The organism is Aeromonas sp. 11P, assembly GCF_051920165.1.
Taxonomy (GTDB): Bacteria; Pseudomonadota; Gammaproteobacteria; order Enterobacterales; family Aeromonadaceae; genus Aeromonas; species Aeromonas veronii.
The window spans coordinates 1785842-1842525 of sequence record NZ_JBQBDJ010000004.1; the positions used below are offsets into that span (position 1 = coordinate 1785842).

The following is a 56684-nucleotide window of genomic DNA, read 5'->3' on the forward strand; positions in this document are numbered from 1 at the left end:
AGCGAATTCACCCAGGCAATCATCGATCGGCTGTGAGTTAATTCATTGATTTAAAAAGGGAGCTTCGGCTCCCTTTTTTATGTTTCCGAATCCTTTGCCACTCCCCAAACAGCAACTATGTTCAATAGAGAAGAAGAACAGGGAGTGTTTTTCATGAAGGGATACGAGTGCTATCTGGTGTCGGGTCTGCTGCTGGTGTGTGGCACTGCCAGTGCTTTTGAGCAGGATCAACAGACCCAAACCGCCAAGCTGCCGCAGCAGGAAAAACGGACTGCCACCGAGGTATGGCGCTCGAGCCTGGATACCAACGATCTGCTGAAAGCCCCCAAGCCCCTCTCGTTCGGCATAGAGGTCTCCACCGACAACTTCGGCAACCAGAAGATCACCTCCTACCCGCAGCTCAATCTGACCCCGGAAAAGAGCGTCAGTCTGTCGGTTGAACGCTTCAGACCCAAGGTCAAGTTCAAGGCTGGCGGCATGAACACCGCCCTCAGGCTGAGAGGAGACGGGATAAAGATGCAATTCAATCCGGTCGACAAAACCATCCCGCTGCAGATCGAGATCAAGGTGACCGACGACGAATCTTCCCTGCGCCTCGATTACCGTTTCTGATTCTCCAAACCCCCGAATAGCAAAAGGCCGACAGGTTTCCCTGTCGGCCTTGGTATTTATCGTAAGGACAAAACGGCTACATCACGCCTTGGGCTCGAGTTTGGAAACCCAGTACTTGTTGTAAACATGCACGGTGATCTCTTCCCGATCGTGATAGAGCTGCTTGGCCTGGATCACAAACGCGTTGTCGATCTCCTTGAGCATCTCGCGCAATACCTCGATATTGTGCACCGACTCGGCATAACGCTTCTTCATCGGCAGCTTGAGGTTAAACATCGCCTCCTGGCAGTCGCCCTCACGGAACCAGTCTGCAATCATGTGAACGACCCGCGCCGGTTTATCGACCATGTCGCACACCAGCCAGTAGGTGTTCTTCTTGCTCGGACGCCAGACGAAACCGTCATCCCGGATATGCTTGACCTGACCAGTATCCATCAGGGATTGGGCCATCATGCCGTTGTCGACCGCCGTCACCATCATGCCACGGCGCACCAGCTGATAGGTCCAGCCACCCGGGCAAGCCCCCAGATCCACCGCCTTCATGCCGGAGCAGAGACGCACATCCCACTCTTCCCGCGGCACGAACACGTAAAACGCCTCCTCCAGCTTGAGGCTGGAGCGGCTCGGTGCATCGGCCGGGAAGCGCAGGCGCGGGATCCCCATATGGAATCCGGAGTTGTTGAAGGAGTAGGAGTAACCCAGCAACACATGATCATTGGCCATGAAGAAGGCGTGGAACACTGGACGGTTTGGCGTCTCCTTCTTGGTCAGGATCTCGTTACTGCGCAGCGCCTGACGAAGCGGCACGGTGAACTTGCGGCAGAAGGCCGACAGCTCTTTCGCTTCGTTGGTATCCGCTGTTTCGACCCACAGATCGCCGCAAATGGTGTAGTCACTCACCGCCTCGATGATGGGGGAGATCCTGTCCGCGACATCCAGCTCCTTCAGCTCATGGGTCACCACCAACATCTGACGAATGAAGATGAGCTCCCGGAACGGCAGCTTGCGAGCCAGCAGGTCCGCCTGCTCCTCGTCATACAGTTCGAAGATCACATAACCGCTGTCGTCCTTGACCCGGGCGAAACCGTAGCACTGCATGTTACCGGCACGCTCGGTGATCTCTGCAGCCGCTTCTTTCTCAAAACCGGGGCGGCAATAAAGCAGCAGATTATTCATTTTTTCCTCCAAGACGACAGCCGGCCCAGATCAAAGCCGCCCATCCCAACATAAAACAGAGGCCACCGGCCGGGGTAATCAACCCCAGCCCCTTGCTGCCAAGCAGCACCATGGCGTAAATACTGCCGGAGAATCCGATGATCCCCAGCACAAAAGCGGTGCCAGCCAGGTGGATCACCCTGCTGCGCACACCACACCAGCCCAGAACCAGCAGGGCCAATGCGTGAAAAAACTGATATTGCACGGCGGTATTGAACGCCGCCAAACGCTCGGGCGTAATGCCGGTCGCCGCCAATCCATGGGCGCCATAAGCCCCCAGCATGGTGGCCGTTAACCCGAAGAGACCGGCCAGTATCAGCCAATGTCGATGGATCTGCATCCTCACTCTCCCTCTCTCATCACGGCTGGCAATAAAACCAACCCTATAGTGCTATCCGTGCCGAGCCACAAAATGGCTGATGGCCGCCGCTGCATGCTGCATATTCTCCTGCTCACTCACGCCACTGGCTTTACGCGGTTTGAAACCATGATCACCATCGGTCAACCAATGGACCGATACGGCGGGTGAGAAGGGGAAATCGGCCAGTTCGGCGCGACTACCGAAGGTATCGCGCTCCCCCTGCAACAGCAGGGTTGGCACTGCAATATGCTTGAGTACCTCGCCTCGCCAGCTGTCGGGCTTGGCCGGAGGGTGGAAAGGATACCCGAGAATGAGCAATCCTGCAGCATTCATCTCACCCTCGCCTTCACGATACAGTTCCACCGCCATCCGCCCGCCCATCGACTTGCCTGCCAGAAACAGCCGTGGATGGGCAAACTCGCGGATCATGTCACGCCAATGGGCGAGTAGCACAGGCGCCCTGTCCGGCGGGCGTCGCTTGCCATCCTGTGCTCGCCTGGTCATGTAGGGAAAGTTGAAGCGCACCACTTCGATGTCGGGGCCAGCCAACAGGCGTGACAACTCTGCAAGAAAGGCATGATCCATCCCTGCACCCGCTCCGTGGGCCAGCAAAATGCGAACGGGGGCATCAATTGCCCCCTCGCGGATCACCTCAGGCATCGGCGAGCCTTGCCCTGCGACGCGCCTCTTCCTGCTCCACCAGCTCCAGCATCCAGTCACGGAAGGCAACGATCTTGCCCTGATCAGACTGTTGCTCCTGGCACACCAGATAGAAAGCATTTTTGCTCACCAGCACCTGCTCGAACGGGCAGATAAGGCGGCCGGCCTCAATCTCGGGTTGTGCCAGCACGCTGTGGCCAAGCGCCACCCCCTGGCCGTGGATCGCCGCCTGGATCACCATGGTTGAGTGGCTGAAGATGGGCCCCTGATTGACGTTGGGTGCATCGATATCGAGCTGGCGGAACCAGGCCTTCCAGTCGCGGCGGGAGGTATCGTGCAGCAGGGTATGAAGAGTCAAATCTTGCGGCGTACGCAGTGGCTTGGGCCCGGTCAGCAGCAAGGGGGAGCAGACCGGGATCAGGTATTCGGTATGCAGCTTGTCCGAGCGCAGACCCGGCCAGTTGCCGCGCCCGTAGTAGATGGCCACATCTACATCGTCGGTGAGCGACCCTTCATCGAGGTCGACCGCCTTGATCCGCACGTCGATATCGGGGTGGCGCTCGCTGAACTTGACCAGCCGCGGCACCAGCCACTGGATGGCGAAACTCGGCTGCAAACTGACAGTCAACGCCCCCTTGGCACTACGAGCCAGCAGCTTGTCGGTCGCCTCTGAGATGGAGGCAAAGATGTCCTTGATATCCAGGAAATAGCCCTGCCCCTCTTCGGTCAACAACAAGGAGCGGTTTTTGCGGCGGAACAACTTGATGCCAAGATACTCCTCCAGCGCCTTGATCTGGTGACTGATGGCAGCCTGAGTCACAAACAACTCTTCTGCTGCGCGGGTAAAGCTTAAGTGACGAGCCGCTGCTTCAAAGGCCTTGAGGGCATTGAGCGGGGGTAAACGACGAGACATGACACCAGCCGACGATGAGTTTTTCTAATGGGGCGCATTATAATTTGTCGGTTGCGGGTCGACCAGTGAATAAACATAATTCGCCCAGCAATCAGTCGTCATATGGCTCACATTTTCTACTACGTGTTGGTTTACATGTGTTTTTAGTGAGTCTTTCGACTGTGATTGTGGTGTTGTGTTTCTTCCTCTGCGGGAAGAGGGGCTCAAATCTCACCGGTTTGACCCAGTCTGTCATCTGAATGTGTTTGGCGCCTCCAGCTGGATGGCGCCTTTTTTCATCCCTTCTATACCTTGAACTGCCCCACCAGCTGCTGCTGCTTGTCCGCCAGCGCAGAGAGCTCGCGACCATTTTCGGCGGAGGTCGCCGCCTCAGCCCGAATGGTGTGGCTCACATCGCGAATGTTGCTGACGTTGCGGTTTATCTCGTCCGCCACCCGGCTCTGCTCCTGCGCCGCCCGGGCAATCTGCTCGTTCATCTGATGGATGGTGGAGACCGACTGGATAATCTGCTCCAGCACCTGCACGGAGAGATCCACCTTGGCGAGGGTCTCGTCAGCCTGTCCGTGACCATCGCGGATCGCCTTGACCACGGCGCCGGTACCGGATTGCAGTTGGCTGATCAGGGTCTGGATCTCGACGATGGCATTCTGGGTGCGACCGGCCAGATTACGCACCTCATCGGCCACCACGGCAAAGCCACGACCCTGTTCACCGGCCCGCGCAGCCTCGATGGCCGCATTGAGCGCCAGCAAGTTGGTCTGCTCGGCAATTCCCTGAATCACGGTGAGAATATCGTTGATGTTGTCGCTGTTGGCGGAGAGTCGCTCCACCACCGGCTGGGCATCGTTGATGATGGTCATCAGCTTGCGCATCGCCTCCTGGGTGTCGGCAACGACATATTTGCCCTCTTGCGCCGCGGCATCAGTGGTGTTGGCAGCTGCCACCGCCGAGCCGGCATTACCGGAGACCTGCAACGCCGTGGCGCTCAGCTCTTCAAATGCCGTCGCCACCAGATCGATCTCCTGATACTGGGCCTGCATGCCGCTGCTGGTGCGCTCGGCCACCTGCGCGGCCCGCTCGGCACTGTTGCGCGTACCGGAGACGGTATCAATCACCTGACTGATGGTGGATTGCAACTTGTTGAGGAAGCTGTTGAACCACTTGGCCAGCTCGCCGATCTCGTCTTGCCGCTGGATCTCGATACGCTGGGTCAAATCCCCCTCACCACTGGCGATATCCTTGAGACGGGCAACTACAGCGCGGATGGGCGCCACAATCTGGCGCGCCATCAACCAGATAAAACTCAGGGCAACCAGCGAGATCAGCCCCCCGATTGACAGCTGCGAGACCACGCTGCGATTGGCTTCACTGGCCAGCTCATCTTGCAGTTGCTGGGCCGAGGCCAGCACTACGGCCCGTGGCAATTCAATGTAGATGCCCCATTTACGGTCGGTGCCACGCATAGATACCGGGACAAAGGTCTGCAACAGGGCGCCGTCGCTGCTCCAGCGAGTCAGCTCCTGACCCTGACTGAGCCAGCCTTTCAGCTCGCTGGCCAGCCCCTGATACTTCTGATCCAGCCCGCGCCCCATGGTCACATCGAACTCATCGGCTCCCGCCACGCGCCCCTCGTGACTGACCAGCAAGATTCTGCCCTTGCCGTCATAGAGCTCTTTGTCCATGGTACTGACCAGACTCTGCAAAGTGGCCAGCGAGATATCGACCCCGACCATCCCCAGCAAGGTCTCCTGCTCCAGCAGCGGGACCGTCACCGAGGTCATCAATATCTGTTTATCGCCCACATCGTCCAGATAGGGCTCCAGCAGGCAGAGGGCACGGGTGCGAATACTGCAGCGATACCACTCGTTTTCGATGCCACCAGCCTCGGTCGGGCTCTCATCGGCCAGTACATCCTCATTCTGCACTTCCGGCTCTATCTTGCCGTTGTCATAGGCCCAGTAACTGGAAAAACGCCCCTTGTCGTTGGAACCCAGCGCCGTGGAGCCCTGATAGTTGCTGTCTTCCCCATCCAGCTGATCAGGTTCGAACACCGCATAGACACCAAGCAGATTGGTCGATGAGGCAACGGCATCGTGCAGTTGCTGATTGACGGCGCTGCGCAGCGCCTCCGAATGGACAAAGTTCTCGGCCGCATTCTTGCGCTGGAACAACACGCTCTCGGCCAGCAAACTGGCGCGGAAATAGGCTTCATCGAGATAGCTTGTCACCTTGGCCGCCTGCTCCGAACCCATCGCCTTCATCCAGTTCTCGGCTGACTGCTGCGCCTCGTGCATGGTGGCTTGCCGCACCTGCTGTTGCATCTTGTTCGCGTTGTAAATCGAAGAGGCAACCAGAGCGGCGGCTGTCACCAACAGACAGCAACCGGCGATCAGGGTAATCCGACCCTGGACAGAAAGAGCGCTCATACCAATATTCCTACGTCATATAGATATGGATAGATTATCGACTTTATAAACAAAAACTTAACTCTCTCACAGCAAATCCAGCGAGAGTTGATTAACTTCACCCTCTTTTGGCAAACCCACCACCAAGCCCAGCAGACGAACCGAACGCCCTTGCGCCCGCTGTAGCCCCTCTTTGAGTAGAGGAACGAACAGGGCTGGCTGATAGCCACCCTGACTGCGATAAACGGTGGTCTGGTGGAAGTCGGCAAACTTGAGTTTAATCCCCTGCCCCATCACCTGCTCGGCAGGACACGCCAGCTGAAATCGCCGCTCCAGCTCCGGCAACAGTTGCTGCAATACCGTCAGGCAAGCGGCTTCGTCACAAACATCGTTCGCCAGGGTGGTCTCCACCCCGATGGTTTTGCGGATCCGGTGCGCCTGCACCGGCTGTTCATCCAGCCCCCAGATCCGGGTCGTCAGCATCTCCCCCAGCTTGCCAAAACGGCTGCACAGCTCTTGTGCCGACAAAGCCCGCGCATCCTCACAGGTGTAAAGCCCCTGCGCCTCCAGCCGCTGGGCAGTCTTGCGCCCCACCCCAGGCAGTTTGCCGAGGGGCAACTGGCAAACAAATTCGGCCACTTCGTCGGGACGAATGACAAACAGACCATCAGGCTTGCGCTGCTCCGAGGCGAGCTTGGCGAGAAACTTGTTGGGGGCCACTCCGGCCGAGGCGGTCAATCCCAGTTCGGTGACGATGGCTTGCCGGATCTCTTGTGCCATCAGGGTGGCGCTACCGCCACAACAGCGACTGTGGGTCACATCGAGGTAAGCCTCGTCCAGCGACAGCGGTTCAACCTGATCGGTATAGCGCAGGAAAATGGCCCTGAGCTGACGGGAGATATCCTTGTACACCGCCATTCGCCCCGGGATCAGTACCAACGGCGGGCAGAGTTTTTTCGCCAGTGCGCTCGGCATGGCGGAGCGCACACCGAACCGGCGCGCCACATAGTTGCAGGTCGAGATGACGCCGCGCCGCTCGGAGGCCCCACCGATGGCTAGCGGCACCTCCCGCAACGCAGGATTGTCCCGCATCTCCACCGCGGCAAAAAAGCAGTCCATGTCGATATGGATGATCTTGCGCATACCACTGTATAAATAAACAGACATGGCATCATCTTACCCCAAGGATAACCGCAGCTCTATCTCTCTCGTTGCGGCTAAAATAGTAGACTCCAGGGAGACCTTTACTACCACAATGACAAGGAGCGTTCGGGATGAAATATCTTTGGCTGGGACTCTGTTTGCTGCCGTTGACCGGCATCGGCAAGAACAACCCGACAGCAGAGTGCCGCTGGCTGTACGACCGGATTGAGATACTGGAACAGGCCATCAAGAAAGGGGACAAGCTCGGCACAGAGCAAGAATTGGCACGCTGGAAAACTGAGTACAACAAAAAACAGTGCTCACAGTATGACTACTGAGCCGGACAAGATGGCGTGACCGACAACGGCAGATAACAAACGGGCCCCGATCAAGATGACCGGGGCCCGTTTTTCAAAGTATGGCCAGCTGGATTCAGCAACAGAGTGCGCTCAAGGCAGCACCATAGGGCCAGCGACAGTGGCCGCCACCTCATCCCCACGCAGCATCCGGATCAGTTCAAGCGCAAACTCGATGGCACTGCCCGGCCCCTGACTGGTGATAAGGCGATGAGCCTCATCCCTGACTACCCGCTCACTTGACAGCTGCGATGTCGGTAGTCGGGACTGAAAGCCGGGATGACAGGTGACGATGGCATCACCCAGCAGAGCATGATGTTGCAACACCACCACAGGGGCGGCGCAGATGGCAGCGCGCCAGCGACCAAGAGCGGCCTGCTCTTTGAGCAGATCAATGGCCAGCGGGGTATCGCGGATCACTTCGCTGCCGGGCAGACCACCGGGTACCACGATGGCTTCAAAGTCCCGACGGGTCAGCTCGTCGATATGACAATCGGCCACCAGCTGTACCCCGCGTGACGCTTTTACCTGCCGGGATCCGGCAGGGCAGCAAGAGGCCAGCACCACCTCGATACTTGCGCGCACCAGGGTATCGACAATCGCGACCGTCTCTATCTCTTCCGACCCGGGGGCCACCAGCACCAGTACACTCACGTTCGCCTCCTTGCTGCTTGCTCTGCCATGTAACGGATCAGACGGCCTGACTCTTCTCTTTGATCGCCTGATAGAGACCCTGATTGACCGGTACGGCAATGCCATGCCGAGCAGCCTTGGCCAGCAGGAAACCAGTGATGGCCTCAATCTCGGTCTCGCGTCCCAGCTCCATATCCTGATACATAGAGGAGTAATTGTCAGCGGTCAGTTCCACCACTGTCATCACCCGGCGTTGCAACTCCTCTGCCGTGGTTGCAACTCCTTCGGCGCACATCACATCCGCCACTTCCACGCAGATCTGCTGCAGGGCATCGGCAAAACGGGGGCCTGCCAGTTCGCCATTTTTCAGCTTGTAGAGAGCCGTCAGGGGATTGATGGCACAGTTGATGGCCAGCTTTTGCCACTGGCGCGTCAATACCTGCTCATCCCAGCCAGCCTGCCCCAGTGCCAGCGCCAGCTCGTCCGCGAGCGCGGCATGGGCTTTGGCGGCATCGTTGATCGGACCAAGCCAGGTTTCCCCCTTGCCAGTATGACGGAAGACAAAATGGCCGCACTGCATGGCGCCATGGCTGGTGACACCGGCAATCACCGGATTGTGCGGGAACATCTCGACCACCTGCTCGGCAATGCCCATCCCGTTGTGCAGCAGCACGATCGGCACGCCGGCATCGAGCTTACCCACCAGCGGCGTCAGTGCGGCAATCACCTGACTGGCCTTGGTCATCACCAGCAGACGCTGGATCTTGCCGGGTTTGCTGACAAACCCGCGCTCGATATTGAGCAGCTGGACATGCCCCTCCAGCGAGGTGAAATCGATCCCTGGATGGAGCGTGGACTTATGATGTTCGCGCAACAAGACACGGGTAGATTGACCACTCTGGGTCAGCAGGGAGGCAAAAACGCCGCCGAGGGCGCCACAACCCAACAGTGACCACTTCGGAGTAACGGGTGGAATAACGGGCTGTCGGGAATTTTTTAATCCGCTTGGCATGGTGTGACTCTGTCAGGGTAAGGGTTGCAATCCTCTCAACCTGTTACCGGGGATAAGTGAAGATATCGCTGGTGGACACTAACGGGTCCACCCGTCCTGCGCGCAGGGGATTCTAGCAGAGCAACCCCATCAAAATCAGCAAATTTGCCCGTTTTCTGGTAGATTTGCCCCCCGATAACGCAACATGAGGAGCTCCGGCTATGCCGTCATTCGATATTGTCTCTGAAGTCAAAATGAACGAGGTGTTGAACGCAGTCGACAACGCCAATCGTGAACTGGCCACCCGTTTCGATTTTCGTGGGGTAGAAGCCAGCTTCGAGTTGAACAAGGAAGAGGTAAAACTGGAAGCCGATGCCGATTTCCAGCTCAAGCAGATGGTCGAAATCCTGCGCGGCGCCCTGCTCAAGCGCAACATCGAAAACAGCTCCATGGAAGTGGGTGACTCCGTTCACTCCGGCAAGCGTTTCCACCTGACCGTCAAATTCAAGCAGGGGATCGAGAAAGAGATCGCCAAGAAGCTGGTCAAGCTGATCAAAGACTCCAAGATCAAGGTACAGGTCGCCATCCAGGGTGACGAAGTGCGTGTCACCGGCAAGAAGCGTGATGATCTGCAAGAGACCATGGCACTGGTTCGTGGCGCCGAACTGGGTCAACCGATGCAGTTCCAGAACTTCCGCGACTGATTTATCCACTCAGCCGTGGCGCACTTGATGACTCGCGCCACGCTATCTAAATCGCGGCCATAAAAAAACCGGAGCAGAAGCTCCGGTTTTTTGTACCCCAAGTTTTATTAGAACTTGTAGGTAACAGAGAAGTAGTGGCTGAAGCCGGTGCTCTTCCAAGGAGTACCATCGTATGCAGTGGAACCATCTTTGGTACCATAAGCATCCATAAAGTACTTCAGACCGTAACCAACGGCATAACGATCGGAGTGCCAGTAGATACCATGGAAAGTAGCCAGGTTATCGCTGGTACGGTCAGCACGATCGTGAGTATCCAGATCGAATTGATAATCCAGATAGCCCTGGTAGGAGACAAAGCTGCCATTACCGAAGGTGTAGAAGGGCTTGAACCAGTTCATGGAGAACTGATAACCGTTCCAGTCGCCTTCTTCCTCAGTAAAGAACTGGTTCTCTGTGGAATGACGGGCATACAGGTTCATGCCTACCTTGCCAAACCAGGGAACCATCACATCGGCGCCCAGACCAATCTGGTTTTCCATCTGCTTGTCGCCGACGTTGTTCAGGTTGGCAATGTAGAGCTCTTGCACAGGACCAAAGGAGAGATCTTTACCGGTCAAAGCATCCAGAGACATGCGCGGCGCAAACTTCATGAACAGGTTCTGACCATGGTGTTTGTTGCTGTGGCGGGAGTCGAAAATATCGAATACGTCGACATAGCCGTACAGATCAAACAGGCCAGAGCGACCACCGAATTCCATTTCAAAATAGGTATCGTTGTAGTCCTCTTCACCGGTTGTGAAAGGACGCTGGTCGATGGTGTGCATTACGTTGAACTGCATCCACTTGTAATCATTCTTGTGGATATCACCGCTGTAGTCAGCAGCGAAGGCCGGGGTAGCGGCAGCAGCCAGCAGACCGGCAGCGATCAGAGTCTTGGTAAATTTGGCCATTTTATTGGTCTCTTGTGCGTTAGTTGAGGTTTTCCGTAGCCTGCCCACAAGGAGCGAGAGGGATTCTAATCAAATAAAATTGGGGGTGAAACAACTTCTCGGGAACTTTATCCGGAAGTGTGAATCTAATCACCCCCGATTCTACGCAAACGCTTGCTATTTGTCAGCCGTTGAGAGCAACTCACTCCCTTTTCTGGCGACAAGCACAATCAACAACAACACGGGCAAGCCCAATAAACTGGTTCCGACAAAGAAGGCGCTGTAGCCAATCTGCTCCACAACCTGCCCGGAAAAACCGGCCAGCAACTTGGGTAGCAGCAACATTACCGAGCTGAACAGGGCGTACTGAGTGGCCGAAAATGCCACATTGGTCAGGCTGGAAAGATAGGTCACGAAGGCCGCGGTAGCAATACCGGCACTGAGGTTATCCAGCGAGATAATCAGCGTCAGCAGTTCCAGGTTGTGACCAACCTGATTGAGCAGGGCAAACAGCAGGTTGGTGCTGGCGGTGAGCAGCGCCCCCAAGAACAGGATGCGCAGCGTGCCGAAGCGCATCACCAGCACGCCCCCCAGCGCAGCGCCCACCAGCGTCATGATGACGCCAAACACCTTGGTAATGGTGGCAACCTCGGTCTTGCTGAACTGCATATCCACATAGAAGCTGTTGGACATCACCCCCATCACCACATCGGCAACCCGATAGCAGGCGATCAGAGCCAAGATCAGCAGCGCCGAGCTGCCATAGCGACGAAAGAAGTCGGCAAACGGACACCAGACGGCCTCATAGCCCCAGGCCCCCGCACTCGCCAGCAGAGTAGGCCACCCTTTTTCCAGGAGCTGCGCCTTGCGTTCGGCCTGTTGTTTACCCTGCTCGGCCAGATCGATATCCGGCTCGTGGCAAAACAGCGTGGTGATAACCCCGAGTGACATCAGACCCGCCATCACCAGATAGGTAATCTGCCAGCCACGATAGTCATAGCCGCTGTTGCTGCCAAACCAGGCTGCCAGCGCCAGCGCGCCAGCGCCCGCCATGATCATCGCCAGTCGGTAGCCAGTCATGTAGGAGGCAGCCATCGCCGCCTGTAGCCGCTCGGGGGCGGATTCGATGCGATAGGCGTCGATAACGATATCCTGCGTGGCCGAGGCAAAGGCCACCAGCAGGGCAAACATCGCCAGCTGGGCCAGCTCGGTCTTGGGATCGCAGAACGCCATGCCGACCAGCGCGGCGGCAATCAACAACTGGGAGAAGAACATCCAACTGCGGCGACGCCCCAGCAGCGCGGAGAGCAACGGCAGCGGCATGCGATCCACCAGCGGCGACCACAGCCATTTAAAGCCATAGGCGAGCGCCACCCAGCTCATATAGCCGATATCGGTCAGGCTGACATCGGCCTCGCGCAACCAGAATGAGAGGGTACCGAACACCAGCAGCAGCGGCAGACCCGATGAAAAACCCATGGCAAAGAGAATAAACACCCGAAATTCGAGATAGACGGCGAGGGACTCTCTCCAGCTTGGTTTGCGGATCATGTTCAACTACCTGACGACTTTGGAAAAGTGCGTCATTTTGGCAGGTTGATGGCAGATAGCCAAGGCGAGCAAAGAGATGGGCAAAAGAAGCCCGGATAGAGAAAAGGCCCATCCCGAACGGGATGAGCCTTGTATTGTGACCTGACGAGGCGAGGTGACGAACCGCGTCCGGCGAGAGTTACTTGCCCGCTTTCTTGTCGACTTTCTTGTCTGCCGGAGTTTCAGCCAGCAAGACCACCTTCTTCAGAATGATGGGGCTGGTAGGCACATCGTTGGCACGCAGAATGGGGCTGTAACCGGTCTGTACCTGAGCCAGCTTGTCCAGCACCTCCATCCCCTGAACCACCTGACCAAACACGGTATAACCCGCAGAGCCACCGGCGTTGAGGTTATTGTTGTCGACCAGATTGAAGTAAAACTGGCGAGTAGCGCTGTCGACCGCCTGGGTGCGGGCCATGGCGATGGAGCCACGCTTGTTGGGCAGACCGCCACGCGACTCGTTGACCACAGGTTCATAAGTCGGCAGCTGCTGGAACTGCTGGTTGTAGCCCCCACCCTGCACCACGAAATCCTGGATCACCCGGTGGAAGATACTGCCGTCATAGCTGCCATCAGCCACGTAGCGCAAGAAGTTCTTCACCGTCTGGGGCGCCTGCTTGGACGCCAGCTCCACCACGATATTGCCGTGGTTGGTCTCCATTCTGACTTTCGGGCCCGCGAACGCCAGCGGGGCGATCAGCATGGCCAGCAACCAGAGTTTTTTCATCATCAGACCCCTGCACCGTTCGGTTGACCTTTCAGGTAACCGCGCAGCGCGTCATCCGCCATGATCTGCTGCAGCACGCTACCCAGTTGCAGGTTCAGTGTAGACTCCAGGTCGGCCATGCTTGGCTCGCTCGGGCTCTCCTTGCTGGAGGACATGTTGAACTGCTTGGTCAGACGGTTGCCCTGAAAATCAGCGATCACCTGCAGGCTGACGCGGGATTTGGTGACATAGGTAAAGGTCTTCTCTTCCACATTGACTGCGGCGTTGGAGATCACCAGCGTCAGGTTGGTGGTGCCACTGTTGCCCACTTCGAGACCCTGGCTGCGCAGCCCTTCGGCCAGCCGCTCGGCCATCAGCAGGTTGAGCGGACGCTCGCTGTTGACCAGCACGGGGGCTTTCTCTTTATGTTTGATGGAGAAGACGTAGGCAGCCTCACGCTTGTCTACCCCTTCCATGGTGATGCGATTGCCAGAGTAGTATTGCTGGTTGGCGGGGATCACCTGCGGATTGAGCAGCGCCGTCTCCGGCCAATGAGTGGCACACCCGCCCAGCATCAGGGCGGCCAGCAGCAAGAGTGACTTTTTCATCATGGTTTCCTTTGGCTTTAGCGTTTGATGGCTTTCAAAATAACGAATTTGCTGTTCGACGCAACGACTTGTGCGTTGGCAAACAAGCGCTTGAGTTTGTTGTGATAGTCCAGATGACGGTTGCCTACTATCCAGAGTTCACCCCCTTGAGGCAACACCCGGTGCGCATCGCTGAACATCTGCCAGGCAATATGATCGGTGATCGCCTGTAACTGATGGAAAGGAGGGTTGCAGAGGATCCGATCCGCCGAGCCGACCGCCACCCCGTCGAGACAGTTATTGACCATAAAGCGGGCACGCGGCAGTGCATCAGGCAGATTGTGCTCGACGTTGAGCTGTGCCGAGGCAACCGCCATATAGGATTCATCGATAAAGGTCACCTCCACCTCGCTGTCTTTGGCGAGCAGCGACAGACCCAGCACCCCGTTGCCACAGCCCAGATCGATCACCTTGCGGGCACTGTGGATGGGCAGGTTGTCCAGCATAAAACGGGCACCAATATCGAGACTGGTGCGCGAGAAGACGTTGGCATGGTTGTGGATGAGCATGCCACTCCCCTCCAGCGGCCAGACAGTCGGGAAGGGGTTGGCCAGCGCGGGTTGCCCGGCCTGCGGCTCGCAGTGAATAAGGCGCGCCTTTTTCCAGGCCAGCGAGGTACGGGTAGGCCCCAGATACTTCTCGAACAACTTGAGCGTGGAGGTATGAATATCCTTCGCCTTGCCGGCAGCGATAACGCGGGTTGCCGGTGTCACCACCTCGCGCAGCGCTAGCAGTTGCTGCTCCAGCAGTGCCTGATATTTGGAGACCTTGATCACTACCAGAGCAGGGGCATCGGGCAGCGGCGCCAGCGCATCCTGCAAGCTGATACCACCCGCATCCAGTCCATTTTCGGCCAGATTGGCCAGGGTCGCCCGCTCACTGATGTAGGAGTCGGTGACGCAGCAGGGGGAGTGCGGATGCAGATAGGCGGCCAGTGCGCCAAAGCCATCATTCATGACGATGACGGGGCCCGCCTGCTCGAGGGGGGACTCCGCCAGGGTGTTGATCAGGTATTCGTCAGCCGCATCCCAGGCTTGCAGAGTCTCCTGACTCTGGCGCGGATAGCGGTAGAGCGTGAGCTGGCAATGGGGAGTGTCGAGAAGGGTTTGCATAGGAAGAGTCCAACCTCGGCTTGATTCGTGTATACAGGCGCCAGGGGCGACGCAAAGTGGCGCTATTCTAGCGAGGAGCAGGAATTTCACCAGTTCGATGCGCATCAAGGGGGCAACTGACGGGGGATTTCCCTCTTACGGGGGCTTATTCCATCCCGCGACTGCCGATAGAATGGCCCGACATTCACTCTGGAAGCCGATCCGATGACCATCCAACAACTGATTGAAGCCAAGCTGACCGCCGCCCTCTCCCCCACCGTGCTGGAGGTGATCAACGAGAGCCACATGCACCGTGTGGAACCGGGATCTGAGAGCCACTTCAAGGTGGTGATCGTCAGCGAGCAATTTGCAGGGCAGCGGCTGCTGGCCCGCCATCGTCAGGTCAATGCGGTACTGGCCGATGAGCTGGCCGGTGCCGTTCATGCACTGGCGTTGCATACCTACACAGAGAGCGAGTGGCAGGAAAAAGGCCACGCCCCGCGCACCCCGAGCTGCGTTGGCAAACCGTCGCTCTCCTGAAACCGGTTGTACCACAGGATTTCCCTCGAGAACCTGCCAACAAAAATTAAACAAATTTCCCCCATTGGCCCCGAAAAGGCTACATCCAAGGGGGTATATTTCGGCATCAAGGCTTTTTTGCTCATAGTGGAGGCAACGGCAAATACCCCCATCGAGGTATCGAAATAAAAAAACCTTTAAAACCACTACTTACAAGGTGTCGGGCGCTTATTCATTGCAGGTTAATTTTGTGATGGCACGGGGATTTTGCCCATTTGGCATGGCAGAAAATGCACCTTAAGTGGTAAACTCAAGCGCTTTTGAGTGAGCCTGCATGTTGAATAATTGTTGAGCCTGCCCACCTGGCACAACCACAACATCGACTCATTCAACCACCCGTCGTGATGTATTTCTCGGCGCTAACCAACCTCTCCCGTAACGGTAGTGCAAGTAAGTATGATTACAATCAAAAGAGGACTGGACATCCCCGTGCTGGGTGCGCCAGAGCAAGTAATCTACGATGGCCCCGCCATCACCCGTGTTGCGACACTGGGCGAGGAGTTTGTGGGGATGCGACCTACTATGTTCGTCAAAGTAGGTGATCGCGTCATCAAAGGTCAGGATCTTTTTGAAGACAAGAAGAATCCGGGCGTTAAATTCACAGCTCCTGCCACCGGTGTGGTTTCAGAGATCAACCGTGGTGCCAAACGTGTTCTCCAGTCTGTGGTCATCGACCTGGACGGTTCCGATGAACAGGTGACGTTTGAGCATTTTGCCTCTGCCGAGCTGGCCAAGCTCGAGCGCAGCAAGGTGCAAGAGATCCTGGTCGCATCAGGTCAGTGGACTGCGTTGCGTACCCGTCCGTTCAGCAAAGTCCCCGCGGTAGCGTCTGCCCCGCGCGCCATCTTTGTGACTGCAATGGACACCAACCCGCTGGCAGCTGATGCCGAGCTGATTATCAAGGAACAGCCGCAGGCCTTCCTCGATGGTCTGGCCGTATTGACCCGCCTGACTGACGGCGCCGTCTACGTCTGTAAAGGCGAAGGCAGTCTGCCCCACTCTCCGCTGGCTCAGGTCAAGGAAGAGATCTTCGTTGGTCCGCACCCTGCCGGTCTGCCGGGTACCCATATCCACTTCCTGGATCCGGTCAGCAGCACCAAGGTGCAGTGGCATATCAACTATCAGGATGTGATCGCATTCGGCAAGCTGTTCACCACCGGTCAGATCTTCACTGACAAGGTGATCGCGCTGGCTGGCCCGAACGTGCTCAAGCCGCGTCTGCTGCGTACCCGTCTGGGCGCCTGCATCAGCCAGCTCACCAATAATGAGCTGCGTGCCGACGAAAACCGTATCATCTCCGGTTCTATCCTGAGTGGTGCCAAAGCCGAAGGTGTTCACGACTACCTGGGCCGCTACCACAATCAGGTTTGCGTGCTGGGTGAAGGTCGCGAGAAAGAGTTCCTGGGCTGGATCAACCCCAGCGCCAACAAGTTCTCTATCACCCGTACCACCCTCTCTCATCTGATGAAGGGCAAGCTGATCAACTTCACCACCACTACCAACGGTAGTGACCGTTCCATGGTGCCTATCGGCAACTATGAGCGGGTGATGCCACTCGACATCCTGCCGACCCTGCTGCTGCGGGACATGGTCTCCGGCGATACCGACGGTGCGCAAGCACTGGGCTGCCTGGAGCTGGATGAGGAAGATTTGGCGCTCTGTACCTTTGTCTGCCCCGGCAAGACAGAGTACGGCCCGATCTTGCGTGAGTGCCTGACCAAGATTGAACTGGAAGGTTAAGCGATGAGTTTCAAGCAACTTCTTGAAAATATGGAACACCACTTCGAACCGGGTGGAAAGTACGCCAAGTACTATGCCCTGTTCGAAGCGGCGTACACCCTGTTCTACACCCCGGGTAGCGTTACCCGCAACGCCTCCCACGTTCGTGATGCGCTCGATCTGAAGCGCATGATGATCATGGTGTGGCTGGCCGTGTTCCCGGCCATGTTCTGGGGCATGTACAACGTTGGTAACCAGGCGATTGCCGCCATTGCCCACATGGGCTCGGCTGCTGGTGCCAGCAGCTGGCAATATGCCCTGGCTACCATGCTGGGCGCCTCCCTCGATCCGGCTGTTGCCGGTATCGGCAGCAAGATGCTGATTGGCGCCACCCACTTCTTCCCGATCTACATCACCGTCTTCTTTGTCGGTGGTTTCTGGGAAGTGCTGTTCGCCATGGTGCGCAAACACGAGATCAACGAAGGCTTCTTCGTGACCTCAATCCTGTTTGCCCTGATCGTGCCGCCCGAGCTGCCCCTGTGGCAAGCTGCGCTGGGTATCACCTTCGGTGTGGTGATGGCCAAAGAGGTGTTCGGTGGTACCGGCAAGAACTTCCTGAACCCGGCGCTCGCTGGTCGTGCGTTCCTGTTCTTCGCCTACCCGGGCCAGATCTCCGGTGACGCCGTATGGGTTGCCGTTGACGGCTTCTCCGGCGCAACTGCCCTGAGCCAGTGGGCCCAAGGCGGCCAGATGGCGCTGATCAACGGTGCAACCGGCCAGGCTATCAGCTGGATGGACGCTTTCCTGGGTAACCTGCCGGGTTCCATCGGTGAAGTCTCTACCCTGATGATCCTGCTGGGTGCGGCCATGATCGTCTACATGCGCATCGCCTCCTGGCGCATCATCGCCGGCGTGATGATCGGTATGATCGCCACCTCCCTGCTGTTCAACGTCATCGGTTCCGATACCAACCCCATGTTCAACATGCCGTGGCACTGGCATCTGGTACTGGGTGGCTTCGCCTTCGGTATGGCCTTCATGGCGACCGACCCTGTCTCCGCCGCCTTTACCAACAAAGGCAAGTGGTGGTATGGCGCCCTGATCGGCGTAATGGTCGTGCTGGTTCGCGTGGTCAACCCTGCGTTCCCGGAAGGCATGATGCTGGCCATTCTGTTTGCGAACCTGTTTGCTCCCCTGTTTGACCACTTCGTCGCTCAGGCAAACATCAAGCGGAGGATTGCTCGTGGCGTTTAATAAAGATTCAACCCTCGGCACCGTCAGCGTGGTCACCGGCCTCTGTCTGGCCTGTTCCATCGTGGTATCCGTTGCCGCTGTGGGCCTGCGTTCTACCCAGCAGGAAAACAAGGCGCTGGACAAGCAGAGCAACATTCTCTCCGTAGCCGGTGTGGATGTGAGCGAAGTGGCCAAGCGCGACCTGGCCAAACTGTATGGCGAGAAGATCGAAGCGCGTCTGGTGGATCTGGCGACCGGTGACTTTGTTGACGGCGATGCCGACAACTTCGACACCAAGCAGGCTGCCAAAGATCCGGCCCGCAGCATCCGTCTTGCCGCCGCTGACGACAAGGCCAGCCTGCGTCAGATCTCCAAGCAGATCCCGGTATTCTTCGCCAAGGATGCCGAAGGCAAGATCGACAGCATCATCCTGCCCATCTACGGTCAGGGTCTGTGGTCGACCATGTATGCCTTCGTCGCCGTTGCCGCTGATGGCCAGACCATCAAGGGCATCACTTACTATGACCACGGTGAAACCCCGGGTCTGGGTGGCGAGATCGAAAACCCGGCCTGGCAGGCGCTGTTCAAGGACAAGAAACTGTTCGACCAGAATGGCATGCCGGCGCTGCGCGTCATCAAGGGCCATGCTCCGGCGGGCTCCGAGCACGAGATCGATGGTCTCTCCGGTGCCACTCTGACCGGTAACGGCGTACAGCATACCTTCGACTTCTGGATGGGTCCCAAGGGCTTCGGTCCTTTCCTGGCCAAGGTTCGTGCAGGAGAAATCAACAATGGCTGACAAGAGCGAAATGAAGAAGTTGCTGTTGACGCCTGTGCTGGGCAACAACCCCATCGCCTTGCAGGTGCTGGGTGTCTGTTCTGCACTGGCGGTTACCAGCCAGATGAAAACTGCGTTTGTAATGACCCTCGCGGTCATGGCGGTCACCGCCTTCTCAAACCTGTTCATCTCCCTGATCCGCAACCAGATCCCGAACAGCGTCCGGATTATCGTACAGATGGCGATCATCGCCTCACTGGTTATCGTGGTTGACCAGGTGCTCAAGGCGTACGCCTATGACATCTCCAAGCAACTGTCGGTCTTCGTGGGTCTGATCATCACCAACTGTATCGTAATGGGCCGCGCTGAAGCATACGCCATGAAGAGTGCCCCGCTGCCCTCCTTCCTGGATGGTATCGGCAACGGTCTGGGCTATGGCGCCATTCTGCTGAGTGTCGCGACCGTGCGTGAACTGCTGGGCTCCGGCACCTGGTTCGGCATCGAGCTGCTGCCGCTGGTGAACAACGGTGGCTGGTATGTGCCCAACGGCCTGCTGCTGCTGCCGCCGAGTGCATTCTTCATCATTGGTCTGATCATTTGGGGCGTTCGCACCAAGGATCCCAAGCAGGTGGAGGCGAAGGATTAAGGTATGGAACACTATCTGAGTCTGTTGATTAAATCGATCTTCATCGAAAACCTGGCACTCTCCTTCTTCCTGGGGATGTGTACCTTCCTGGCGGTGTCCAAGAAGGTAAAGACCTCTATGGGTCTGGGTATTGCCGTTATTGTGGTGCAGACCATCGCGGTTCCTGCCAACAACCTGATCTACAACTACGTGCTTAAAGATGGCGCTCTGGTATCCGGTCTGGATCTGAGCTTCCTGAGCTTCATCACCTTCATCGGTGTGATTGCAGCACTGGTACAGATCCTGGAGATGGCGCTGGACAAGTACTTCCCGGCACTCTACAACGCGCTGGGTATCTTCCTGCCGCTCATCACCGTGAACTGCGCCATCTTCGGTGGCGTCTCCTTCATGGTGCAGCGTGACTATAACTTCATGGAGTCTGTGGTCTACGGTGTGGGTTCAGGGGCAGGCTGGATGCTGGCGATCGTTGCGCTGGCAGGTATCCGCGAGAAGATGAAGTACTCCGATGTTCCGGAAGGCCTGCGCGGTCTGGGCATCACCTTCATCACCGCCGGTCTGATGGCGCTGGGCTTCATGTCCTTCTCTGGTATCTCCCTGTAATCGGCTTTCCTGCAATCAGAAAGGAACGATAGATGGAAATTATTTTGGGTGTGGTCATGTTTACCGTGATCCTGCTGGCACTGGTGGCAGTCATTCTGTTCGCCAAGTCCAAGCTGGTGACCGCGGGCGACGTGACAATCAGCATCAATGGTGACCCGGCCAAGGCTGTGACCAGCCCGGCCGGTGGCAAGCTGCTCGGCGTGCTGGCTGGCAGCGGTATCTTCGTCTCCTCCGCCTGTGGCGGCGGTGGCTCCTGTGGCCAGTGCAAGGTACGGGTGAAATCCGGTGGTGGCGACATTCTGCCAACCGAACTGGATCACATCAGCAAGGGCGAAGCCCGTCATGGCGAGCGTCTGGCCTGTCAGGTTACCGTTCGCTCCGACATGGATATCGAACTGCCGGAAGAGATCTTCGGGGTGAAGAAGTGGGAATGTACTGTTATCTCCAACGATAACAAGGCCACCTTCATCAAGGAGCTCAAGCTGCAGATCCCCGATGGCGAGAGCGTACCGTTCCGCGCCGGTGGTTATATCCAGATCGAAGCCCCAGCTCACCACGTGCACTACAAGAACTTCGATATTCCCGAGGAGTATCGCGGTGACTGGGATCGCTTCAAGATCTTTGAGCTGGAGTCCAAGGTCGATGAGCCGATCATCCGTGCCTACTCCATGGCCAACTATCCGGAAGAGTTCGGCATCATCATGCTGAACGTGCGTATCGCGACCCCGCCGCCCAGCAACTGGACTGCCCCTCCGGGACAGATGTCCTCCTACATCTTCAGCCTGAAGGCTGGCGACAAGGTGACTATCTCCGGTCCGTTCGGTGAGTTCTTCGCCAAAGACACCGATGCCGAAATGGTATTCATCGGTGGTGGTGCGGGTATGGCACCGATGCGTTCCCATATCTTCGACCAGTTGCGTCGCCTGAAGTCCAAGCGCAAGATGAGCTTCTGGTACGGTGCCCGTTCCAAGCGCGAAATGTTCTATGTCGAAGACTTTGACATGCTCGCGGCCGAGAACGAAAACTTCACCTGGAACGTCGCCCTGTCCGATCCGCAACCGGAAGACAACTGGGACGGCTACACCGGCTTCATCCACAACGTGCTCTACGAGAACTATCTCAAGAACCACGAAGCGCCGGAAGATTGCGAGTTCTACATGTGTGGACCTCCGGTGATGAACGCTGCCGTCATCAACATGCTCAAAGATTTGGGCGTTGAAGACGAAAACATCCTGTTGGATGACTTTGGTGGTTAATCCATGCACAGTGTTGTAAAGACCTGGCTAGCCTTCGGGCTAGCCTTTTTCTTGACTGGGTGCGGTCAGGAGACGGTCCAATCCAAGCCGGAGATCCATATCACCGGTAGCACCATGGGCACTTACTACTCCATCAAGGTGGCGGACAGCGCCATCAGCGATCCGGCCAAATTACAGGCCGAGGTGGATGTCTTGCTGGAACGGGTCAACGATCAGATGTCGACCTATCGCCCCGATTCCGAACTGTCGCGCTTCAACCAGAGCCGTGACAACAAACCGGTAGTGGTCTCCCGCGATACCGCACGGGTCGTCACAGAGGCCATTCACATTGGCCGTGAGAGCCAGGGGGCGCTGGACGTCACCGTTGGCCCCTTGGTCAATCTGTGGGGCTTTGGCCCGGACAAGAAGCCGACCAAGGTTCCCTCCGACGAGCTGATCACCCAGACTCGCCAGAAAACCGGTCTGGGCAACCTGCACGTCATCACCTCGGTAGATGCCGACACCCTGCAAAAAGACATTCCGGATCTCTACGTCGATCTCTCCGCCATCGCCAAGGGCTTTGGGGTGGACAAGGTAGCCGAGTATCTGGAGTCACTGGGTGCGCGCAACTATCTGGTGGAGATTGGCGGCGAGCTGCGGATCAATGGCGTCAACGGCAAGGGTCACCCCTGGCGCGTGGCCATCGAGAAGCCCACCGCAGGCACCGGCACGGTGCAAGAGGTGATCGTGCCCGGTGACAACGGGGTGGCCACCTCCGGCGATTACCGCAACTACTATGAACTGGATGGTCAGCGCTTCTCCCACACCATAGATCCGCGCAGCGGCAAGCCGATCCAGCACCGCCTGGTATCGGTCACCGTGATCCACCCCTCCTGCATGACCGCAGACGGGTTGGCCACCGTGTTTATGGTGATGGGGACCGAGAAAAGCCTGGCCTATGCCAACGAGCGCGGCCTGGCGATCTTCGTGATCACCAAGACGGACAACGGCTTTGAAGAGGCTTACTCCGATGCCTTCAAGCCCTATCTGGTCAAGAAGTAAGAGGTAGAGATGCAGATTTTTCTGATCACCTTCGGGGTATTCATGCTGGTGATAGCCGCCATGGCTATCGGTTACATCTTCCAGAAGAAGACCATCTCCGGCTCCTGTGGCGGTCTGGGTAGCGTTGGCATCGAGAAAGAGTGCGATTGCCCGGAACCCTGCGACAACCGCAAGAAGAAGATGGCCAAGGAAGAGGCCCGTCGCAAGATGCTGGAAGAGAACCGCATCATCTGATGACTCTGATTGTTCGGTAAACAAAAGCGCGCCATCGGCGCGCTTTTTACTGGCCGTTATCTTGCGTTAACGGTCAGGGCTGACGTTCGATATAGAGGATCACCTCACCAAGATGGATACCGAACTTGCTGATCTCGGCACGATTGATCAGACGATCTTCGTCCAGCAGGTACATCCAGTCATCGAAGCTCACCCGCACCACCCCGCCATCCGGCAGCGCCAGATCGAGCTGATAACGCCAGTTGAGGGCGAACCCTTCGCTTTTACCCACCGCCTCCCCCACCACATCGGAAGCAGTACCGCGCCAGTGACCATCATCGCCCTTGCTCAGATGCCAGGTACGGGTCTGCTGGCGGCCATCATCAAAGTAGAACTGCTCGAACAACTCTCCCTTGCCATCCTTCCAACGACCCACCATCTCGACCCGAAAGCGACTGGTCACTTCGCCGCTGCGGTCGGTCACCAGGCCGTGAGCCACCAGTTTGCCATTGAAGAAACGGGCGAGATCCCAGTTTGGCCCCTGCCCCCGATAGTCATCGAGACTGGCACCACAGCCGCTCAGCAGCAAAAAAGGGAGCAACAGCAACCAGCGGTATGCACGATAGAAAGACATCAGAAACTCCATGTTCAGGGTTGGCCACGCAGGCGGCGGGTCAGGGCGGGATCGCGGCTGTTGTCAGCCAGCCAGATGGCGAGAAAAGCGGCCGAGAATTGCGGATCGGCCAGAGTCCCGAGGGACTTCTCCTGCCACCAGAAGTGGCCTGCCCCGCCCTTGTCGACATAGAAGGTGAGCTTGTCGCCTGCCTGCACATCGGGCCAGAGTGCAGCGAGCTGGCCGAGCCAGCGCTGACGTTCGGCGTTGGAGCCAAGACCGAGTCGCTGCCACTCGGCGGCAGTGGCGCTCAGCAGATCTTCCCGCTCGATGGATCTGGCATAGGTGAGGGTCAGGGCCTGCGGATAGTGACCGGGCTGATAGTGCCCGCTTTCACTGTAGAGGGTGGCATCGTAGAGCTTGAACCATAGCCAGTTCATCTCCCCCTGCCCGACCGGGCGCAACTGCTGCCAGGGGGCGGAAGAAGCCTGCACCGCGGTTGCAGCAAAGAGCGTAAACGCCAGCAGCAGCGGGTTAATTCCACCCCATATGCCAGTGGTTGGGGTCTTCCAGTTCATGCCAGTCCATCTCCTGTTCCTGCAGGGTGTTGATATCCTGCATCACCACCTGCACCAGCTGCCCCTGCGCATCCCGCTGGCAGGCAACCACCAGATAGAAACGATCAGTCAGCTCATGCTGGCTCTCTTTAGTCCATTTGGAAAAAAGCAACGAGTCGGTCGAAAAGGTGTTTGTCATGACTCACCCTCCAGCTTGACCATTACCCACAGGAGTACGGGTAACCACCACATCCAGATCACTGCCAGCAGCGCCGTGCTGATCCAGATGCCCCAGGGTAAGTTTACTGCCCCCATGGCGGCCCCCGCCACATAGGAGGAAGCACCGCCAAATACGCCAAACAGCGCCTGCTGCCAACGAGGCAAGCGCAGCAGCCAGCGCATACCGTGGGCCAGCGTCAGGGCAAAACCGAGCCAGAGCAGTACCAGCCAGAGGGGAAAACCGGACGGGAAACGGAACAGGCCGAGCTGCCAGAGCAGGGCATCCAGCAGACAGCCGGCCACCGCGATGGGGAGCAGCCGCCAGTCACGCAGGCGGCTGGGTGAGAAGAGAAAGTGCAGCAGCAACATTGCCAGCAGCGGGCCCGGCTGCTGCCACTTCACCGCCAGCAACCAGTAGAGGTTGAACCCCAGCAGGTGAGCCCACTGCCACATGGTCAGTGACCGCTTACTGGCACATCACCCGACCAGCCAGCGGGCCCCGGCTTGGCGGCCTCCAGCTGCACCAGACTGATGGTGCGCTCCCAGAATCCCCCTTCGCAATAGGCAAAATAGAAGTGCCACAACCGGATGAAATCCTGGCTGTAACCGAGCTTGGGCAGCTCGGGAGCCAGCGCCAGAAACCGCTCGCACCAGTGAGCCAACGTGCGGGCATAGTGATGGCCGTGATCGTGCAACCGTACCAGTTGCATGTCGGTCTCCCGCGCCAGCAACCCCGCCATTTGGGAGACGCTCGGCAGGCAGCCACCGGGGAAGATGTAGCGCTGGATGAAATCAACCCCGCGCAGATACTGGGCATGGCGCTGATCGGCGATGGTGATGGCCTGAATGAGCAGACGGCCACCGGGTTTGAGCAGCCGCGACAGCTGGCGGAAATAGTCGGGCAGGAAGGCGTGACCCACCGCCTCGATCATCTCGATGGAGACCAGCTTGTCATAGGTGCCCTCCAGCTTGCGATAATCCTCCAGCAGCAAGGTGATGCGATCCCCCAGCCCCTCCCGCGCAATCCACTCCTTGGCATAGTCGTGCTGGGCCCGGGAGATAGTCGTGGTGGTCACCCGGCAGCCATAGTGGCGGGCGGCATAGACGGCAAGGCCGCCCCAGCCGGTGCCGATCTCCAGCAGATGGTCGTCTGGCCCCAGCGCCAGCCGCTCGCAGATGGTGCGCAGTTTGGCTTGCTGACCCTCTTCCAGAGTGGCCTCGGCGCTCGGATAGATGGCGCTCGAGTACTGCATATGGCTGTCGAGAAAACCCTGATAGAGGGTATTGCCGAGATCGTAGTGGGCGGCGATGTTGGAGCGCGAACCGGTCAGAGTATTGCGGTTGAGCCAGTGGCGCACCTTGTTGAACGGGAAACTGAGCCAGCCGAGGCGCCGCTCGAGGGAGTCGAGCAGGGTCAGATTGCGGGCCAGCAGCCGTACCAGCGCCACCGGATCCGGGCTGGTCCAGAGCCCCTCCACCCAGGTTTCTCCGGCGGCGATGCTGCCCCCCAGCAGCAGGCGTCGATAGAAGGCCGGATCCTGCACCACCAGTTCGGCATGCAGATCGGTGCCCGCGACGCCAAAGCTGTAGCGCTCACCGCCATCCCGCAGCAGCAGCTGGCCATGTTCGAGGCGACCCAGCAGATTGAGCAGCAGTTGTCTTGCCCCCTTGTCGATGAAAGAGGCAGAGAGGGTTGATTGAGCAAGTTCCATTAGCGGCTCTCCGGATGGGTAAAAATCGGGGTTCGTTTAATAAATAGACGCAGGGCCTGCCAGTAGATCCCGAGCAGCACCTTCATGGTCATCCAGGGCCAGCGGGCCAGCAGGGCCACCAGCCCCTTGCGCGACAAGGGTTCACGAGTGAGCGCCAGGGTGGCGTCAAACAGCTTGGCTTCACCGGATACGGGATGACTCTCGATATGGATCAGAGTCTCCTGCGCGGGCGGCCTGATGCGCCAGTGATAACGCATCGCCAGCCCCATAAACGGGGAGACGTGAAAATCCTTGTCATGGGGTGCCAACGCCGCCAAATCCAGCAGGTAGTAGTGACGCTCGTTCCAGGGAGTGTTCGACACCTCTGCCAGCAGATAGTGCGCCTCGCCCTGCCGGTAGCAGAAGTAGAAGTTGACCGGGCTGAAGTAGAACCCGAGACAGCGCACATTGCCGAGCAGCAGTACCCGCCCCTCGGGGTCGGCATCGCCACCCAGTTCGCTCACCTTCTGCCACACCGCCTGCTTGAGGCTCCCCTCACTCCCCTTGAGATAGTCATGGCGGTGAAACGAGAGCAGCCCCGAGCGCTCCACACCGAACCAGCGCCCCTGATCGAGCTGCGACAGCTCGTCGAGATCCAGTCCCAGCATAAAAAGGCTGTAGGAGAAGGCGTGAGCCCGCGGTGCAAAACGGCGGTGGCGCACCGAGCCCTGCCAGATGGCGCTGGTGACGCCAGCCAGTTCGTCTGTACGCTCATGTTCGGTGGCCACGGTGGCGCCGTTCATAGCTCGGCTCCGAAGCGCCTGGCGACATCCAGCGCGCTGCGCACCCCATCCTCGTGGAAGCCGTTGTACCAGTAGGCGCCACAGAAGTGGGTGTGCTGTTGGCCGCAGATCTCCGCCCGCCGCTGCTGGGCGGCGATGGAGGCCTGATTGAACACCGGATGGTGATAGACGAAGCGGCGCAGCACCTTGCTCTCATCCACCTTGCCCTTGGGGTTGAGGCTGACGCAGAAAGGCTCCGGCGAGTTCACCCCCTGCAGGATGTTCATGTTGTAGCTCACCAGCGGCCGCGCCTCGTCATTGCCATCGAGCTGATAGTTCCAGCTGGCCCATGCCTTGCGGCGGGTGGGCAGGCAGCTAGCATCGGTGTGGAGCCAGACATCGTTGGCCTGATAGGGCATGTCGCCGAGGATGGCCTGCTCCCGCTCGCCGGGATCCGCCAGCAGCGCCAGCGCCTGATCGCTGTGGCAGGCGAAGATCACCTCGTCAAACCGCTCCTCGCCGTAACCGCTCTGGATCACCACGCCATCCGCGTCCCGCCACACGCTCTGCACCGGACAGGCGAGGCGGATCTGCGACTGCCAACCCGCGGTAAGGGGGTCGATATATTCCCGCGAGCCACCCGGGATCACGTACCACTGGGGGCGATTGGCCACATCCAGCAGGCCGTGGTTGGCAAAAAAGCGCAGGAAGAAGCCAAGGGGGAAGGCACGCATATCGGCCAGGGTCGATGACCAGATCGCAGCTCCCATCGGCAAGATGTAGTGGCGGGCGAAGTAGTCGCTAAACTCCCCCGCCAGCAGAAAGTCCCCCAGCGTCAGCTCGGGGCCAGCCCCCTGATGTTGACCATCCGCCAGCCAGGCCCGCGCCTCCCGGTTAAATCGCAAAATCTCGGCAACGAAGCCGTAGAAACGGGGGCTCAACAGATTGCTGCGCTGGGCAAACAGGGTATCGAGGTTATGGCCGTTATACTCCAGCCCCTCCGGGCTCTTTACCGAGAAGCTCATCTCGGCCGGTTGCCGCGCCATGCCGATCCGTGCCAGCAAATTCAAGAAGTTGGGATAGGTGCGATCATTGAAGACGATAAAGCCGGTGTCGATGGCATAGCTGCGGCCAGCCTGATTCACATCGACAGTGGCGGTGTGCCCCCCCAGAGTCGACGCCGCCTCGAACAGGGTTATGTCATGGAGTTTGTGGAGCAGAAAACCGGCGGTGAGCCCCGAGATCCCTGAACCGACGATGGCGATCTTTTTCTTCATGAATGGCTTCCTTTCGATACGAGTGCGCGGCCAAGGCGCAGCCAGAGCCCCACCGGCAGCGCACCAAGCAGGCGCAACAACCAGATGAAACGGCGGGGAAAGTGGATCTGGTGGCGACCAGCGGTCAGCCCGTCCATGATGGCGCGGGAGGCCTGCTCCACCGTCACCAGACAGGGCATGGGAAAATCATTTTTGGCGGTGAGCGGCGTCTGGACAAAGCCGGGGCGGATCAGGGTCACCCCGATCCCTTTGCTGGCCAAATCGAGGCGCAAGGTATCCGCCAGATAGTCGAGGGCCGCCTTGGAGGCGCCATAGGCCTCGGCTCGCGGCAGCGGCAGCCAGCTCACCGACGAGCTGACGATGGCAAGCCGAGATCCCGCCCCTAGCAATGGCAAGAAGGCGGACAGCGCATGGCCGGTGGCGGTCAGATTGGTTTCAATCACTCGGGCAAACAGCTCGCTGTCAAACCCCTCGCCGACATCCATGTACTCACAGTTGCCTGCGTTGAGGATCAGCAGATCGAGGGATGGCAGCGTAGCGGCTACCCCGCTCATTGCGGCCAGATCCCGGGCATCGAACTGCAGCGGCGTGACGCCATCCAGCCCCAGCGCCTGCAGCCGTTCACCATCGCGACCACAACCCCACACCTGCCAGCCAGCACGCCGGTAATCCAACGCCAGTTGACGACCTATGCCGGAGGTCGCCCCGGTGATGAGCACCCGGCCGCTCATGCGCCAAGCCTCATCTTGATAGTGCGCACCACGGGCCCGAGCAGCGGCAACTGCTCGTAGAGCATGGCGCCCAGGTCAAAATAGTCCCTGTGCTGGCACACCTTGCCCGCCTCGTCGAATTCGAGGCGGGTGGCCCCCTCCACCGTCACCGGCTCACCACCACGCAATCTGGGGTGAGAGAAGGTCATGGTCCAGCCAAGCCAGGCCTGCTGCCCTTGTTGCTGCTGACTGGTGATGACGAAACGACAGTAGGCGAGGCGCTGATAGAGGGCGGCAAAATAGTCGCCAAGGGCAGCCAGCCCCTCGATACGGTGGGCCGGATCGGTAAAGACCACCTGTTCGGCATAGACCTCGGGCAAGCGGTGCAACTGCTGTTTGTCCAGTTGCTGATAGAGGCCAATAAAGCGGGCCAGCGGCTCGTTCATCCTATTTCTCCAGAGCGCGAAACATCTCGATGGCTCTCACCCGGGCAACGGCGTGATCCACCATGGGTGCCGGATAATCCTGTCGCCTCTTGAGCCGCAGCCAGTCGTGGGGCTGATGCACATAAGCGGGGGGAATATCGGCAAGTTCAGTTACCCAGGTACGGATAAACTCCCCTTGTGGATCAAATCGTTGCCCCTGAGTGGTGGGGTTGAACACCCGAAAATAGGGCGCCGCATCGGCACCGGTACCCGCAGCCCACTGCCAGCCGCCGTTGTTGGCCGCCAGCTCCCCATCGATGAGCCGACTCATGAAGTAATCCTCCCCGAGCCGCCAGTGGATATGGAGATCCTTGGTGAGAAAGCTCGCCACTATCATCCGCAGCCGGTTGTGCATCCAGCCGGTGGCGTTGAGGCAACGCATCGCCGCATCGACAATGGGGTAGCCGGTGCGCCCCTCGCACCAGGCGGCAAAGGCATCCGGGTCCCAACTCCACGGCAAGTTTGCCGTCTCGGGCTTGAAAGGACGATTCATCGAGAGGGTCGGGATCAGCACCAGCAGGTGGCGATAGAACTCGCGCCAGATCAGCTCATTGAGCCAGACAAAGCCGGGCTGAGCTTTCGACTGGGGCCGGTAGCCAAGGCGCTGCTGGAGCGCCGCCACACACTGACGCGGGCTGATGATGCCCGCCGCCAGATAGGGGGAGAGCACAGAGGTGCCCGCGATGGCAGGAAAATCCCGGGTCTCACCATAGTCGAGCACTGCCTGCTCCAGAAAATCGTTCAAACGGCGCCGGGCTTCCGCCTCCCCCACTGGCCAGCGGGGATCTGCCGTCAGCTCGCCGAGCGCCTCATCAACCCACGCCCGCTCGGCCAGCGGCTGCCAAGACAAAGGCTCGCCACGGGGCGCAGGAGCGCGATGAATGACGAAGCCATCTTCATCGAGGGCCTTGAGCCAGGCACGGCTGAAAGGTGTGAAGACCTTGAACATCTCCCCCGACCCGGTCAGCACCCGCCCCGGCGGCAATACGCAACAGCCGTTGAGCCAGTGACAGCTCACCGCCTGCTCTGTCAGTGCCGCAATGACAGCGTGGTCGCGACGCTGCTCGTCGATCTCGATGGCCTGATTGGCGTAGAGCTGGGTCACCCCCAGCTCTACGCAGAGGCCTGCCAACGCAGCGGGCACCTCGGCAAAGGTCTCCACTCGCAGCAGATGGAGCGGAATGCCGAGCGCCGCCAGCTCGCGCCCCAACTCATCTACCTGCGCCAACATAAAGCGCTGACGAATCGGGGCCATTTTGTGCTGCCGCCACTGGGTAGGAGAGACGATAAAGATTGCGGCCACCGGCTCATCATCGGCGCAGGCGCTCTTTCCACAACAAGAGCGCAGCGCCGGGTTGTCGGCCAAACGCAAGTCGTTGCGAAACCAGACCAATTTCATGATTTTTTCCTCCCGCGTCCGCTGGCGCCAGCCGCAGCAGGTGCGTCCACCATCAGCTCGGCAAGGCTCGCCTGCCAGCCGTGGCCTTTAAGCCACTCGCTATCGTAGAGGCGCCCCAGCTCGCCAAACAGGCGTGTGCCGGCGGGCCAGCCGGTAGCCAGCTCCTGCTTGCCGAGCCCGGCACCCAGCAGCACCAGCCAGGGGGTAACGGCACGTCCTTCCAGCAGGCTGACATGACGAGGCTCCACCGCCCCCAGCAGTTGCACCTCATAGCCCTGACCGATCAGCTCATAAGCGGCCCACACCAGATCGAGGGGGCCGACCTGTCCCCAGCTCGCCAGCGTGATCGGCACGCCCTTCTCCTGCTCGATCAGGTGGCGGGCGAAGCGGGTATGGAGCCAGCCCAGCCACACCTGTTGTAGCAGCTCGCCATCGGGCCGCTCGCGCCACAACCCCAGCAGACGCTCCACCAGCGGTTGCAGTACCCGGCTGCGCACCAGCTCGAACGGGTAGCTCGCCAGCAGATCGTTGAGTTCAGCCTCCGCCTTGCGCTGGTTGAAGGCGAGCAGCGCCTGACTGAACTGCTCCAGGGTTTGCTGCCAGTGATCGCTCACCGGCTCGGAATGGGGTTCGCTCAAGAGCCCCTTCACCTGCCCGATACTCACTCCCCGCTCCAGCCAGCTCAGGATCTCGCCGATCTGGCGAATATCCTGTTCGCTGTAGAGGCGGTGGCCCTTTTCGGTGCGAGCCGGTTGTACCAACCCGTAGCGGCGCTGCCAGGCGCGCAGGGTCACGGCATTGACGCCGGTGAGACGGGAGACCTCGCGAATGGGGTAGATCCCCTCATCAGCCAGAGGAGCAACTTCTTGCGATAAATCAGACATGACAACGTCCATCAAACAGAGGGGTAAGGCTCCCCGGCGCAAACCATGCGCCGGGACAACAGAACGGATTCAGAGCCCGTAACGCAATTTCAGCGTATCGGGGTGCGGATTGAGATAAACCTGCTCGGCGAGATAGGGATTGGGGTACTCGCGCAGGTAGTGACGGATCAGGGTGAGCGGCACCAGCAAGGGGAAGATACCGGTGCGGTACTTGTCGATGGTATCGGCCAGCTCCTGCTTCTGGGCCGGGGTCAGCACCCGCTTGAAGTAGCCCTGCAGGTGCATCAGCACATTGGTGTGACTGCGGCGGTTGGCTCGCAGGGTCAGCGCCGTCATCAATCCCTTGATGTAGTTGTCGGCCACCTCCTGCAAATTGGTGGACTTGCCCAGATTGCCGAGCAGCTTGCCGAGGATGCGGTAGTGGGTGGTGGCATGGGAGAGCACCAGATACTTGTAACGGGAGTGGAAGCGGATCAGCGCAGAGGCGGTAATGCCGCGGGCGCAGAGTTGCTGCCAGTCGTGGTAGGCAAAGACCCGCAGCACGAAGTTCTCCCGCAGGATGGGGTCGCACAGGCGGCCATCCTCTTCAACCGGCAACAGGGGGTTGGCCTCCATCAACGCCTTGGCAAAGAGGCCGATCCCCTCCTTAGCGCTCCCCTCGTTGTTGGCGCCATAGACCTTGACCCGCTCCATACCGCAGCTGGGTGATTTGGCACAGAGGATATAACCGGAGATGAAGTCGAGCTGGCGTGCCTTCTGCTCGCTGAAGGCAATCAGCTTTTCGGTGACATCGAAGCTACCGTTGCTCGCCTCGGCACGGATCTCGCCGTTGCGCTTGACCAGCCGGATGGCGGCGCGAGGCGCCCCTAGACCAATGGCCATCTCGGGACAGACGGGGTGGTAGTCAAAGTGAGCGCCAAGATCCCGTTCACAGAAGCTGGAGCGCTTGTGGCCCCCATCGAAACGTACCTCTTGTCCCAGCAGGCAGGCACTGATACCGACTTTAATCTTGTACATGATGACACTCCTTGTATAAGCATTGATTCAGTTATAGCAGTTATACAAAAAAATGAAAGTTGTATAACTATTTGCGACTGATACGACACAAGGAGAAAAAGAGGATCACCGGAAAAAGAAAAAACCCATGGCGAACGCCATGGGTAAAAATCAAGACACTACGGACTACGGGAAGGGGGATTAGAAGCTGTACTTCACACCCAGGCTGGAGATGGAACCTTTTTGCAGATCCCAGTTGCGATAGGTGTAATCGGCAGTCAGCGCCCAGTTCTGGTTGAGCTTGTAGGCACCGCCCACCTTGAAGTCGTGCATATCGTCGGTCATGTTGGCGTAGCGATAAGCGGTGGAGAGCTCGACATTGCCGATGTCGTAGCGCAGACCCACTTCACCGTACATGCTGCCGCTATCTTTGCGAGCAACAGCATCCCACCCTTTTTTAGCGATATCGCTGGCAAGTTCACGCTCCAGCATGTAGCCGGTCACACCGGTTTCACCGTAGAGGTTCAGACCCGTGCTCAGCGGAGTAAAGACACCAACACCGATGCTGGAGATCGACATGCTGTCGTTGCCGTTGCTGCGAGAGGTGTATTCAGTGCTGCCGCGACCATAGAAATTGGAGCCGAAGCTCTTGGAGAGATCCAGGCTCAGACCGCCAAAATCACGGGTTCCTTTGCTGTCATTGCTGAAGGTACCGCTGAGATAGTCGGATTTGGTGTGCGCCCAAGTGGCGGAACCCTTGGCGTAGCTGAAGGCATCCTGCGCCATGACGGAAGTAGAGGCAAACCCGGCCAGAACCAGAAGAGAGACAGTTGCTTTTTTCATAATGATAACTCCATGTGATTGGGCCCGTTGCTAGCGAGCTGGTATGGAGTCATTTTGCGATCAGGTTCCCGGCTTGCCGAGCTGCAAGCTGTTGCAGAACCATGTCAGATGTAAGCAGATATTGCAGGGGGTGTCAGCGGCAACAAGTTGCCGGCCCAAACAGTTTGCATGGGCCGGAACAACGCCAAATCAGCGGAAGACCACCTCGTCAATTTCGACCCGCACCAGCGGCTGACCGGTCAATCCGGCAGGACGGGGGATCTCGAGGGCCAGCGAAGGACGGGCTTGCCCCTTGCGCAGATAGGTTTCCGGCAGACGATTCTCGGCAACCCAGAAGCGGGCCTCCTGACGGCTCAGCTGCACCCCGTCAGCACTGAACAGGGTCACCATGCCACGTACCCCGACCACATTGCGGGTGCCGGTATTGCTCACCATAAAGGTCAGCACCAGCGGGTCAGATCCCTCGATCTTGTCCAGCTTGACCACCACACCGTCACGCGCCATCTGGGCAAGCAGTTCCGGATTGGCCTTGGCCTGATCGGTCAGCACCGGAGCAGCGACGGCCACCACGGCCCCGGCCTTCCCATCAGCAGCCACGCCCTGCACGGGGTCGGCCGGTTTGACCACCAGATACTCCCAGGTGAAGTCATCGTTGAGCTGAACATGCCGACCATCGGGCAGCGTCACCTGAGAAAGAGGGGCAGCCTGCGTCAGTACGGGGGAGAGGCACAGGGCAATCAGCAGACGGGAGAAGGGTTTCATAGGGCGAAGCTCGGTAACGGGTGAAAGGGCGACAGTATAAACAGTCCCGTCGCCCCTTGCCTATGACAGCACTCACGTTCTGGCACCCGCATCGCTTGCCCGCAGGCTAGATGGCGAGATCGTGCCGCTCTTTCTGTGCCATATCCAGGGTCACCAGATCGAACTTGCTCCCCTTGAGGGCGGACAAAATATCCGATTGCATGTCAAAAGCTTGCGCACGCTGATGCTCGGGCAGACGCACCCGGGCCAGGGTGGTGGAGCAGTCACACAGGGTATGGAAAAAGACCTGTGCCTCGTCCAGCCCCATGTCGGCCAGCATCTGCTCGGCCTGATCCACCATTCGCAGATAACGCTGCTCAAGCTGCTGTGGATTGGTGAAGCGATTGCTGAGGCAACCGTTGCTCCCCTTGCCCCAGCGACCGAGCTGACGCTTGTTGAAGCCGTAACGATAATCGCGGCGCATCAATCCGTTGTCGGCAAAAAACCAGATTGAGTTGGCAGGCAGAGACCCGAACTGGGCAAGATAATCATCACGCTCCTCCACCGCTGCCGGAACCAGCAACGGCAGATGAGTCCATTCCGGACGAGTCTGCATATACTCACCAATGCGGCGAACCGGGTCGATCAGCCCTTCCATATTTGGCAGGCGATCGCAAAAGACGATCTCGTCACTCTTGATGACCCAGTGATCGATGCCATAACGCTGGCAATAACGGCGGGCACGGGCCACTTCGCTGCGACTGCGGGTCGGATTATCGAGGGTAATTGCGTGGATTTTCACACCGGCAGCGCGGCACAGCTCGATGCTGTAGCAGGATTCCAACCGTCCCGAAAAAGAGACAACCAGCTCGTCAAAACTTGCCAGTCGCTCAATCAGCAGCTGTTCCCTGGCTTGAAAAGAGTGATCATATCCCTGATTCAGTACAACTATATTGGCACCCATTAAACAGCTCCGGATGATGAACAGGTGCAGTATTGTGCGGCAAACAAACTGAATAGACCCTTAAAGAGTCTGGTTAAAATTAAAACTTGATGATTATTTCCTGTGATTCTGCTGCTAAATCTTCATTTTGGGCGTCATAAATTCGTAATCTTGCTTGGTGAACCCGATGGGCTCGCAAGAAACCCTGCGCCTGATCCAGCGAGGTGAAGGTCAGGCGCCCTCCCTCGCTGTCGGTCAGGCAGAGGCACTCCCCTTCCGCCTCGATACAGAGCTGATAACCGCTGCCATCCTTGCAGGCGATGATCAGGGTCGCCTCGGGATAGTGACTGAGCCAATTGCGAAACCGGCCATGCTCCATAGTGCTCCTAGAGGGGCATCACCCCTTGCCGGTGGCGGGCAAACAGCCCAGCTCACCCAGTTGCTGGCGGCAACTCGCCGCGTCGGTAAAGACGATCCCCCTGATACCGAGGGCCTCGGCGGCCGCAATGTTGGCGGGGCTGTCATCGATGAAGATGCGCTCTGCCGGTTTCAGATCGAACGACACCAGCAGATAGCGGTAGATCTCCGGCTCCGGCTTCATCATCCGCACCCGCGCCGAGACCACCTTGCCGCTGAAGAAGCGCCAGAAATCCTGATGCAGCTCCAGCCAGTCGATGCTGGCATGACCCATGTTGGAGAGGGCATACAGGGTGTGCCCCGCCCCGTGCAGCTCGGCTATCAGGGTTAGCATAGCGGGATCTGGCAGCAGGGAGGCGGGAACTGCCTGTAAAATAGCCAGATTCTCCGCCGCCGAGAGGCCAGTGCGCGCTTGCGCTTCTCGGGCCATGGTGTGGAGCGACATGGTGCCTCTGTCTACCTCCAGCCAGTCCGGGTGGTTAAAGAGCTGCTCGGCCAACTGTTCAGCCCCTTGCGGACCACGCACTGAACGCACTATGCCGACCGGATCCCAGCTCACCACCACCCGTCCCAGATCGAAAATAATCGCCATCGTCTTTACCTCCCCCACTGGGTGTCAGTCATCAAAACAGAGTCAATAGAACATCGCTCATACGCCATTTTCTTAACCGGATACCCTGCCCCCATCCCCGCCCGTGGGCAAGTTTTACTTGCATCAGACCGGCAAATCCCTTAATGGTTATGACGTTACTTCAAGGACACACCTATGCACGCACCATTCTTTTTTGCTTTCTCGTTTATCCGGCCCGCTTGAGGGAAGGCCTGTCGTCGTGTGAACAGAAAGCAAAGACGAATCGAGCCTCCCCTAGCGGAGGCTTTTTTTTGCATTAATATCAATCGATTACTTGGATAGGGAACAATCATGGCAACGCTCGACGAGATCAGACAAGACATCACCCGGTTGGATCAGGAGCTGCTTGCCCTGCTGGCGAAACGCAAGACCCTCAGCATCGAGGTGGCCCGTGCCAAGCAAGCCAACCCGCGCCCCATCCGTGACCACCAGCGGGAGCAGGAGCTGCTGGTTGCCCTGATCCAGAAAGGGCGCGTGCTGGGGCTGGATGCCCAGTACATCACCCGTATCTATCACACCATCATCGAAGACTCTGTTCTCTCCCAGCAGGCCTATCTGCAGAGTCTGCTCAATCCAGAGCAGCAGGAGCCGATGACCAGCGTCGCCTATCTTGGGCCGCGCGGTTCCTACTCCAGCCTCGCCGCACGCAAATATCTGGCGCGCTACAAGGATCAGGTGATCGAGGTGAACTGCCAGAACTTCCGCGAAGTGCTGGATGCGGTAGAGTCGGGGCGCGCCGCCTTTGGCGTGCTGCCCATCGAGAACACCAGCTCTGGCTCCATCAACGAAGTCTATGACGTGATGCAACACACCAGCCTCTCCATCGTCGGCGAGCTCACCTACCCCATCGAGCACTGCATTCTCACCGCCGTGCCGACCGAGCTGAGTCGCATCAAGACCTTCTATGCCCACCCGCAGGTGTTTCAGCAGTGCTCCCACTATCTGAGCAAACTGGAAGGAGCCCGTCACGAGATCTGCGACTCCTCCTCCAGCGCCATGATGAAGGTCAAAGAGCTTGCCAGCGCCGAGGCCGCCGCCATCGGCAGCGCCGCCGGGGGCGAGCTCTATGGCCTGGATGTGCTGGCCGAGCAGCTTGCCAACCAGAAAGAAAACTACAGCCGCTTCATCGTGGTGGCGCGCAAGCCCATCGACGTGGCGCCGCAGATCCCGGCCAAGACCACCCTCATCATGTCTACCTCCCAGAAGCCGGGTTCGCTGGTCGAGGCGCTGCTGGTACTGCGCAGCCACGAGATCAACATGACCAAACTGGAGTCCCGTCCGGTGCAGGGCAACCCGTGGGAAGAGATGTTCTATCTGGATGTCTCCGCCAACCTGCAGACCCCGGCGATGCAGGCCGCATTGGTGGAGCTGACCAAGATCACCCGCTATATCAAGGTGCTTGGCTGCTACCCGAGCGAGGATGTGAAACCCACCGCAGTGCCGCCGGTGCTGATGGGGAGCTAAACAGCCCACAACGACAAAAGGCGAGCACCCTGCTCGCCTTTTGTTTTGATGCCTGTGTTGATGCCTGTTTTCAGGTCAGGCAATCAACTCAGAACTGACCCGCCATCAACTGATTGATGTTGTAGAGGGCACGGGTATCGAGCTCCATCTCGGTGGCATAGGTGTTACCGCGCGGATAGGAGGCCACCACCCGGGCACCACGCACCACACCCGCCACAGAGACATCCAGCGAGTTGGAGGTCTGGGTCAGATCGCGGTAGCTGCTCTGACCGCGCACTTGCTGACCATTGAGCTGTTCGGCCAGCTCGCGATAAGCATCCATCTTGGAAGCGCGAATGGCTTGCAGCATCTTCTCCGACTGGGAGGGGCCAGGCTGGATGTCGATCACCGCATACCCCACCGCCTTGAGCACCGGAAAATCATCGGGCTTGCCACCCTGGGTGTAATCCACCACCCGGTTGTAGCTGCAACCGGTGAGCAAGAGTGCCAACAGGCAACCAAGCAACATCTTCATGACTCGCTCCTTATGGCGTCAGGTTAACCAGATGACCGCCCGGCCGGGCCTGACTGTCACGCATCAGATAACCGCGATTGATCGATGCCCGACCAAACGAGTTGTTGGCACCGAACAGATATTTTTGCGGGATCAGGCTCTGGGCCGTGGTCTCCACCATCTTGGTGCGCATGTCGATAACGCGGGCGTTGACCAAGATCCCCTTGCTGTTGCGGCTGAAGGTGCCAACCAGAATGCGGGAGATCGGCAAACGGGAAGAGAGCTCCTTGTAGTTGCGGCTCAGCACGAAGTCCCCCTGCGGCGTCACCTTGATGCTACCGGTCAGCTTGAAGTCCACCACCACCTCGCCGCGACGGTTGAGCTCGTAGATAAAGCTCTCCTCAATCTGCTGCCCCATCCAGTTGGTATCCTGCAGGGTATCGAGATCGACAAAGGAAGCCACTGCTATGGGTTCGGTCAGGGTGGTCAGCGATTTGCGCTCCATCAGCTGATCGGTCATGCGCGCCACCAGCCAGTTGAGTTCCATCCCCTGCGCCGCCTGGCGGGGGTCACCCTGATCCCGATTGATAGGGTCGGAGCCACACCCGGTCAATGCCAGGGCAAGCGCCAACGCCGTGATGAGTTTGTTCATGGATACCTTTCCTGTATCTGCACCTGACTTATTATCGGACGCGCCGGACAAAGCTTGAGCCGGGAATGAGGCATGATTCTTGCTTTTTAATGGACATCGTCAGCGCCAACGTGCGCTGCCACTTGGAACGTGTTGTGATCCATGTCGGCCAGCAAGCGCCATTTCCTCAAAATGGCTCGGCTGCCCGCCAACTCAAGGTATCTGCTATGAAATTACCGCTGCTGTTGACCCTGCTGCTGGCCAGTCTGAGCGCCCGCGCCGAGCTTATCGAAGCGCAGGGCAGCGCCGCCATTCTGGGGGGCGATGAGGTCTATGCCCGCGAGCAGGCGACCCGCGACGCCCTGCGTCAGGCGCTGCTGGCCAGCGGCGCGGCCGTTTCCAGCGTCCAGCGTCTGGAAAATGGCAGCCTGCGCTCCGAGCAGATCCAGATCCGCTCCGGCGGCGATATTCGCCAGTACCGGCTCAAGCGGGAAGAGGTGCGCAACGGTCGCATGTATATCACGCTAGTGGCCGACATTCAGGCCGAGCGCCAGATCTGCCAGACCCAGCACTTCGCCAAGGATTTGACACTGGTGCGGCTGCGGATGCGCTATCCAGATCAGGCAAGCTACGGCGCCATGGACGACATGCCGGAAAACCTCTCGCGACGACTGTTCGAGACTCTCGCCAACGCGCAGCAAGGGGTCGCTGTGCGCCAGTGGCTGGATGAAAACCTGCGCATCGATCCGCTGCATCTGCAACAGGGAGATCGCAGCGCCCTCGAAGAGATCAAGGCGCTCAGCCTGCGTACCGACAGCCAGTATCTGGTGCTCGGCAGCATCGACGATCTCTCCATCGAGCCGCAGGGCAACCAGCTGACCAGCTGGTATGAGGATCCCGTGCGCAACTTTCGCATGCAGCTCTATCTGTTCGATGGCATCAACGGCAGCCTGATCAACCGCAAGGTCTACGAAGGGCGCGCCACCTGGACCTTTGGCAAGCGGGAACAGGTGGGCAGCAGCAGCGGCCAGTTCTGGCAATCGAGCTACGGCCAGGAGGTCAACTACCAGCTGCAGCAGGCCGCTCAGGATCTGGTGTCCCAGCTCACCTGTGCCCCTGTCACCGCCCGGGTGGTCGGCCAGAACGAACGAGGCCCCTACATCAATCTGGGACGACGCAACGGCGTCAAGCTTGGCGATCAGTTCCGCATCCAGCACAACGCCGATTTCATCGACCCTTACGGCAAGTCGCGCATGATGCGCAATCCGGCCGACGGCCTGTTCGAGGTTGTACAGGTATTCGACGATGGCGCCATCATCAGCAGCCAGAACAAATATTCGCCGTTTAACATCCAGAATGGGGATTTGGCAGTATTGGAATAAGAATCAAGGGTTTAAAAGGGAGTTGCTTCTTGTATAATGCCCGCCACACAGCTCCCGTAGCTCAGTAGGATAGAGCGGTCCCCTCCTAAGGGATGTTTATTGCTTAAAAATCTATCTAAATATGCTGTTATAAGATTTTTTAAATATTAGGAATTATAAATATTTCCTTTAAAAACATAGCTTTATAGCTCAAAAAGCATTCATAAAAAACCAAGCTGCTTGTTTTGTGAGCGGCACAATCGATGCCTGTTTTGCGCTATTTAAGAGCTATTCACGCCATTCAACTCTACTTTTGCGCTATTTTGCCGCTATAATGTCTCAATAGAACATTTTTCGGTGGTACCCAATGGCTCCCAAAAATCCGGCTACATCCATACGCAAAGAAGAGTTCGATCTTAAGACGCTGCTCCAGGGTCACCCTGCGGCCATAATTAAAGGGAAATTCTCATTTACCTTTAAAGACCAGTACATAGATAGTCTTCCATTTATTAATGATAAAAATAAATGTGTTGAATTAACGCACTATAGTTCTGACGATGAAAAATATAATGAAAAGAACAAACCAAGATTAAAACTAAGAATCGGAAACAGTGTTAAGACATTCTATATTGTTTACGATAAAAATCGGAGGCAGAAAATTGGCAATTGGACGCCTCGCACTAAAAGTGGACATTACCAAAAAGGTTTTTTTAGCGTTACACAGGCTAAGGAAGAGTTTAAGAGATTAGTTAGTGATGCTGAAAAGATTAATCCAGAAAAGTGGAAATATCAGTCTTTTACATTGAGAACTTATCTTTTAGAGCATTATAAAAACGACCGTGAAAATAAATCAAACAAGAGGAATTCATTAATCCCTGTTACCGACAAAACAATAAGGGAAATCTCATCTGCCTTTGAACCATGGTTAGACCTCAAGCTATCTGAATTTAATGAAGATCACCCAGTAATATTCAAAAAGTATTGGCAGAACAAAGAAACGCCAATAACATCAGAAACAATGAGGAAATACTATTCCTTATTAAACAGCTTGTTTAATATGTGTGTTACGTGCACATATTTACCAAAGAATAAAATTGATAGGCATATTTTTCTGTTCCCAAGAAACCCTAAGAGGCCTGTCACAACATATACTGACCCCACAAATGAAGTCGTGGAATTTATTTTTAATGAAGACACTCCAGGTGGTGGGGATTCCAAGATCATAGTTGCAACCATGTTCCTATGCGGGGCAAGAAACTCTGAAATATATAGAAACACAAGCAACAATTTTAATATTAATGATAGATCCATACGTATTCCTGAGCACATTAGTAAAAACAAGGCTGCACGCATTGTTGCTATTGAGTCTGACTCATACTGGAATTATGTAGCGAAATACAAAATTCTAAAAAGCTTGAGTGATCGAGAGGGTGAGTTAATGTTTCCTTGTTGTCGCGACGCAAAGGCCCCCCATGTAACTTCGAGCCTTTATCAGAAAACTTGGCAGGCAGTTAAAAAAGAGTTTAATTTTCCTAAGATAGGCCGACTATATGATGCCAGACATACTTTTGCCAAAAAAGCACTAGAAAGCGGAGTGCCTATTCAAGATTTATCTAAAATCACTGGACACAGCCTCGAAACGTTGATGAATTACTATATTGACAACAATATCAGCCAAGCTACAAGAGAAAAGTTAAGGAGTGCAACCAATTCTAATGCAGCTATAAAGGTGCAACAGGAAACGAATTTCCCTCCATCTGTTAATAGCTTATATGAAAGCTATGTTAGGAGATGTATAAAGAAGAATATAAAAGATGAACTCTCTACTTTCGTACAAGAAATGAAAGATTTGAGTGACCAAAACCAACTAAATGCAGAGCAAATTTTTTGGCTTAAAGAAATGCTGTAGCTTGAATATAGAGTTATTATTTTCTTGCAATGGATTTGCTGAATGAGGCCATATTTCTAGGTATAGGCCATGAACATGATTCAGTTCGTTCATTCGCTCATGGAGGGGGCGTGTGCCCTCCATAGCAGCAACATCAACAATTATCACCAGTGAGGTAACTGTCAGAAAATCAGAACATGGAGTACGATGATGAGAACAAATCATTGCCAATACGGGAACAGTAAAATATGTCACTTTCAGTATATCAACCCATTACGAAGGCAAGTTCAGCCCCCACCCTTATGACGACTCTCAACATCCCTCAAGATCCACTGAGTGCACATCTCTGGATCATAGCTGGCGTAGCGCCTAGCATCATTCATCAACTTTCCGGACTAGTGATGACTGATGTTGGTGTGATATGCCGCCTTGTTGGCATTAGCCGAGGCACATTGTCCCGTAAGGTCAGGAATGAGACCACCCTATCAATATCACAGGGTGAAAGGGTATACGGCGTTGTACAGGCACTCGAAGCTGTTCTCTCCCTCCACAGAAACAATACCGTCAGAGCAATGTCATGGTTACATCGCCCAGCCTGGGGCCTCGGTGGTAAAAGGCCAGCAGAGGTGCTGTCGACAGCTTTAGGGGCTCAGGCAGTAATAGTACTTGTAGGACGAATCCAACATGGGGTGTGCACCTAGAGCGAGGTAGCTGATAGGCTAACCCCCCTTAAGAACGCTTCAAAAACAACCAACCTCATCTTTTTTCCAACTTTTTTCATTTACCCCACTTGAAAAAATCGAAAAACTGTCCATTTACTATTATTGAGAACAATTAAAAAATTTAAGAATTTCAACATTCCGCTGCTTCGCAGCGAAGATGATCCAGATTTTCATTATCTTCCACCCCCAATCTTTGATAAAAATATATTACACACCGTCAAAAATGCTTGCATACTAAAATAAATAATTAGAAATGTGAGAAACATATATTATATAGAGATATAGATTCAATATAGAAACTCATTATATGCAAGTCATTATTTAAAAAGCACACCACGATTAAAATATGAATAGAAGCTATCTACTAGAATTCATTCAATGTAAAAACACGTTTCTTTAGACGTTCTATTTCTTGATGAATAATAAAACCCACATGACTATCACTAGGGGAGCTAGGTACTACGACGAATAAGCCACAGTTTGGTGGATATAATAGGCCATGCTTTTTCCCTCTTTTAAAAACCCAACGGCTACTTACATATTTCCGAACTATCTTATCCACTTCTTTTGATGTTGAATATCTCATAGAACCCCTATAAAAATAAACATGCAAATTTAAGTAGCATTAAATGATGGTGTATTCATCAAAATGAAGCCTAACGTTTACATCATCAGAAATTGAAGACTCCGATGCCCATTCAGACTGTAGCCGCTTTTTAAGGTCCTTTACTGCTTCATCTATACTATTTTTAGCCCAAGGGGCAGATCGATATTTACCATCTGGCAACTGTTCAACTAAATTAATTATGTAATTTAAATGGCTGAAACCAAGACTCCTACGTTGCTCTGTGGGTATTTTCCAAGTATCAAAGACTAGATTAATTTGTCCATCGTAAGCATCCACCTTCCATGTAGCTTCAGGGAGTGGATTAAGATGGGTACGTAACCCCTCAGCTACCCCTCCAATAAGTCTATTAACTACCCAATTATGAGATTGGCCACTAGCTAAAAACCGATCAAAAGAAGTATTGTTAGAGTCCCTCAACCAACCATCAGAGTATGCAGTCCTACGTTTCTCAAAATCAGTTACTTCAACAATTTTGAATCTAAGATTACGTACATCTGCTGGATACAGCAGTCCATCATTTAAAGTAACGAAGTTAGCCTCACTAAATGCAATATCATCTAATCTAGATAGATTCCACTTATCTGCTTCATTTGGTGACACCCATTTAAGCCCATCCGGCGTTGGTAATGTCCGTGACATGATAATGCTAGACTTATGAAAATCATTGTGCCTTGGATTAGTTATTTCAAAATGGATCCAAGGATATGCATGCTTGATATTTACATGTAAATCATCAGTATAGAAGTGACGTACCTTATTGATGATCTCTCGTATCCTATAAAAGATGTCACCCAGACCATACACTAAACTCGTACTCATTGAGTCCATCATAGTTTCACGAATGAACCAATGACCATGTACATTTGCGGGATTAAGAATTTGCTCGTTACTCCATCCAGTAATTTCTCGTAGTCTGATTAGCTCATCAGTTTGACCAAATAATTGAGCTAGCTCAATTTGAATAGCAATCTCTCTTGCAAAGTCATCAATCCCTTCACTAACTTCAGATCCAATTTTTTTTCTTTCGTTATTCCATGCATATAACTCTTGATTAAGAACTTGGTTATTACCATAGTTCAGCTGTTCCTGTAGTTGTTTGACTAACTTCTCCATATAATGATATGACTCGGGAGTATCCTTGCCTTGCAGTACCTCTACAGTTGTATCAAGAACTTTAGCTAAAGCATCTGCCAAGGCCTTGCTTGTATGACCATTTTTTTCTATGCGCTGGTAATGACCAATTAAAGTTTTAGATGTCGCTTCTGGGGAGCGCCCCAAAATTTCGTAGGCTGTGCTCATCAACTTTTGTTGCGTAAGGCCAGCGCTGACTCGTAACCCCTTTAACCTTACAGGATCGATTACAAATGATGTTCTTCCCATAAAAATGAACTCCTTAATGATGATGTTCATATAATGGCCGCAAATATAAATGTTGTATATACCGCGTAAATACCTCATTTATTTTAATCAAAAGACAGACGACATGATCTATCCATCCAAATCAAGTTACAGGTCTTGCTTTTCGGGTAAGGAAGTTTGGCTGTCCACATCAGCGCTGTTGGCTACCTCAACCCAAACAAATGTCGACCAGCCCTGTGAGTTGTGGAATGAGCCGAATGAGGGCTATTATCGGCTCATATCGCGAGCCGAATGTGGTGTCAATTCGGCTCATTTTTGGCATTGCACTGCTTGCCCGCGACACAAAATCAACGAGATTATCGATGACCGTAGACTGGATCTGGCAACACGAGAACTGGCCTCATTTTTGCTGGCAAGACCGGCAGTTACTGCCAAAGCTACGCCAAGTGCACCGTAATCTGGGGTTGCTCCAGGGCCTTCACTTATCAGCTCACAACACAACACTGGCGCATCAGACACATGCCCTAGATACGCTGCTGGCCAATGTCGTCGCGTCCTCGGCTATCGAGAATCAACAACTGAACTCTCAGTCGTTACGTGCATCTCTGGCATGTCGCCTCGGGATAGTGGAGCAGTCACCCTACCCTACCTCAGTTAGATCCGAGGGACTGGCCGCGATGATTGTGGATGCAATTAGCAGCGATGAGCAGTTGACGCTTGAACGCCTGCTACAATGGCATCGCTGGCTTTTTCCCGCAGATGACCGGAGATCGCATCAGATACGTGTTGGCCAGCTGCGTGGTGATGAGCCGATGCAGGTGATATCCGGAGCACGAGATCGACTGACCGTGCATTTCGAGGCACCACCACGAGAGGGGCTGGAGGAGGCATTGGCGGCATTTGTCGACTGGTTCAGAAGCAGTCTCGATGAGCCCTGCCTAGATCCATTACTGCGAGCCGCCATCTGTCATCTCTGGTTTGTCACGTTACATCCGTTTGATGACGGTAATGGCAGAATCACCCGAGCCCTCACCGATCTTGCACTCTCTCAGGCCGACAACCAGAGCATCAGTCTGTATGCAATGTCGACCGTGATTTTCGAGCGTCGAGCTGATTACTATCGCACTCTGGAGCAGACTCAGAGAGGAGGCTTGGATGTCACAGAGTGGCTGGTTTGGTTTTTGGACACACTCAACGTCACGCTGGAACAGGCCCAACAATCATGCACACATGCGCTTGCTCGAAACCGCTTCTGGCTGCTACACGCTAGTGACCAATTGTGCCCTGAACAGGTGATGATACTGAACCATTTGCTCGACGGTTACACACAGGACGGCCTTCCGTATATTAGTGCCAGCCAGTATCAAAAAATTGCTCAGGTGAGCAAATCTACAGCCACGCGCCACCTTACTGATCTACTAGAAAAAAACTGCCTAGAAAAAGAACCTGGTGGAGGCGGTAGAAATACCCGTTATAGGCTCAAATTGACACATGACAGATCAGACAGCTCAAAATGAGGTGTGGGTGATTACCACCGTCAGATCTTATTGATTGTCTATATTTGATGATTTTTGGATACTAACTCAGAACGGCGAGACTATGTGGTAATTGGACTGAATAACGGGCTACGGTTCAGTTTTTTCTGAATTTTGACGCGCCCCTGGTGGCGGAATCTCGAAGTCAGGCATTACCGCCTACGCGACTTAAGGAACCTTCACCTCGAGTTTTTGAGGCCTCAAAGGTGATAACTAGATCTGTACATACGTTGGCCGGAATGGCGGTTCAACTTCGCCGGAATACACAATAGTAATAACCATAAGCTGATTTTCATCATAGGGGTACTTTCTCAATAGTTATCACCAGTTACGAAGCCCACATACTCTTAAGGGAGAATACGTATTTTACGTACCACGTATATGTTAAGAGGCTAACACATAAGTTAGCCTCTTAACATTAATTTACTCAAACATAACTTTGAATTTCTTTACGAAGCTTACGGATCTCATCAAGTTGAGCATGAGCGGCTTTAGTACTGTTTGACTTGGTTTCAGCTTCCATACGGAATTCACTCAAGGACTGCTCAATCGTATTGATTGGCTGCTCAAAACCTGACTCAATAATAGCAGATAGCTGTTCTTCCATGTTAATACGCACACTGTTACCGCAATCACGAAATGTTTTTCTGATATCCCGCTTTACCTGCAATACCTTTTTGGCATGCTCAGCCTGTTGGTAATCATCATATATCTGCATTCCTACGCCGAACACAGACATGGCTGGACCAAGAAATTTAGCTCCGCTACCTATTTTATCAGCAATCTTAACTGCTTCATATGGTTTGAATTTGTAACCAAAAAACTTACCAAGCTCTTTAACTGCACTATGCAACGTACTCCCTGATACCCTTTTTAGGCCCTCTTTAGTTACATCCCCGACAGCGCTTTTAGAAATAAATGAAAAACCTTTTTCTGCCGTCTTTAACATGCTTTGGCTGAAAATATTATTCAGCTTTAGAGGGTCATCTTTTTCAAATGTTTCCGGATTATAACCCTCCCTTTTCAGCTCCATATTTCTAGCTGAATCCAGAGCGTCTCTAACCTTTATGCTTGCTGGAGTGTTAGCAAGGTCGTTGAGTTCTTTATCAAGATCCATGAAGCACTCTTCAACTGTCATCTGAAAGGCTTCAAAAGCCTTCTCCGTTATTTTTTTGCACTCATAGACAACATGCTCTTGTGTTTTTTCAAACTCTTCTTGTTCTCCACCCAGAGCATCCGCTAGTTGCTCTCCTAATCTGATAATCTCACTATTAACACTATTCATATCAGCCTGAACTTTTTTTACAAGGTCGCGCTGATTTGAATTAAAAACGCGTTTAGTTTGACTCAATACACTGACAACACCTTTCTGCAAAGGATCATTGATTGTTAATTCATCAAGCCTTTTCTCAAGCGAACTATACAAATTCTGCAAAGGGGTTGTCAGTTTAGAATAGAGCCCTCTCTGCACCACAAAATTATCAATTGCTTGAGTAAAACCAGCATGATTGGAAAGCTCTAAAAGCTCCTGCCTTTCCTCTTCATCATCCTCATCTAGCGCATCAAAATATGACTGCGCATCGGTAAACACAATGGGGAAGTCTTCGGGAATGTTAGGCTCAAGCACCTGTGTGATCCCAGAAATCTTGGTTTCCTTACTAGCTGAGTCACTCTCGAATTTATTGATAACAATCATGATCTCTTTGGCACGCCCCTGATTAAAGCACAGGTCACGAAATGCAGCGCCAACTACATCATCAAACAGCTCATTTGTGATGACATAAATCAGCAGGTCAGCCTTATTGATGGCTGCGATTGCCTTCTCATCATGCTGTTCACACTCGCCGGCTTTTATTCCTGGCGTATCCCAAATCTTCAACGACTTATATTTATACTCTGTAACATCTCCAGTGGTTACTCCTGCTCCGATTTTAATATCTTCAATACCAGTTAACATTTTAATTAAAGTGGACTTTCCAGCACTATACTGGCCAGCAAACACAATATTTAAAGGAGCCATATCAGAAACAGTGCCCAGATCGATGTCTCCACCTAATGAGTTCATCAGACGTACTGTTTCTTCTATCAAATCATCAACTTTGCTCTTTAACAGGTTATAGTGCAAATCGCTCATCATTCATCCTTAAACCGGAACCGGGGTGATTTCACAAGAGCACAATGCCGCAGCCATTTTTATTCTCCGGTGCTCTTTACCTATAATCTTGCTGATATTTTCTTTTCTTGCATAGATCATAACCTTATTACCTTCAGCAACTTCAATACGCTCATAAAGACCTTTGAAAAGATGTAAGATCTTACCCTCTAGCTCCATATCATAAACTGAAACCAAGGTTTCACGCATTGACTTGCTCAATTCACGCAACAAAGATCCATTACGAAAATAATCTGATATAAGAAAGTAACATGCGTAGCCTGGCACTCTCACTATCTTTTTAAAACGTGGAAAATTGAAATGCTTACCAGTAACAACATAAGCCAGCCTATTCAACAAGCGGTTATTAATTTCATGCTTAAGATTATATAATTTACTTTCGCTGGCGCTCAACTGACTAATAAACAAACTCATAGAGGCGCACAATAGAGAAAGGTTATTTATAGCTGGCATCATCAGTTTTCTGGAAAGATTTTCATCAAACCAGTCATTTAAACTATCCTGTACTTTTCTCTTACTTTTTTCAATATCATCCAGCAATGCCTGGCGCTGCTTTGCTTTTGCCTCCTTCAACTTCTTAGCCTTTGAATCTGAAAAAAGACCAAAAACAGTGAACAATACACCAATCCCCACGGCAACCCAACCGATAGGATTCCAAGCATTAAAGAATGCGATTGCACTCACCACACTTGAAATGGCAGAGCCCCAGCCGTTTATGCGCCTAAAGTCAGTCTCATTGAAGCTACTGCCATTATGCTTAACCTCAAATGATAGAGAGATATCCAGGCCTTCCTTTAACTCTCGATTGAAGTCTTCAAGTTCATCAACAATCTGGTCTGAAAAATAACTGGCTGCCTGCTCTATTCGTTTTGATATATTAAAGCTTTTATAATGCTGATCCCATGCTTTACTAACATTACTGTCTTCAATATGGTCATCAACAAAATCGGCGACTGAGTCAATCAGTGGTTTAAAAGCTGCATCGACCTCTTTTGCCAGCATACGAGGAGCATCTCGTAGTGTTTTATCTTTCCATGCAGCTATGCGCGTTAAACCACTCTCATATTGTGGTAACAAGCATTCCAAGCGTTCCTTTTGAGCAAGGAGCAGCAGGCTTTGTGCATCTATGTGATGCAAGCAGGAATCCAGAAATGTTTGTATTCTGCGAATAGGGCCATTACTTTCAACTTCTTTCTGAAGTGCATTCAGCAGCTCATCAATCCGGCTTAATTCATGCAACAGCTTGCCCTCTTCCTGCTCCTCTTTAGTTGCCAAAAACGCAGCCTGGGCATGTATGGGGATCACCCTAACTGTAGCCGGGTTGATCCCTGCCCGTGCCGCAAGTTTTTTCAGCCGCTCATCATGTTGCTGAATATCCTCTTCCTTGAACACATACTTCTCAGGATTTTTGAGTGCTCGCCGCTTGTTACCCGGATTTTCCAGGTCTTTTTTCATATTCAGCACAAAAATAAGGGGCTTATTCAGTTTGTATACATGCTCAAGCTCGGTGAAAGTAGACTCCTGTATGCTGTCGCTGTTGAGCAGGAACAAGACAACATCGGATTGTTCCAAAATCTCGCGAGCTATCTCTGTATCTTCTTTGCCGTTATAGGCACCAAAACCCGGCGTGTCGATAATCCTAAGGTTGTTCCACTCGTACTCTTTTACGTCACGGGTAGTCCGTTGTGCTCCTTTACCTATGGTCTGGCCATCCCCCCCGGTAATAGCTTCTCGAATGGTGCTTTTACCCGCCATGGTCCGGCCAAACAACATCACATTAAAGTGTTCGAGACTGCGCTTTTGCTTGGTCAAATTAGCCGAACGTTTGGCAAGCAAGGCAGCATAATCCCTTTCAAGATCATTTTGAATATTGGTAAGACCATCTTCCAGCGCCTTGGTATGTGACAAAGCCTGGCTGGATTGCTTAACGACCGTTTTCAGTTCTTTACGAAGGTCATCAATAATGAGGTCGCACTGGGCAAAATGTTGCTCTACAACCGTGTATTCATCTTTGGCGATATCCCGGCAGCTTGCCAGCGAAGACAGATACTGATTTTGTGCAGTCATGGAATTAGTCCACCTTATTTCCTTAACATGATGGTGCTCGACATGTGCCAGGTAGTCCGGGGATTGCTGCAAGTAGAATACGCAATTTAACATGCTCCCGGTGGAATACTTGGCTAGATAGATAACTGGATCACATGCGCCACGCCAGTGGTGCAACATAGATAATTGCTATCGAGCTATCCTGTCTGCTTGGGAGAGCTGCCTCTACAGATCTATGAACAATCCTCGCTACACGAGAATGATATAGCCACATCGTTATCTTTGACATGAGAGGGAAGCGCTTTATCTATATATAAAAACAATCCCACTCAGTTGCGCAACTCAGTTACCCTGCTGGCCCCCTGAGTTGCTCTCGAGCTTGGGCGCCTGGCTGCCCATGCTTGGGGATGACGTCGGCAATCATACCAGAGTCATCAAACCAACCATCCAGGGACTCACCTACAGGTGCGATTATACGAGTACAACCAACCAAGATAATCTGAACATGCGTGACTGTAGTGGTCAAGTGAAACTGCCACGGTTTTATTAGCAGCCCAATACTGCCGCTCAGATTCAATTATTGTCAAAGCACCGTTGCAGTGATGGGGACGAATGTTCCTGCAATAGCTCCGTTGTTACCCTAAACGATGCAGCTAGAGGGGAAGCTAGGTGTATGGAAATGGTATTCACCTGACAGTTGCCCACAAAAGGGAGTGGTCATACGGCTTCAAACCGGTATCCCTACCGTGTTATCTGGAGTCACCATATGACCACCAACGAGAAAGTAGCACGTCATAAACTCAGCCTGCCAGAGCTCGCCAAAGAGCTCAATAACGTCAGCAAAGCCAGCAAGTGCCTCAGCTATAGCCGCCAACAGTTCTACGAAATCAGCTGCAATCATCAGACCTACGCAACCAATTGTTAGCTAGATTGGGTACTTGGTTGCACGATAAGTCCCTCCCAGGCGAGCTCATTGGAGGATGTGCTGGAGCGGGCTAGTAATCAGGTAGGGTGATAGATGCAGCATGGTGAAAGGGTCTGAAATTGATACCAAAGGAAGGGCGCACGAAATTAGCGTAAACAAGACACCGGTTTGAGGCCGGTGTCAGGTGATAACTAGATCTGTACAAAAAATTTGCTAACCGTTTTGTAACGACAATTTCAACTTTACTGTAGAAGTAAGCAAATTACAGTGCATTTTCATCCACTCGATAATTTCATTTTTAGTCAAACAAACGATATTTTCTATACCTCTACCTTGATAAGAATCTGGATGTGTTGAGAATAAAAAAACCTTGTTGTTTCCACGCAGATACTCTTCATAATCAGCAGGGTTAAGCGTAGATGGCCACCTCCCCGACTTCACTTGAACTAAGCCTGTTTCTCCATCACTATTTGTCATGGAAAATTCGAAGTGAGGTTTTGAGCGAAAGCAAGTAGATTTTATCAAAATCCAACCTTCCGTCTGAAGTTTTGAGGCAATAATGTCCTCGACATCATCAGGAGATAGCAATCCAAACAATGAATCTTGATCTATTGTATCCAAAACACTACGAATTGCCGCTATATCAATCCTTGGAAGGCGAGATAAGTCCTTACATAGATGAGTTAATAGATATCGATTAAGTCTTACCTCCGCTTCGGATAGGTTAATTCTTTGAACCATTCTCCGAGCAATAGTTCCCCTTTGTACTGATCCGCAAACTAAATCATCAGGGACCTCGATCCATTTTGCCTCGATAGCGTGACCTAGATCGTAATGATAAAAATCCTCACATATTTCCCTTGCAATGTATTTTTTATCCCCGGCAATGCAAAGATAGTAGTGACCGTTTCTTTGCATCCAAAGGTGATCTCCAGGTTTAATTTCATCAAACAGTATTTGAATTGGTCTAGGGATATCCGTGATATTCCACGTATCTTTTATTAACAGTTGTGCTTCATCAAAGTTCTTAGGCTGCTCATTTTCGTAACCATGAGACCATCCTATTCCGACCATGCCAAGTTCTTTGCACTTAATAAAAGGATCATACCCTTCATCGCTTTCAGGTTTGATGCTGAACTTCCACGTCTGCATTAGGCCTCCTTTTGCAGATAAATCTGTCAACAAATCCATATTTAAATTTACTGCTAAGCACAAAAACGTAGCGATAGGGTCGTTTAGCTCACCCAAGAGTGTCGTAGCTAATTTTCATAGAGACTTAAGCGTCAGATGAATCATATCAAACACCTATCTTAGGCAGAAGTCTTGAACTTTAATTAAGGTGGTTGTGAGCACAGGTCAGCTCGACGTCTAGGATGGGGAGTAATTCGGAGGGACGCGATTATCCCATCCGCTGTGCCAGTCGGCAGGTCATCGATTTGAAACTGTGAGCGACCAACAGATTACGCATGTGAGCCAACTATGAGTCCTTGGCACGCAAGGAAATACGCGCCTCTGCGGGGTATCCTACGTGTTTTGATGCATGGGGAAGCAGGGATGTGATTCCCGGTCGGGATTGACTCGCGCATCCTTGGCGCTCACCGAGCGCGCCGCCTGAATGGAGACGTGATTAGATCACAGACGGTCGGCCTATTCGAATTTCCTTAACAAAGTGCGATCCCGCCCTTTTCATGGCCGGTGCCTGATGACAAAATTAGCTTCACATGATTATTAACTCGTTGCAATAAACTAAAAATTAAATTAAGAATTTTCCCAAAATCTGTTTTGAAGGGAGGGGATCTCCATTTGAAGATCATCTTTAAAAATAAATGTCTCCTCACCATTATCATCAAAATCTATTTGACTTCCATATGAACGCAGCCACAGCTTTCTATTATCAGCTGATAGTACATAGCCCATTTTTCTCTCATTACCCCTTAATCGATCCGGATACGCCCATCCTTTCCGCTCAAGCTTAGTAATGGTTACAATTATATGCGCCAATAGGGGTTGCTCTGGTGATACATACTCATGAAACCACGGCCAGAAATCTTTGTCACCATCCGATGCACGCCACCCCTTAATTTCATTCACAGTATCTAAATCTGCATATGGATGAGAATGAAATGTGCCAACCAGCTCTATATTAGGCCAGTATTTCGTAAAAAACTCCTTTTTTGCTATTATCGAATTAAGGTCTGGCCGTACCCAGTCTTGATGCCTCAATGCAGACGTTTCAACAGTAGCCATTGTAGATACAATTCGAGCGGGATTTTCACCCTTCTGAGGAATTGAATATCCCCACAAAAGGCCAAATGTTTCAAGGTTAATAGCCCCCTTTCCTTTTAGGTGCGCTCTGTGCTCAAACTCGTAAGCCTCAATTGCAGTAGTGAAAAGCTGAGGTACAACATGATCTTCAACAACAATATATTTCATACTTATATCCTGCAAGGTATCCCCAATATCTGTTACATACAGATATTCAAGCAGCATCATTATCATTAATTCAGAATTTTGAATGTTAACCAGATCACGATTCCAGCCAAGTTGATATGAATGACACTAATATCTAACAAATAGACTGGATAAGCGTACAAAACACCGGCTTAAGACCGGTATTTTTGATAGTAACAGCAATACCAATAGCGATCGATTTTAGTAACGGCTCAAAATTTTAGTAACCCACTCTCTAATATCATTTGACAGACGCGCTGTTTTAACAGTTCGTTTTGAACGCCCCGCCCCTGCTCCATCACGATAGTAATTTTTTTCCTGACTCATATACGTTTCATAGCCAAAGTTATTATTAAGGAATGACTCTAAAAACTTAATTGGAATTTTCCTGTTAGATGGAATTATAAAATAGTCCTTATTAAAGAATTTTTTTACTGCAATGAGTTCATGACCAAACTCAAATTTTCCATTCTCAATCCACGCTAGGAATTTACCAGCTTCATCACTACTGTAGCAATAATTGTCACTGAGTTTTAACTTATTGGCGAGCGATCTTATCATTGCAAATGTTATGGATTCTTGACTGTTAGAATAGTCAGCCCCCCTACATAATGAAATGTTATTCGTAATTATTCTGCGAGTATTTCCTCTATCATCAAACCTTATCAATTCCTCACTTAACTTCTCACCGTAAAAATGCTCTATATCATGAGCCTCGCGAGCATAAAATGGCTCTCTATTTAATAACCCGTAAATTCGATCTTCCTCAGTTTTCAGCTCAGCCAACTCAAGCATTTTTTTATCTGAATTTTTCAGCTCAGGTGAAAGATAGCTAATTTTATAACCCTGTTGTTCAAGCATTGTCAGTAGGGTGAAGTTATAATCCAAACACAATTTATGTCGAATAAACAATCGGTTAACCATATGAATTAATGTGGGATTTTGGCAATACTCATGCAAACGCTCAATAGAATAATCACACCCCAACGCTGACATCACCAGCTCTGTAATGATATGATCGCTATTTTTATACACTCTATTTTTGCCACCAAGGAGCGCTAAAAATGCATTATTAGCATTCCTCGCTCGGTGGACAAACTGCATAATATCATTAGGCTGAACGAGCCCATTTGAAATAATTGCAGTAAATGTTAGGTCCCTATCTGTGAAACTAAATCCATTTTTCACTACTGGTGTAAAAATTGATACCAGTTTACTGCTAACACATTTATTTATAGCACCATTAGGGAATTTACGAGCAGTTTCAGCATCGATTAATATTTTTTTGGTTGTATTTATTGCATTTACCAAAACGTTAACATTTGATTTTTTTGCATTGTGTGCCTCGTCGCTAAATACAATACATTTTTTGCCACTTGATGCACGCTCATTGATCTTGTTTATAATATCTGGTTTAGTTGTTAAAAAGATTTCTGGCATATTCTTAGGTTTGGATGATCTATACACGAAAACTTTATTATTACTGAATTCAGCCAAGCCAACTATAAAATCAAATGAATCCTGACTTAAAAACGCATCGGCAATAACAACCGTGCTGGCATCAGCAATAATTTTTTTGAAATTATCCATCCTTTCAATGTATTCATCAACTGAGACTCTCATGCCCAATTCTGAGTGCATTAAATTAAAAACATCCTCAAACTCATCTATAATCAAAATTTGGCACTGATCCCGGATATGCTTATATTTTTTACTATATAAAATGCTCAGACTAACACCATAGACACCGGTTTCATTTTTTGTGATATCTGTATGATAGTGTCGTTCATCCTGATCAGGATACAGTGAATTCGTGAACGCTCGAGATGGATTTAAAAAAATAGGATGCATACCATTATTCCCAGCCTCGTCAAATGTGGGTATTAGGCAATTAGTTGTTTTACCAGTCCCTGGCGGAGTAACAACTATGTGAATCCCAGGGAAACGATCTAGACACAATCTTTCGTGACAAAGATCGATATTAGTTTCAGTAATATTATCATTCTTAGTATAGAAATTGTGCGCCAAAGATACCGCGCTCTTTTTAGCAAACAAGTGTTTGTTTATAGCCTCGGCGATTCTAGTATGGAATTGATTACTAGTTTGAGACCTAACATAATCAATTAGAGACACCTCGGACATTCTCTCTGGGCACAAATGATGAGAACTGGTCACCACTAAATCAATTGCTTCTTTCTCCTCCACCTCATTTTTAGCAAATGGGAGTAGCGTCACCCCCAGATTGAACCTGTTCGAACCTGGCTTAAACTCATGCCCATCCAGCACGACTGTGATCTTATAATCGAATGCAATTTTCACTGCATCAAATCCCGATTTATTGTCACTGATTAATCTAATTGAATTCCTAGATTCACCATCGCCAATAATTTCTACGATTTTATCCCTCAGCGCGTTAGATTTATCAATCCCAAATTTCAAATGGCAGTTATCGCCATAACTCAACACAAACATATCCACCTCATTTAGTTTTTATAATAATATGGTGGCGTTTTCCAACGCTACACTTTTATTATAGTTATTAAATATTTAAATACTTCTCAAGCATTCACGCCCAAAATTTGGCGTAGGCATTCCCCTTAGAGATTTTTTAATCTCTCGGAAGAGGTTATAAATATAAATTATGTGTCTACATACACTGACTGGTATGTACGAAGAGAACGATATGCTTATTCCAATGCGTTTGCAATAGGGCAAATAAAAATATCTTGACTTTTCTCTAAAATTATTAGTTAAACATTATAATTGAGCCATGAAATGGCAAAGCCATTTATAAACTCT

Annotated in this window: 56 protein-coding genes, 1 pseudogene and 1 other annotated feature (1 of these 58 cut by a window edge); of the genes and pseudogenes, 19 read left to right on the top strand and 38 right to left on the bottom strand. The window is 53.5% G+C overall.

Features of this window, described 5'->3' with window-relative positions:
• Both ACTG1P_RS08080 and ACTG1P_RS08085 read left to right on the top strand, forming a co-directional pair.
• Window positions 1-36 carry the final stretch of an isocitrate dehydrogenase gene (locus ACTG1P_RS08080; protein ID WP_440000968.1) on the top strand. 972 nt of this gene lie to the left of the window's left edge, so only the last 36 of its 1008 coding nucleotides appear in the window; its start codon lies beyond the left edge, outside the window; its stop codon occupies window positions 34-36.
• A 117-nt stretch (window positions 37-153) separates the two neighbouring features.
• On the top strand, window positions 154-612 hold the full coding sequence (locus ACTG1P_RS08085) for a hypothetical protein (protein WP_440000969.1): 459 nt from the start codon (window positions 154-156) through the stop codon (window positions 610-612).
• 81 nt (window positions 613-693) lie between these two features.
• Here ACTG1P_RS08085 and rlmM read toward each other — a convergent pair whose 3' ends face one another.
• From rlmM to dinB, 6 genes are all read right to left on the bottom strand, one after another.
• Complete coding sequence (gene rlmM / locus ACTG1P_RS08090) at window positions 694-1788, bottom strand: 23S rRNA (cytidine(2498)-2'-O)-methyltransferase RlmM (RefSeq protein ID WP_440000970.1); 1095 nt, start codon at window positions 1786-1788, stop codon at window positions 694-696.
• Window positions 1781-2167, bottom strand: a complete 387-nt coding sequence (locus ACTG1P_RS08095; protein ID WP_005358623.1) for a DUF423 domain-containing protein — start codon at window positions 2165-2167, stop codon at window positions 1781-1783. The genes rlmM and ACTG1P_RS08095 overlap by 8 nt, the downstream gene beginning before the upstream one ends.
• Window positions 2168-2218: 51 nt before the next feature.
• Complete coding sequence (locus ACTG1P_RS08100) at window positions 2219-2848, bottom strand: alpha/beta family hydrolase (protein ID WP_440000971.1); 630 nt, start codon at window positions 2846-2848, stop codon at window positions 2219-2221.
• Window positions 2841-3761 carry a transcriptional regulator GcvA gene (locus tag ACTG1P_RS08105; RefSeq protein WP_005338622.1) on the bottom strand — a complete coding sequence of 307 codons (921 nt, stop codon included), beginning with the start codon at window positions 3759-3761 and terminating at the stop codon, window positions 2841-2843. Before ACTG1P_RS08105 ends, ACTG1P_RS08100 begins: the two co-directional genes overlap by 8 nt.
• Before the next feature lie 284 nt (window positions 3762-4045).
• Window positions 4046-6187, bottom strand: coding sequence for a methyl-accepting chemotaxis protein (locus tag ACTG1P_RS08110; RefSeq protein ID WP_335865211.1), 2142 nt, complete (start codon window positions 6185-6187; stop codon window positions 4046-4048).
• A 66-nt stretch (window positions 6188-6253) separates the two neighbouring features.
• On the bottom strand, window positions 6254-7309 hold the full coding sequence (dinB, locus tag ACTG1P_RS08115; RefSeq protein WP_440002289.1) for a DNA polymerase IV: 1056 nt from the start codon (window positions 7307-7309) through the stop codon (window positions 6254-6256).
• Between the two features lie 131 nt (window positions 7310-7440).
• Between dinB and ACTG1P_RS08120 the strand changes: the two genes are divergently transcribed.
• Window positions 7441-7647: a hypothetical protein gene (locus ACTG1P_RS08120; RefSeq protein WP_005338629.1), complete on the top strand. Its 207-nt coding sequence runs from the start codon at window positions 7441-7443 to the stop codon at window positions 7645-7647.
• Between the two features lie 111 nt (window positions 7648-7758).
• On the opposite strand, the gene ACTG1P_RS08125 is transcribed toward ACTG1P_RS08120, so the two are convergent.
• Together ACTG1P_RS08125 and ACTG1P_RS08130 are read right to left on the bottom strand one after the other, a co-directional pair.
• Window positions 7759-8319, bottom strand: coding sequence for a DJ-1 family glyoxalase III (locus ACTG1P_RS08125; protein WP_194496556.1), 561 nt, complete (start codon window positions 8317-8319; stop codon window positions 7759-7761).
• Window positions 8320-8356: 37 nt separating this feature from the next.
• On the bottom strand, window positions 8357-9310 hold the full coding sequence (locus ACTG1P_RS08130; protein WP_201952240.1) for a ketopantoate reductase family protein: 954 nt from the start codon (window positions 9308-9310) through the stop codon (window positions 8357-8359).
• A 200-nt stretch (window positions 9311-9510) separates the two neighbouring features.
• Here ACTG1P_RS08130 and ACTG1P_RS08135 point away from each other — a divergent pair, with 200 nt between their 5' ends.
• Entirely contained in the window at window positions 9511-9993 is a 483-nt protein-coding gene (locus ACTG1P_RS08135; protein ID WP_005338634.1) for a YajQ family cyclic di-GMP-binding protein, read from the top strand.
• A 107-nt stretch (window positions 9994-10100) separates the two neighbouring features.
• Here the strand turns inward: ACTG1P_RS08135 and ACTG1P_RS08140 are convergent, their stop codons facing one another.
• The 5 genes from ACTG1P_RS08140 to ACTG1P_RS08160 all read right to left on the bottom strand — a co-directional run bounded on the left by ACTG1P_RS08140 (window position 10101) and on the right by ACTG1P_RS08160 (window position 14977).
• Window positions 10101-10943, bottom strand: coding sequence for a nucleoside-specific channel-forming Tsx family protein (locus tag ACTG1P_RS08140; RefSeq protein WP_124930042.1), 843 nt, complete (start codon window positions 10941-10943; stop codon window positions 10101-10103).
• Window positions 10944-11099: 156 nt separating this feature from the next.
• Window positions 11100-12479, bottom strand: coding sequence for an AmpG family muropeptide MFS transporter (locus tag ACTG1P_RS08145; protein ID WP_421308325.1), 1380 nt, complete (start codon window positions 12477-12479; stop codon window positions 11100-11102).
• Window positions 12480-12651: 172 nt separating this feature from the next.
• Entirely contained in the window at window positions 12652-13239 is a 588-nt protein-coding gene (locus tag ACTG1P_RS08150; protein WP_042053243.1) for a peptidylprolyl isomerase, read from the bottom strand.
• Between the two features lie 2 nt (window positions 13240-13241).
• The gene (locus tag ACTG1P_RS08155) at window positions 13242-13826 is read right to left on the bottom strand and encodes a YajG family lipoprotein (protein WP_005349692.1); all 585 of its coding nucleotides are present in this window, start codon (window positions 13824-13826) and stop codon (window positions 13242-13244) included.
• A gap of 17 nt (window positions 13827-13843) precedes the next feature.
• Window positions 13844-14977, bottom strand: a complete 1134-nt coding sequence (locus ACTG1P_RS08160) for a methyltransferase (RefSeq protein WP_440000972.1) — start codon at window positions 14975-14977, stop codon at window positions 13844-13846.
• 204 nt (window positions 14978-15181) lie between these two features.
• Between ACTG1P_RS08160 and ACTG1P_RS08165 the strand changes: the two genes are divergently transcribed.
• The 9 genes from ACTG1P_RS08165 (at window position 15182) to nqrM (ending at window position 23042) form a co-directional block, all read left to right on the top strand.
• A complete protein-coding gene (locus ACTG1P_RS08165) occupies window positions 15182-15496 on the top strand; it encodes a BolA family protein (protein ID WP_064337123.1) in 315 nt (104 codons plus the stop codon).
• Between the two features lie 435 nt (window positions 15497-15931).
• Window positions 15932-17275 carry a Na(+)-translocating NADH-quinone reductase subunit A gene (locus tag ACTG1P_RS08170; protein WP_005349684.1) on the top strand — a complete coding sequence of 448 codons (1344 nt, stop codon included), beginning with the start codon at window positions 15932-15934 and terminating at the stop codon, window positions 17273-17275.
• A 3-nt stretch (window positions 17276-17278) separates the two neighbouring features.
• Window positions 17279-18508 (top strand): NADH:ubiquinone reductase (Na(+)-transporting) subunit B, encoded by a 1230-nt coding sequence (locus tag ACTG1P_RS08175; RefSeq protein ID WP_005338642.1) that lies wholly within the window; start codon window positions 17279-17281, stop codon window positions 18506-18508.
• A complete protein-coding gene (locus tag ACTG1P_RS08180) occupies window positions 18498-19286 on the top strand; it encodes a Na(+)-translocating NADH-quinone reductase subunit C (protein WP_005358609.1) in 789 nt (262 codons plus the stop codon). The genes ACTG1P_RS08175 and ACTG1P_RS08180 overlap by 11 nt, the downstream gene beginning before the upstream one ends.
• Window positions 19279-19911: an NADH:ubiquinone reductase (Na(+)-transporting) subunit D gene (locus tag ACTG1P_RS08185; protein ID WP_005338644.1), complete on the top strand. Its 633-nt coding sequence runs from the start codon at window positions 19279-19281 to the stop codon at window positions 19909-19911. The genes ACTG1P_RS08180 and ACTG1P_RS08185 overlap by 8 nt, the downstream gene beginning before the upstream one ends.
• Before the next feature lie 3 nt (window positions 19912-19914).
• Complete coding sequence (nqrE, locus tag ACTG1P_RS08190) at window positions 19915-20511, top strand: NADH:ubiquinone reductase (Na(+)-transporting) subunit E (RefSeq protein WP_005338645.1); 597 nt, start codon at window positions 19915-19917, stop codon at window positions 20509-20511.
• A gap of 32 nt (window positions 20512-20543) precedes the next feature.
• Window positions 20544-21767 carry an NADH:ubiquinone reductase (Na(+)-transporting) subunit F gene (gene nqrF / locus ACTG1P_RS08195; RefSeq protein WP_005338656.1) on the top strand — a complete coding sequence of 408 codons (1224 nt, stop codon included), beginning with the start codon at window positions 20544-20546 and terminating at the stop codon, window positions 21765-21767.
• A 3-nt stretch (window positions 21768-21770) separates the two neighbouring features.
• The gene (locus tag ACTG1P_RS08200; RefSeq protein ID WP_005338666.1) at window positions 21771-22808 is read left to right on the top strand and encodes an FAD:protein FMN transferase ApbE; all 1038 of its coding nucleotides are present in this window, start codon (window positions 21771-21773) and stop codon (window positions 22806-22808) included.
• Window positions 22809-22817: 9 nt separating this feature from the next.
• Window positions 22818-23042, top strand: coding sequence for a (Na+)-NQR maturation NqrM (nqrM, locus tag ACTG1P_RS08205; RefSeq protein WP_005338668.1), 225 nt, complete (start codon window positions 22818-22820; stop codon window positions 23040-23042).
• Between the two features lie 73 nt (window positions 23043-23115).
• On the opposite strand, the gene ACTG1P_RS08210 is transcribed toward nqrM, so the two are convergent.
• The 17 genes from ACTG1P_RS08210 to ACTG1P_RS08290 form a co-directional block, all read right to left on the bottom strand.
• Window positions 23116-23655: a DUF3833 domain-containing protein gene (locus ACTG1P_RS08210; RefSeq protein WP_440000973.1), complete on the bottom strand. Its 540-nt coding sequence runs from the start codon at window positions 23653-23655 to the stop codon at window positions 23116-23118.
• A 14-nt stretch (window positions 23656-23669) separates the two neighbouring features.
• Window positions 23670-24212, bottom strand: coding sequence for a chalcone isomerase family protein (locus ACTG1P_RS08215; RefSeq protein ID WP_440000974.1), 543 nt, complete (start codon window positions 24210-24212; stop codon window positions 23670-23672).
• Entirely contained in the window at window positions 24169-24390 is a 222-nt protein-coding gene (locus ACTG1P_RS08220) for a TIGR02450 family Trp-rich protein (RefSeq protein WP_005338671.1), read from the bottom strand. Before ACTG1P_RS08220 ends, ACTG1P_RS08215 begins: the two co-directional genes overlap by 44 nt.
• Window positions 24387-24863 (bottom strand): DUF2878 domain-containing protein, encoded by a 477-nt coding sequence (locus ACTG1P_RS08225; RefSeq protein ID WP_440000975.1) that lies wholly within the window; start codon window positions 24861-24863, stop codon window positions 24387-24389. Before ACTG1P_RS08225 ends, ACTG1P_RS08220 begins: the two co-directional genes overlap by 4 nt.
• Window positions 24864-24865: 2 nt before the next feature.
• Window positions 24866-26122 carry a class I SAM-dependent methyltransferase gene (locus ACTG1P_RS08230; RefSeq protein WP_440000976.1) on the bottom strand — a complete coding sequence of 419 codons (1257 nt, stop codon included), beginning with the start codon at window positions 26120-26122 and terminating at the stop codon, window positions 24866-24868.
• Window positions 26122-26904, bottom strand: coding sequence for a DUF1365 domain-containing protein (locus tag ACTG1P_RS08235; RefSeq protein ID WP_440000977.1), 783 nt, complete (start codon window positions 26902-26904; stop codon window positions 26122-26124). Before ACTG1P_RS08235 ends, ACTG1P_RS08230 begins: the two co-directional genes overlap by 1 nt.
• Window positions 26901-28160: an NAD(P)/FAD-dependent oxidoreductase gene (locus ACTG1P_RS08240; RefSeq protein ID WP_440000978.1), complete on the bottom strand. Its 1260-nt coding sequence runs from the start codon at window positions 28158-28160 to the stop codon at window positions 26901-26903. Before ACTG1P_RS08240 ends, ACTG1P_RS08235 begins: the two co-directional genes overlap by 4 nt.
• Window positions 28157-28891 carry an SDR family NAD(P)-dependent oxidoreductase gene (locus ACTG1P_RS08245; protein WP_440000979.1) on the bottom strand — a complete coding sequence of 245 codons (735 nt, stop codon included), beginning with the start codon at window positions 28889-28891 and terminating at the stop codon, window positions 28157-28159. Before ACTG1P_RS08245 ends, ACTG1P_RS08240 begins: the two co-directional genes overlap by 4 nt.
• Complete coding sequence (locus tag ACTG1P_RS08250) at window positions 28888-29316, bottom strand: nuclear transport factor 2 family protein (RefSeq protein WP_005343652.1); 429 nt, start codon at window positions 29314-29316, stop codon at window positions 28888-28890. The genes ACTG1P_RS08245 and ACTG1P_RS08250 overlap by 4 nt, the downstream gene beginning before the upstream one ends.
• Before the next feature lies 1 nt (window position 29317).
• Window positions 29318-30754, bottom strand: a complete 1437-nt coding sequence (gene phrB / locus ACTG1P_RS08255; protein WP_440000980.1) for a deoxyribodipyrimidine photo-lyase — start codon at window positions 30752-30754, stop codon at window positions 29318-29320.
• A complete protein-coding gene (locus ACTG1P_RS08260; protein WP_440000981.1) occupies window positions 30751-31638 on the bottom strand; it encodes a MerR family transcriptional regulator in 888 nt (295 codons plus the stop codon). The genes phrB and ACTG1P_RS08260 overlap by 4 nt, the downstream gene beginning before the upstream one ends.
• 69 nt (window positions 31639-31707) lie before the next feature.
• Window positions 31708-32655, bottom strand: a complete 948-nt coding sequence (locus ACTG1P_RS08265) for a YbgA family protein (RefSeq protein WP_005338692.1) — start codon at window positions 32653-32655, stop codon at window positions 31708-31710.
• 180 nt (window positions 32656-32835) lie between these two features.
• Window positions 32836-33477, bottom strand: coding sequence for an outer membrane beta-barrel protein (locus ACTG1P_RS08270; RefSeq protein WP_159143142.1), 642 nt, complete (start codon window positions 33475-33477; stop codon window positions 32836-32838).
• A gap of 189 nt (window positions 33478-33666) precedes the next feature.
• Window positions 33667-34239 (bottom strand): DUF3157 family protein, encoded by a 573-nt coding sequence (locus ACTG1P_RS08275; protein WP_440000982.1) that lies wholly within the window; start codon window positions 34237-34239, stop codon window positions 33667-33669.
• A gap of 106 nt (window positions 34240-34345) precedes the next feature.
• Window positions 34346-35182, bottom strand: a complete 837-nt coding sequence (locus tag ACTG1P_RS08280; RefSeq protein WP_440000983.1) for a hypothetical protein — start codon at window positions 35180-35182, stop codon at window positions 34346-34348.
• A gap of 79 nt (window positions 35183-35261) precedes the next feature.
• The gene (locus ACTG1P_RS08285) at window positions 35262-35540 is read right to left on the bottom strand and encodes a DUF6482 family protein (protein ID WP_069554313.1); all 279 of its coding nucleotides are present in this window, start codon (window positions 35538-35540) and stop codon (window positions 35262-35264) included.
• Between the two features lie 18 nt (window positions 35541-35558).
• A complete protein-coding gene (locus ACTG1P_RS08290) occupies window positions 35559-36170 on the bottom strand; it encodes an HAD family hydrolase (RefSeq protein ID WP_440000984.1) in 612 nt (203 codons plus the stop codon).
• Window positions 36171-36340: 170 nt separating this feature from the next.
• Window positions 36341-36462, top strand: a sequence feature (Phe leader region).
• Between the two features lie 38 nt (window positions 36463-36500).
• On the opposite strand from ACTG1P_RS08290, the gene pheA reads away from it, so the two are divergent.
• Entirely contained in the window at window positions 36501-37673 is a 1173-nt protein-coding gene (pheA, locus tag ACTG1P_RS08295; RefSeq protein WP_111808139.1) for a prephenate dehydratase, read from the top strand.
• Window positions 37674-37761: 88 nt separating this feature from the next.
• On the opposite strand, the gene ACTG1P_RS08300 is transcribed toward pheA, so the two are convergent.
• Window positions 37762-38187 (bottom strand): LPP20 family lipoprotein, encoded by a 426-nt coding sequence (locus ACTG1P_RS08300; RefSeq protein WP_440000985.1) that lies wholly within the window; start codon window positions 38185-38187, stop codon window positions 37762-37764.
• Window positions 38188-38197: 10 nt separating this feature from the next.
• Window positions 38198-38818, bottom strand: coding sequence for a FlgO family outer membrane protein (locus ACTG1P_RS08305; RefSeq protein WP_005338718.1), 621 nt, complete (start codon window positions 38816-38818; stop codon window positions 38198-38200).
• A 206-nt stretch (window positions 38819-39024) separates the two neighbouring features.
• Between ACTG1P_RS08305 and ACTG1P_RS08310 the strand changes: the two genes are divergently transcribed.
• The 3 genes from ACTG1P_RS08310 (at window position 39025) to ACTG1P_RS08320 (ending at window position 42747) form a co-directional block, all read left to right on the top strand.
• The gene (locus ACTG1P_RS08310) at window positions 39025-40179 is read left to right on the top strand and encodes a flagellar assembly protein T N-terminal domain-containing protein (protein WP_440000986.1); all 1155 of its coding nucleotides are present in this window, start codon (window positions 39025-39027) and stop codon (window positions 40177-40179) included.
• Between the two features lie 346 nt (window positions 40180-40525).
• Window positions 40526-42067 carry a tyrosine-type recombinase/integrase gene (locus ACTG1P_RS08315; protein ID WP_427273692.1) on the top strand — a complete coding sequence of 514 codons (1542 nt, stop codon included), beginning with the start codon at window positions 40526-40528 and terminating at the stop codon, window positions 42065-42067.
• 281 nt (window positions 42068-42348) lie between these two features.
• Window positions 42349-42747, top strand: coding sequence for an antitoxin Xre/MbcA/ParS toxin-binding domain-containing protein (locus tag ACTG1P_RS08320; protein ID WP_440002290.1), 399 nt, complete (start codon window positions 42349-42351; stop codon window positions 42745-42747).
• A gap of 646 nt (window positions 42748-43393) precedes the next feature.
• Here the strand turns inward: ACTG1P_RS08320 and ACTG1P_RS08325 are convergent.
• Window positions 43394-44806 carry a helix-turn-helix transcriptional regulator gene (locus ACTG1P_RS08325; protein WP_440000987.1) on the bottom strand — a complete coding sequence of 471 codons (1413 nt, stop codon included), beginning with the start codon at window positions 44804-44806 and terminating at the stop codon, window positions 43394-43396.
• Window positions 44807-45012: 206 nt separating this feature from the next.
• On the opposite strand from ACTG1P_RS08325, the gene ACTG1P_RS08330 reads away from it, so the two are divergent.
• Window positions 45013-46272: a Fic family protein gene (locus ACTG1P_RS08330; RefSeq protein WP_440000988.1), complete on the top strand. Its 1260-nt coding sequence runs from the start codon at window positions 45013-45015 to the stop codon at window positions 46270-46272.
• Between the two features lie 445 nt (window positions 46273-46717).
• Here the strand turns inward: ACTG1P_RS08330 and ACTG1P_RS08335 are convergent, their stop codons facing one another.
• A complete protein-coding gene (locus ACTG1P_RS08335; RefSeq protein ID WP_440000989.1) occupies window positions 46718-48424 on the bottom strand; it encodes a GTPase in 1707 nt (568 codons plus the stop codon).
• Window positions 48425-48433: 9 nt separating this feature from the next.
• Window positions 48434-50530 (bottom strand): GTPase, encoded by a 2097-nt coding sequence (locus ACTG1P_RS08340; protein WP_440000990.1) that lies wholly within the window; start codon window positions 50528-50530, stop codon window positions 48434-48436.
• Between the two features lie 745 nt (window positions 50531-51275).
• On the opposite strand from ACTG1P_RS08340, the pseudogene ACTG1P_RS08345 reads away from it, so the two are divergent.
• Window positions 51276-51419, top strand: a pseudogene (locus tag ACTG1P_RS08345) (IS481 family transposase); the annotation flags it as partial.
• A gap of 228 nt (window positions 51420-51647) precedes the next feature.
• Here ACTG1P_RS08345 and ACTG1P_RS08350 read toward each other — a convergent pair.
• The 3 genes from ACTG1P_RS08350 to ACTG1P_RS08360 all read right to left on the bottom strand — a co-directional run bounded on the left by ACTG1P_RS08350 (window position 51648) and on the right by ACTG1P_RS08360 (window position 56357).
• Window positions 51648-52586, bottom strand: coding sequence for a hypothetical protein (locus ACTG1P_RS08350; protein WP_440000991.1), 939 nt, complete (start codon window positions 52584-52586; stop codon window positions 51648-51650).
• 606 nt (window positions 52587-53192) lie between these two features.
• Window positions 53193-53867, bottom strand: a complete 675-nt coding sequence (locus tag ACTG1P_RS08355; protein ID WP_335829108.1) for a hypothetical protein — start codon at window positions 53865-53867, stop codon at window positions 53193-53195.
• Between the two features lie 219 nt (window positions 53868-54086).
• Window positions 54087-56357: a hypothetical protein gene (locus ACTG1P_RS08360; protein WP_440000992.1), complete on the bottom strand. Its 2271-nt coding sequence runs from the start codon at window positions 56355-56357 to the stop codon at window positions 54087-54089.
• Window positions 56358-56684: the final 327 nt, after the last annotated feature.

Coding starts and splice junctions, on each gene's coding strand:
- ACTG1P_RS08130 (WP_201952240.1), bottom strand. CDS start 9,310: ATGCCAAGCGGATTAAAAAATTCCCGACAGCCCGTTATTCCACCCGTT.
- ACTG1P_RS08320 (WP_440002290.1), top strand. CDS start 42,349: ATGACGACTCTCAACATCCCTCAAGATCCACTGAGTGCACATCTCTGG.
- ACTG1P_RS08290 (WP_440000984.1), bottom strand. CDS start 36,170: ATGGCGATTATTTTCGATCTGGGACGGGTGGTGGTGAGCTGGGATCCG.
- ACTG1P_RS08270 (WP_159143142.1), bottom strand. CDS start 33,477: ATGAAAAAAGCAACTGTCTCTCTTCTGGTTCTGGCCGGGTTTGCCTCT.
- ACTG1P_RS08110 (WP_335865211.1), bottom strand. CDS start 6,187: ATGAGCGCTCTTTCTGTCCAGGGTCGGATTACCCTGATCGCCGGTTGC.
- ACTG1P_RS08245 (WP_440000979.1), bottom strand. CDS start 28,891: ATGAGCGGCCGGGTGCTCATCACCGGGGCGACCTCCGGCATAGGTCGT.
- ACTG1P_RS08285 (WP_069554313.1), bottom strand. CDS start 35,540: ATGGAGCATGGCCGGTTTCGCAATTGGCTCAGTCACTATCCCGAGGCG.
- ACTG1P_RS08155 (WP_005349692.1), bottom strand. CDS start 13,826: ATGAAAAAGTCACTCTTGCTGCTGGCCGCCCTGATGCTGGGCGGGTGT.
- ACTG1P_RS08300 (WP_440000985.1), bottom strand. CDS start 38,187: ATGAAGATGTTGCTTGGTTGCCTGTTGGCACTCTTGCTCACCGGTTGC.
- ACTG1P_RS08265 (WP_005338692.1), bottom strand. CDS start 32,655: ATGTACAAGATTAAAGTCGGTATCAGTGCCTGCCTGCTGGGACAAGAG.
- ACTG1P_RS08085 (WP_440000969.1), top strand. CDS start 154: ATGAAGGGATACGAGTGCTATCTGGTGTCGGGTCTGCTGCTGGTGTGT.
- ACTG1P_RS08175 (WP_005338642.1), top strand. CDS start 17,279: ATGAGTTTCAAGCAACTTCTTGAAAATATGGAACACCACTTCGAACCG.
- ACTG1P_RS08330 (WP_440000988.1), top strand. CDS start 45,013: ATGAGGGCTATTATCGGCTCATATCGCGAGCCGAATGTGGTGTCAATT.
- ACTG1P_RS08340 (WP_440000990.1), bottom strand. CDS start 50,530: ATGACTGCACAAAATCAGTATCTGTCTTCGCTGGCAAGCTGCCGGGAT.
- ACTG1P_RS08275 (WP_440000982.1), bottom strand. CDS start 34,239: ATGAAACCCTTCTCCCGTCTGCTGATTGCCCTGTGCCTCTCCCCCGTA.
- ACTG1P_RS08200 (WP_005338666.1), top strand. CDS start 21,771: ATGCACAGTGTTGTAAAGACCTGGCTAGCCTTCGGGCTAGCCTTTTTC.
- ACTG1P_RS08100 (WP_440000971.1), bottom strand. CDS start 2,848: ATGCCTGAGGTGATCCGCGAGGGGGCAATTGATGCCCCCGTTCGCATT.
- ACTG1P_RS08235 (WP_440000977.1), bottom strand. CDS start 26,904: ATGAACGGCGCCACCGTGGCCACCGAACATGAGCGTACAGACGAACTG.
- ACTG1P_RS08105 (WP_005338622.1), bottom strand. CDS start 3,761: ATGTCTCGTCGTTTACCCCCGCTCAATGCCCTCAAGGCCTTTGAAGCA.
- ACTG1P_RS08230 (WP_440000976.1), bottom strand. CDS start 26,122: ATGGAACTTGCTCAATCAACCCTCTCTGCCTCTTTCATCGACAAGGGG.
- ACTG1P_RS08160 (WP_440000972.1), bottom strand. CDS start 14,977: ATGCAAACCCTTCTCGACACTCCCCATTGCCAGCTCACGCTCTACCGC.
- ACTG1P_RS08095 (WP_005358623.1), bottom strand. CDS start 2,167: ATGCAGATCCATCGACATTGGCTGATACTGGCCGGTCTCTTCGGGTTA.
- ACTG1P_RS08225 (WP_440000975.1), bottom strand. CDS start 24,863: ATGTGGCAGTGGGCTCACCTGCTGGGGTTCAACCTCTACTGGTTGCTG.
- ACTG1P_RS08240 (WP_440000978.1), bottom strand. CDS start 28,160: ATGAAGAAAAAGATCGCCATCGTCGGTTCAGGGATCTCGGGGCTCACC.
- ACTG1P_RS08305 (WP_005338718.1), bottom strand. CDS start 38,818: ATGAACAAACTCATCACGGCGTTGGCGCTTGCCCTGGCATTGACCGGG.
- rlmM (WP_440000970.1), bottom strand. CDS start 1,788: ATGAATAATCTGCTGCTTTATTGCCGCCCCGGTTTTGAGAAAGAAGCG.
- nqrE (WP_005338645.1), top strand. CDS start 19,915: ATGGAACACTATCTGAGTCTGTTGATTAAATCGATCTTCATCGAAAAC.
- ACTG1P_RS08170 (WP_005349684.1), top strand. CDS start 15,932: ATGATTACAATCAAAAGAGGACTGGACATCCCCGTGCTGGGTGCGCCA.
- nqrF (WP_005338656.1), top strand. CDS start 20,544: ATGGAAATTATTTTGGGTGTGGTCATGTTTACCGTGATCCTGCTGGCA.
- ACTG1P_RS08315 (WP_427273692.1), top strand. CDS start 40,526: ATGGCTCCCAAAAATCCGGCTACATCCATACGCAAAGAAGAGTTCGAT.
- ACTG1P_RS08220 (WP_005338671.1), bottom strand. CDS start 24,390: ATGACAAACACCTTTTCGACCGACTCGTTGCTTTTTTCCAAATGGACT.
- pheA (WP_111808139.1), top strand. CDS start 36,501: ATGGCAACGCTCGACGAGATCAGACAAGACATCACCCGGTTGGATCAG.
- ACTG1P_RS08360 (WP_440000992.1), bottom strand. CDS start 56,357: ATGTTTGTGTTGAGTTATGGCGATAACTGCCATTTGAAATTTGGGATT.
- ACTG1P_RS08120 (WP_005338629.1), top strand. CDS start 7,441: ATGAAATATCTTTGGCTGGGACTCTGTTTGCTGCCGTTGACCGGCATC.
- dinB (WP_440002289.1), bottom strand. CDS start 7,309: ATGCGCAAGATCATCCATATCGACATGGACTGCTTTTTTGCCGCGGTG.
- ACTG1P_RS08260 (WP_440000981.1), bottom strand. CDS start 31,638: ATGTCTGATTTATCGCAAGAAGTTGCTCCTCTGGCTGATGAGGGGATC.
- ACTG1P_RS08140 (WP_124930042.1), bottom strand. CDS start 10,943: ATGGCCAAATTTACCAAGACTCTGATCGCTGCCGGTCTGCTGGCTGCT.
- ACTG1P_RS08335 (WP_440000989.1), bottom strand. CDS start 48,424: ATGAGCGATTTGCACTATAACCTGTTAAAGAGCAAAGTTGATGATTTG.
- ACTG1P_RS08185 (WP_005338644.1), top strand. CDS start 19,279: ATGGCTGACAAGAGCGAAATGAAGAAGTTGCTGTTGACGCCTGTGCTG.
- ACTG1P_RS08150 (WP_042053243.1), bottom strand. CDS start 13,239: ATGAAAAAACTCTGGTTGCTGGCCATGCTGATCGCCCCGCTGGCGTTC.
- ACTG1P_RS08250 (WP_005343652.1), bottom strand. CDS start 29,316: ATGAACGAGCCGCTGGCCCGCTTTATTGGCCTCTATCAGCAACTGGAC.
- nqrM (WP_005338668.1), top strand. CDS start 22,818: ATGCAGATTTTTCTGATCACCTTCGGGGTATTCATGCTGGTGATAGCC.
- ACTG1P_RS08135 (WP_005338634.1), top strand. CDS start 9,511: ATGCCGTCATTCGATATTGTCTCTGAAGTCAAAATGAACGAGGTGTTG.
- ACTG1P_RS08210 (WP_440000973.1), bottom strand. CDS start 23,655: ATGTCTTTCTATCGTGCATACCGCTGGTTGCTGTTGCTCCCTTTTTTG.
- ACTG1P_RS08165 (WP_064337123.1), top strand. CDS start 15,182: ATGACCATCCAACAACTGATTGAAGCCAAGCTGACCGCCGCCCTCTCC.
- ACTG1P_RS08310 (WP_440000986.1), top strand. CDS start 39,025: ATGAAATTACCGCTGCTGTTGACCCTGCTGCTGGCCAGTCTGAGCGCC.
- ACTG1P_RS08325 (WP_440000987.1), bottom strand. CDS start 44,806: ATGAACATCATCATTAAGGAGTTCATTTTTATGGGAAGAACATCATTT.
- ACTG1P_RS08350 (WP_440000991.1), bottom strand. CDS start 52,586: ATGCAGACGTGGAAGTTCAGCATCAAACCTGAAAGCGATGAAGGGTAT.
- ACTG1P_RS08280 (WP_440000983.1), bottom strand. CDS start 35,182: ATGGGTGCCAATATAGTTGTACTGAATCAGGGATATGATCACTCTTTT.
- ACTG1P_RS08215 (WP_440000974.1), bottom strand. CDS start 24,212: ATGAACTGGAAGACCCCAACCACTGGCATATGGGGTGGAATTAACCCG.
- ACTG1P_RS08355 (WP_335829108.1), bottom strand. CDS start 53,867: ATGAAATATATTGTTGTTGAAGATCATGTTGTACCTCAGCTTTTCACT.
- phrB (WP_440000980.1), bottom strand. CDS start 30,754: ATGAAATTGGTCTGGTTTCGCAACGACTTGCGTTTGGCCGACAACCCG.